This window comes from Paraburkholderia terricola, assembly GCF_900142195.1.
Taxonomy (GTDB): Bacteria; Pseudomonadota; Gammaproteobacteria; order Burkholderiales; family Burkholderiaceae; genus Paraburkholderia; species Paraburkholderia terricola.
This window is the reverse complement of the sequence record NZ_FRAB01000023.1, coordinates 56,276-99,611: the sequence shown is the minus strand read 5'-3', so window position 1 is coordinate 99,611 and position 43,336 is coordinate 56,276. Positions and strand designations below refer to the sequence as shown.

General features: G+C 65.4%; 40 protein-coding genes (1 of these 40 only partly in view). 30 read left to right on the top strand and 10 right to left on the bottom strand.

Translation table 11 applies throughout. The annotated features are described in order from the left end of the window. From BUE39_RS20100 to BUE39_RS20055, 9 genes are all read left to right on the top strand, one after another. A partial coding sequence (locus tag BUE39_RS20100; RefSeq protein ID WP_200799511.1) for a transposase occupies positions 1–180 on the top strand: 180 nt, incomplete at its 5' end. 379 nt (positions 181–559) lie between these two features. Further along, positions 560–1,486 carry a polyphosphate kinase 2 gene (ppk2, locus tag BUE39_RS20090; RefSeq protein ID WP_073430479.1) on the top strand — a complete coding sequence of 309 codons (927 nt, stop codon included), beginning with the start codon at positions 560–562 and terminating at the stop codon, positions 1,484–1,486. Between the two features lie 169 nt (positions 1,487–1,655). Next, on the top strand, positions 1,656–2,402 hold the full coding sequence (locus tag BUE39_RS20085; protein WP_073430478.1) for a GntR family transcriptional regulator: 747 nt from the start codon (positions 1,656–1,658) through the stop codon (positions 2,400–2,402). Positions 2,403–2,530: 128 nt separating this feature from the next. Continuing rightward, positions 2,531–4,141, top strand: coding sequence for a gamma-glutamyltransferase family protein (locus tag BUE39_RS20080; protein WP_073430477.1), 1,611 nt, complete (start codon positions 2,531–2,533; stop codon positions 4,139–4,141). A 109-nt stretch (positions 4,142–4,250) separates the two neighbouring features. Beyond that, positions 4,251–5,546 carry an oxalate/formate MFS antiporter gene (gene oxlT / locus BUE39_RS20075; protein WP_073430476.1) on the top strand — a complete coding sequence of 432 codons (1,296 nt, stop codon included), beginning with the start codon at positions 4,251–4,253 and terminating at the stop codon, positions 5,544–5,546. Positions 5,547–5,600: 54 nt separating this feature from the next. Then, a complete protein-coding gene (locus BUE39_RS20070; protein WP_073430475.1) occupies positions 5,601–6,377 on the top strand; it encodes an ABC transporter ATP-binding protein in 777 nt (258 codons plus the stop codon). Next, positions 6,374–7,231: an ABC transporter permease gene (locus BUE39_RS20065; RefSeq protein ID WP_073430474.1), complete on the top strand. Its 858-nt coding sequence runs from the start codon at positions 6,374–6,376 to the stop codon at positions 7,229–7,231. The genes BUE39_RS20070 and BUE39_RS20065 overlap by 4 nt, the downstream gene beginning before the upstream one ends. A 44-nt stretch (positions 7,232–7,275) precedes the next feature. Next, positions 7,276–8,256 carry an ABC transporter substrate-binding protein gene (locus tag BUE39_RS20060; protein WP_073430473.1) on the top strand — a complete coding sequence of 327 codons (981 nt, stop codon included), beginning with the start codon at positions 7,276–7,278 and terminating at the stop codon, positions 8,254–8,256. Between the two features lie 19 nt (positions 8,257–8,275). After that, entirely contained in the window at positions 8,276–9,613 is a 1,338-nt protein-coding gene (locus tag BUE39_RS20055) for an amidase (protein ID WP_073430472.1), read from the top strand. A 78-nt stretch (positions 9,614–9,691) separates the two neighbouring features. On the opposite strand, the gene BUE39_RS20050 is transcribed toward BUE39_RS20055, so the two are convergent. Then, positions 9,692–11,278 carry an inorganic phosphate transporter gene (locus tag BUE39_RS20050; protein ID WP_073430471.1) on the bottom strand — a complete coding sequence of 529 codons (1,587 nt, stop codon included), beginning with the start codon at positions 11,276–11,278 and terminating at the stop codon, positions 9,692–9,694. Between the two features lie 106 nt (positions 11,279–11,384). Then, complete coding sequence (locus BUE39_RS20045; protein WP_073430470.1) at positions 11,385–11,984, bottom strand: short chain dehydrogenase; 600 nt, start codon at positions 11,982–11,984, stop codon at positions 11,385–11,387. A 208-nt stretch (positions 11,985–12,192) separates the two neighbouring features. On the opposite strand from BUE39_RS20045, the gene BUE39_RS20040 reads away from it, so the two are divergent. Next, positions 12,193–13,053 carry a CHAD domain-containing protein gene (locus BUE39_RS20040; protein WP_073430469.1) on the top strand — a complete coding sequence of 287 codons (861 nt, stop codon included), beginning with the start codon at positions 12,193–12,195 and terminating at the stop codon, positions 13,051–13,053. 118 nt (positions 13,054–13,171) lie between these two features. Here the strand turns inward: BUE39_RS20040 and BUE39_RS20035 are convergent, their stop codons facing one another. After that, positions 13,172–14,215 (bottom strand): VTT domain-containing protein, encoded by a 1,044-nt coding sequence (locus BUE39_RS20035; protein WP_073430468.1) that lies wholly within the window; start codon positions 14,213–14,215, stop codon positions 13,172–13,174. Between the two features lie 283 nt (positions 14,216–14,498). Between BUE39_RS20035 and BUE39_RS20030 the strand changes: the two genes are divergently transcribed. Beyond that, positions 14,499–15,404 carry a DMT family transporter gene (locus tag BUE39_RS20030; protein ID WP_073430467.1) on the top strand — a complete coding sequence of 302 codons (906 nt, stop codon included), beginning with the start codon at positions 14,499–14,501 and terminating at the stop codon, positions 15,402–15,404. 13 nt (positions 15,405–15,417) lie between these two features. On the opposite strand, the gene folE is transcribed toward BUE39_RS20030, so the two are convergent. Both folE and BUE39_RS20020 read right to left on the bottom strand, forming a co-directional pair. Then, complete coding sequence (gene folE, locus BUE39_RS20025; protein ID WP_073430486.1) at positions 15,418–16,056, bottom strand: GTP cyclohydrolase I FolE; 639 nt, start codon at positions 16,054–16,056, stop codon at positions 15,418–15,420. Between the two features lie 155 nt (positions 16,057–16,211). Next, positions 16,212–17,141 (bottom strand): LysR family transcriptional regulator, encoded by a 930-nt coding sequence (locus tag BUE39_RS20020; protein ID WP_073430466.1) that lies wholly within the window; start codon positions 17,139–17,141, stop codon positions 16,212–16,214. Positions 17,142–17,522: 381 nt separating this feature from the next. On the opposite strand from BUE39_RS20020, the gene BUE39_RS20015 reads away from it, so the two are divergent. From BUE39_RS20015 to BUE39_RS19990, 6 genes are all read left to right on the top strand, one after another. After that, positions 17,523–18,218 (top strand): 3-oxoacid CoA-transferase subunit A, encoded by a 696-nt coding sequence (locus BUE39_RS20015; protein ID WP_073430465.1) that lies wholly within the window; start codon positions 17,523–17,525, stop codon positions 18,216–18,218. A 13-nt stretch (positions 18,219–18,231) separates the two neighbouring features. Next, on the top strand, positions 18,232–18,891 hold the full coding sequence (locus BUE39_RS20010) for a 3-oxoacid CoA-transferase subunit B (protein ID WP_073430464.1): 660 nt from the start codon (positions 18,232–18,234) through the stop codon (positions 18,889–18,891). Positions 18,892–19,051: 160 nt separating this feature from the next. Further along, positions 19,052–20,431 (top strand): 3-carboxy-cis,cis-muconate cycloisomerase, encoded by a 1,380-nt coding sequence (locus tag BUE39_RS20005; RefSeq protein WP_073430463.1) that lies wholly within the window; start codon positions 19,052–19,054, stop codon positions 20,429–20,431. Between the two features lie 5 nt (positions 20,432–20,436). Next, complete coding sequence (pcaD, locus tag BUE39_RS20000) at positions 20,437–21,228, top strand: 3-oxoadipate enol-lactonase (RefSeq protein WP_073430462.1); 792 nt, start codon at positions 20,437–20,439, stop codon at positions 21,226–21,228. Further along, positions 21,225–21,617 carry a 4-carboxymuconolactone decarboxylase gene (gene pcaC, locus BUE39_RS19995; RefSeq protein ID WP_073430461.1) on the top strand — a complete coding sequence of 131 codons (393 nt, stop codon included), beginning with the start codon at positions 21,225–21,227 and terminating at the stop codon, positions 21,615–21,617. Before pcaD ends, pcaC begins: the two co-directional genes overlap by 4 nt. Before the next feature lie 252 nt (positions 21,618–21,869). Then, complete coding sequence (locus tag BUE39_RS19990) at positions 21,870–22,253, top strand: DUF3658 domain-containing protein (RefSeq protein WP_073430460.1); 384 nt, start codon at positions 21,870–21,872, stop codon at positions 22,251–22,253. Positions 22,254–22,317: 64 nt separating this feature from the next. Here BUE39_RS19990 and BUE39_RS19985 read toward each other — a convergent pair whose 3' ends face one another. Further along, the gene (locus BUE39_RS19985; RefSeq protein ID WP_073430459.1) at positions 22,318–23,025 is read right to left on the bottom strand and encodes a TetR/AcrR family transcriptional regulator; all 708 of its coding nucleotides are present in this window, start codon (positions 23,023–23,025) and stop codon (positions 22,318–22,320) included. A gap of 374 nt (positions 23,026–23,399) precedes the next feature. Here BUE39_RS19985 and BUE39_RS19980 point away from each other — a divergent pair, with 374 nt between their 5' ends. From BUE39_RS19980 to BUE39_RS19930, 11 genes are all read left to right on the top strand, one after another. Beyond that, positions 23,400–25,010: a 6-hydroxynicotinate reductase gene (locus BUE39_RS19980; protein WP_073430458.1), complete on the top strand. Its 1,611-nt coding sequence runs from the start codon at positions 23,400–23,402 to the stop codon at positions 25,008–25,010. A gap of 48 nt (positions 25,011–25,058) precedes the next feature. Next, positions 25,059–25,997, top strand: a complete 939-nt coding sequence (locus BUE39_RS19975) for a UPF0280 family protein (protein ID WP_073430457.1) — start codon at positions 25,059–25,061, stop codon at positions 25,995–25,997. Then, positions 25,973–26,563: an amino acid synthesis family protein gene (locus tag BUE39_RS19970; protein ID WP_073430456.1), complete on the top strand. Its 591-nt coding sequence runs from the start codon at positions 25,973–25,975 to the stop codon at positions 26,561–26,563. The genes BUE39_RS19975 and BUE39_RS19970 overlap by 25 nt, the downstream gene beginning before the upstream one ends. A 92-nt stretch (positions 26,564–26,655) precedes the next feature. Beyond that, on the top strand, positions 26,656–27,240 hold the full coding sequence (locus BUE39_RS19965; RefSeq protein ID WP_073430455.1) for an amino acid synthesis family protein: 585 nt from the start codon (positions 26,656–26,658) through the stop codon (positions 27,238–27,240). 145 nt (positions 27,241–27,385) lie between these two features. Next, positions 27,386–29,326, top strand: coding sequence for an ABC transporter permease (locus tag BUE39_RS19960; protein ID WP_073430454.1), 1,941 nt, complete (start codon positions 27,386–27,388; stop codon positions 29,324–29,326). After that, entirely contained in the window at positions 29,323–30,132 is an 810-nt protein-coding gene (locus tag BUE39_RS19955) for an ABC transporter ATP-binding protein (RefSeq protein ID WP_073430453.1), read from the top strand. The genes BUE39_RS19960 and BUE39_RS19955 overlap by 4 nt, the downstream gene beginning before the upstream one ends. Next, entirely contained in the window at positions 30,129–30,842 is a 714-nt protein-coding gene (locus BUE39_RS19950) for an ABC transporter ATP-binding protein (protein WP_073430452.1), read from the top strand. The genes BUE39_RS19955 and BUE39_RS19950 overlap by 4 nt, the downstream gene beginning before the upstream one ends. A 37-nt stretch (positions 30,843–30,879) precedes the next feature. Beyond that, positions 30,880–32,079, top strand: coding sequence for an amidohydrolase family protein (locus BUE39_RS19945; RefSeq protein ID WP_073430451.1), 1,200 nt, complete (start codon positions 30,880–30,882; stop codon positions 32,077–32,079). Positions 32,080–32,095: 16 nt separating this feature from the next. Beyond that, positions 32,096–32,623 carry a (2Fe-2S)-binding protein gene (locus BUE39_RS19940; RefSeq protein WP_073430450.1) on the top strand — a complete coding sequence of 176 codons (528 nt, stop codon included), beginning with the start codon at positions 32,096–32,098 and terminating at the stop codon, positions 32,621–32,623. Then, the gene (locus BUE39_RS19935) at positions 32,620–36,231 is read left to right on the top strand and encodes a molybdopterin cofactor-binding domain-containing protein (protein ID WP_073430449.1); all 3,612 of its coding nucleotides are present in this window, start codon (positions 32,620–32,622) and stop codon (positions 36,229–36,231) included. Before BUE39_RS19940 ends, BUE39_RS19935 begins: the two co-directional genes overlap by 4 nt. A gap of 81 nt (positions 36,232–36,312) precedes the next feature. Continuing rightward, positions 36,313–37,521, top strand: coding sequence for an ABC transporter substrate-binding protein (locus BUE39_RS19930; protein WP_073430448.1), 1,209 nt, complete (start codon positions 36,313–36,315; stop codon positions 37,519–37,521). Positions 37,522–37,640: 119 nt separating this feature from the next. Here the strand turns inward: BUE39_RS19930 and BUE39_RS19925 are convergent, their stop codons facing one another. After that, positions 37,641–37,892 (bottom strand): hypothetical protein, encoded by a 252-nt coding sequence (locus BUE39_RS19925; protein WP_073430447.1) that lies wholly within the window; start codon positions 37,890–37,892, stop codon positions 37,641–37,643. Positions 37,893–38,072: 180 nt separating this feature from the next. On the opposite strand from BUE39_RS19925, the gene BUE39_RS19920 reads away from it, so the two are divergent. Next, the gene (locus tag BUE39_RS19920) at positions 38,073–38,597 is read left to right on the top strand and encodes a DUF6496 domain-containing protein (protein WP_073430446.1); all 525 of its coding nucleotides are present in this window, start codon (positions 38,073–38,075) and stop codon (positions 38,595–38,597) included. A 92-nt stretch (positions 38,598–38,689) separates the two neighbouring features. On the opposite strand, the gene aptA is transcribed toward BUE39_RS19920, so the two are convergent. Beyond that, the gene (gene aptA, locus BUE39_RS19915; protein WP_073430445.1) at positions 38,690–40,018 is read right to left on the bottom strand and encodes an omega-aminotransferase AptA; all 1,329 of its coding nucleotides are present in this window, start codon (positions 40,016–40,018) and stop codon (positions 38,690–38,692) included. A 206-nt stretch (positions 40,019–40,224) separates the two neighbouring features. Between aptA and BUE39_RS19910 the strand changes: the two genes are divergently transcribed. Continuing rightward, a complete protein-coding gene (locus tag BUE39_RS19910; protein WP_073430444.1) occupies positions 40,225–41,640 on the top strand; it encodes an aminotransferase-like domain-containing protein in 1,416 nt (471 codons plus the stop codon). A 14-nt stretch (positions 41,641–41,654) separates the two neighbouring features. Here the strand turns inward: BUE39_RS19910 and BUE39_RS19905 are convergent, their stop codons facing one another. After that, a complete protein-coding gene (locus tag BUE39_RS19905) occupies positions 41,655–42,278 on the bottom strand; it encodes a LysE family translocator (protein ID WP_073430443.1) in 624 nt (207 codons plus the stop codon). Between the two features lie 113 nt (positions 42,279–42,391). Then, a protein-coding gene (gene fusA, locus BUE39_RS19900; RefSeq protein ID WP_073430442.1) for an elongation factor G crosses the window boundary here: on the bottom strand, positions 42,392–43,336 show its final stretch. It continues 1,107 nt past the right edge of the window; only the last 945 of its 2,052 coding nucleotides appear in the window; its start codon lies beyond the right edge, outside the window; the stop codon is at positions 42,392–42,394.

Sequence of the window (43,336 nt, the reverse complement as noted above, 5' to 3'; positions counted from 1 at the left end):
TACGCCATTTCGCAGCAAAAGCGCAAGTTGATCGAACAAGGCTTCGGGTGGGCCAAGACCGTGGGGCGCATGCGCCAGGTGGTGGTGCGCGGGTTGAAGAAAGTGGACCAGATGTTCGTGTTGAACATGGCTGCCTACAACCTCGTGCGCATGCGCTCACTGACACAAGTCCGTCTGTAGCAGCGAAAAACGCGGCAATGAAGCCAGAAATTGGCCTCAAACTGCCGAACAAGCGTGGAATTCACGTTGAAATTGCACAATGCGATAAACCTTGTGGCGAGAGCCGCGTAAGTGCAGAAAGGCTGCTTCTGTCGGACTGTATTTCAGCAGCCTGCTAGCGCAAAAAGGCCGAGCGGCCGATTCAACGCACCACCAACGCCACCACCAACGCCATCACCAACGCCATCACCAACGCCACCACCAACGCCACCACCAACGCCACCACCAACACGCCGCCGCGGCGGTAACATGGATGACACTTGGCGCTTCGATAATCGAGCGCGTCCGCGTCGCGCTTGCCGACGCGCGCTTAACCGTTTCCGTTGCCAGGAGAGCCGCAATGAAAGAGCAGGATCCGAGACCTGAAGCCGAGATGCTGGCCGAGCGGCAACGCCGTTTCGAGGAGGACCTCATCGATGCGTACGACGAGGAACTCGAAATGGAGGTCGACGACCGCATCATCGACGGCGCCGAAGGCTTCACGCTGGAGCATCGCGAGGCGCGCAAGATGTATTTCCGCGAACTGTTCCGGCTGCAAGGCGAACTCGTCAAGCTGCAGGACTGGATCGTGCAGACCGGCCATCGCCTCGTAGTGATTTTCGAGGGACGCGACGCGGCCGGCAAGGGCGGCGCGATCAAGCGCATCACGCAACGGCTCAATCCGCGGGTCTGCCGCGTGGCGGCGCTGCCCGCGCCGAACAACCGTGAACGCACGCAATGGTATTTCCAGCGCTATGTTTCGCATCTGCCGGCGGGCGGCGAAATGGTGCTGTTCGATCGTAGCTGGTACAACCGCGCGGGCGTCGAACGCGTGATGAATTTTTGCAGCGAGGAAGAGTACGAAGAGTTCTTCCGCTCGGTGCCCGAATTCGAAAAGATGCTGGCGCGGAGCGGCGTGCAGATTCTCAAATACTGGTTTTCGATCACCGACGAAGAACAGGAACTGCGTTTCCAGAACCGCATTCGCGATCCGCTGAAGCAGTGGAAGCTGAGTCCGATGGATCTGGAAAGCCGGCGCCGCTGGGAAGCGTACACGCTCGCCAAGGAAGTCATGCTGCAGCGCTCGCACATTCCCGAGGCGCCGTGGTGGGTCGTGCAGGCGGTCGACAAGAAGCGCGCGCGCCTGAACTGCATTCATCATCTGCTGAGCCAGGTGCCGTATCACGAGATCGAGCATCCGCGCGTCGAATTGCCCGACCGGGTCTATCACGACGAATACAGCCGTCAGCCGGTGCCGGAGTCGATGATCGTGCCCGAGGTGTATTGAGCGTTGAGCGCGCACGGCTCGCTTGCCGGCGAAAAGGCGCGCGAACCGGGCGGGGTTGGCCGACAATGCGATGTCGGCCCGCGGCGGCGGATTTAATTTCCGTTGACGGATGTTTTGGGGCTGACCGATAGTCTTGGCCCGAAAGGTCCGTTAATTCCAGGCTCCGTGCGTGAACAACACAACCCGCTCTTCCTCATCGCGCGCTGACCATGTCTATTTCAGCGTGCGCGACGATATCTTCGACATGCGCCTCTTGCCCGGCGACCGGCTGACGGAAGGCAGCATCGCCGAGCGTTTCGGCGTGTCGCGCACACCCGCGCGCGAGGCGCTGCAGCGCCTGCAAAGCGACGGCCTGATGCGCGGCTACGTGCGCGGCGGCTGGGAAGTCGTGCCGATCGATTTCAAGCGTTTCGAAGACCTGTACGAGATGCGCAAGCTGATCGAAACCTTCGCGGTGGGCCGACTGGTTGCCGCCGACACGTCGTTATCCGGCAGCGTGCAGCAGATGCTCGACCGGCTCGACGCCGTCTGGAACGTGCCCCGCGCCGAGCGTATCCGTGAGGGCTGCGAGATGGTGGCGCTCGACGAAGCCTTCCACCAGGCGCTCGTCATCGCCGCCGACAACTCGGAACTGAGCGCCGCGATGCAGCGCGTGACCGACCGCATCCGCGTGGTGCGGCGGCTCGATCTCGTCTACGGCGACTGCATCGACGACACCTACGACGAACACATCGCGATTCTCGACGCGATCCGCCATCGCGAGACGGCGCGCAGCGTCGCCTTGATCGGGCGTCATATAGAAGGCAGCCGCGCCGAAGTGCGCAGCCTGACCGCCGAACGCCTGCAACGCGCCCGCACTGCAATGGAGCCGCACGGCGCTCCGTATGCACCACCCAGGTTGCGGCGCACCACCTAGGGTCATCCCTTAGCCATCCCCGATTTGCCCCAAAGCCCTATGTAGCGGACGTTTCAGTCCGTCATGCGGATTGGCATGGTTTTCGCATAACTGCACGCCATGTATACAAGCAAACTTCTGCCGGAAATATGTCAGCCGACTATCTGAATTCGACCCGCGGAACCCGCGGCATGGCGGTCGCGCCGCATGCGCTCGCCGCGCAGAGCGCCCTCGCGATCCTGCGCGACGGCGGCAACGCCGTCGAAGCGATGATCGGCGCCGCCGCGACGATCGCGGTTGTCTATCCGCACATGAACAGCATCGGCGGCGACGGTTTCTGGCTGATCGCGCGCCCCGGCGCCGCGCCCGTGGGCATCGAGGCATGCGGCGCGGCGGCGCTCGCCGCCACGATCGATGAATACCGTTCGCGCGGCCTTGCCGCGATTCCGACGCGCGGTCCGCTCGCGGCGAACACCGTGGCCGGCACCGTGTCGGGCTGGCAACTCGCGCATCGCTGGTCGACGGACATGCTCGGCGGCAAAGTGCCGGTCAAGCGTTTGCTGGAAGACGCGATCCATTACGCGAGGCACGGCGTGCCGGTCACGCGCAGCCAGTCGCAGTGCGTGGCGAGCCGGCTCGATGAATTGCGTCCGGTTGCCGGCTTCGCCGAAACCTTTCTGCACGACGATCGCGCGCCCGCTACCGGCGAGCGTTTCGTTGCGCCGCGCCTCGCCGCCACCCTGGAGCGTCTCGCCGACGCCGGTCTCGACGACTTTTATCGCGGCGACCTCGCCCGCGGCATCGCGGTCGATCTGCAATCGGCCGGCTCACTGCTGACGCTCGCGGATCTCGAACGACACGAGGCGCGGCTGCGCACCCCGCTTGCGCTCAAGCACTCGCTCGGCACGATCTACAACATGCCGCCGCCCACGCAAGGACTCGTCTCGCTGCTGATTCTCGGCATGCTCGACCGGGTGCTGACCAAGGACATGGACCCGCTCGGTCCCGAGTTCGTGCATGCCTGCGTGGAGGCGACCAAGCTGGCCTTCGCCGTGCGCGATACCGGGATCACCGATCCCGACCACATGCGCGCGGATCCGCGCGCGCTGCTCGAACCGGCGGCGCTCGACGCAATGGCCGCGCGCATCTCGCCGACGCAGGCCGCGCCTTGGGGCGCGGGGCGTGGGCCGGGCGACACGGTGTGGCTCGGCGTCACCGATAGCGACGGCGTGTCGGTGAGCTTCATCCAGAGCATTTATCACGAGTTCGGCAGCGGCATCGTGCTGCCGGGGTCGGGCATCAACTGGCAGAACCGCGGCTGCAGTTTCTCGCTCGACGAGCGCGCGCTGAATCCGCTGATGCCGTTGCGCCGACCCTTCCATACGCTGAACCCGGCGCTCGCGCGTTTCGACGACGGCCGCACGATGGTGTACGGAAACATGGGCGGCGACGGTCAGCCGCAATCGCAAAGCGCGGTGTTCTCGCGCATCGCCAACTTCGGCTGGAATCCGCAAGCCGCGATCGACGCGCCGCGCTGGCTGCTCGGCCGCACGTGGGGCCAGTCGACCGACACGCTCAAGCTGGAGGCGCGCTTTGCGCCCGGCACCGTGGCGCGGCTCGAAGCGCTCGGTCACGAGGTCGAGACGATGCAGGCTTACGACGAAGCAATGGGCCATGCCGGCGCAATCGTCCGGTATCCCGATGGACTTATCGAAGCGGGCCACGATCCGCGCAGTGACGGGGTTGCCGCGGGCTGGTAAAAGCACGCGCGCTTTTTTTCAATCGAACCGCAGGTCCGGCCTATCGGCACGGAGGACGCCGCACGTTTGCCGTTTTCCGGCAGGCATGCGCTCGGTAACTGGAGTCATCATGACCACACGCTCTCAACCCATGACATCCGCGGACATCGGGAACGTCTCGACCTCCGCCGCGCACAACCGCTGGCTTCAGCTCGGACTCGGTCTCGTCTGCATGATGGCGATTTCGAGCCCGCAATACGTCTGGACGCTGATGACCAAACCGCTCGCCGCGAAACTGGGCGTCGCGCTGCCGGAACTGCAAGTGACGTTCTCGCTGCTGATCATTCTGCAAACTTTCTTCTCGCCGTTCCAGGGCAAGCTGATCGACCGCTTCGGTCCGCGCATGCTGATCTCGATCGGCACCGTGATGTCGGGCCTGAGCTGGGTGCTGGCCGCGCAGGTGCAAAGCGCGCCGATGCTCTATCTGACTTATGGCGTGGTCGGCGGCTTGGGCACCGGCATCGTCTATGTCGGCGTGGTGGGTTTGATGGTGCGCTGGTTCCCGAAGCAGCGCGGCTTCGCGGCGGGCGCGGTGGCGGCCGGCTACGGCATGGGCGCGATCGTCACGACCTTTCCGATCGCCACGTCGCTGCAGGCGCGCGGCATCGACGCCACGTTGTGGATGTTCGGCATTGCGTTCGCGCTGGTCGGCTTGCTGGCCTCGCAAGGATTGCGCGTGCCGCCTTCGCACGAAAGCGTCGCCGCGAGCGCGGCCGGTTCCGGCGCATCGGCCGTGGCGAATCTGCGTCCTTCGCAAACGCTCAAGACGCCCGTGTTCTGGCTGATGTTCGCGATGATGACCATGATGTCCACCTCGGGCCTGATGGTCACCTCGCAAATGGCCACCTTCGCCGCCGACTTCGGCGTGACCAAGGTGCTCGTGTTCGGCATGGCGGCGCTGCCGCTCGCGCTGACCATCGACCGCTTCACCAACGGCCTCACGCGGCCGCTGTTCGGCTGGGTGTCCGACAAGGTCGGCCGTGAAAACACGATGTTCTTCGCGTTCGCGCTCGAAGGCGTGGCGATGGCGCTGTGGCTCCTCACCCGCGAAAACGCGGTGCTGTTCGTGCTGCTGTCGGGCGTGGTGTTCTTCGGCTGGGGCGAGATTTTTTCGCTGTTCCCCTCGACGCTGACCGACACCTTCGGCACCCGTCACGCCACCGAGAACTACGGCTGGCTGTACATCTCGCAAGGCATCGGTTCGATCTTCGGCGGCCCGCTGGCGGCGCTGATGCACCAGCACGCCGGAAGCTGGGTGCCGGTGTTCGCCACCGCGATCACGCTCGATATCGTGACCGCGCTGCTCGCGATTGCCGTGCTCAAGCCGATGCGCCGCCGCTTTCTCGCCACGCCGCGCGGTCTTTGACGGAACGGCGGCGGCTTGTGCCGGCGCACCATGAATCGTGATCGAGGAGCAGGCATGTCAGTTCAGCTCGCATTGCGCAACATCCGCAAATCGTTTTCGAACAAACTGGGTTCGGTCGACGTGCTCGGCGGTCTCACGTTCGACATTCACGAGCGTGATTTCGTCAGCATCATCGGGCCGTCGGGCTGCGGCAAGACGACGGTGTTCAATGTGATCGCGGGGCTGCTCGAAGCCGATAGCGGCGACATCGTCTATCGCGGGCAGGCCGTGAATGGATTGCGCGGCAAGGTCGGCTACATGATGCAGCGCGACCTGTTGCTGCCGTGGCGCACGGTGCTGCAAAACGTGCTGATCGGCCCCGAACTGTCGAACATGCCGGCGGCGCAGGCGCATGAAATGGCGATGGAGTATCTCAACACCTATGGCCTCGCCGGCTTCGAGAACGCTTATCCGCGCATGCTGTCGGGCGGCATGCGCCAGCGTGTGGCGCTGATCCGCACGCTGATCAACGATCCCGACATCATCCTGCTCGACGAGCCGTTCTCGGCGCTCGACTATCAAACGCGCCTCTATCTGGAGGGCGTGCTGATGGAAGCGGTCGAGACGTTCCACAAGACCGTGGTGCTGGTCACGCACGATATCGACGAAGCCGTCGCGTTGTCCAAACGCGTCGTGGTGCTCGGCGGACGTCCCTCGCAGGTGAAGAAGATCTACGACATCGACATTGCCGCGCGTTCGCCGATCGGCGCGCGCAGCGATCCGAACTTCGCGGGCTATTTCCATGCGTTGTGCGGCGAGCTGGATATCCAGACCGAGGTGAGGGCAGCATGACGCAATCCGTTTCCATCGATAAAAGCGCAGCGGCGCGGCGCGCGCCGCACACACGCTCGCGGCGGCTCGTGCTCGACAGCGGCTGGGGCCGCTCGTTGCTGCAACTCGCGGCGGTGCTCGCGTTCTTCGCGCTCTGGGAAGGCGCGGCGCGTCTCGGCTGGGTGTCGAACTTCCTGGTCGGCTCGCCGGCGAAAATTCTCGACGCGCTGATACGCGACATCCGCTCTCATCAGTTATTCGTCGATACCGGCTACACGCTCTTCGAAGCCATTCTCGGCTTCGTGTTCGGCACGGCGGTCGGCTCGGTGTGCGGGCTCGCGCTCTGGTATTCGCCGTTCGTCGCGCGGCTGATCGAGCCGTTCATCGTCGCGATCAATAGCGTGCCGAAGATCGCGTTCGCGCCCATCGTGATCTTATGGTTCGGCACCGGTTTGATATCGAAGGTCGCGCTGGCGATTTCGCTCACCGCCATCGTCGCGCTGATCGCGGCCTACGAGGCGGCGAAAGACGCCGATCCCGATCTGCAGGCGCTGCTCGTCACGCTCGGCGCCGACAAGAACGACGTGTTCATGAAGGTGGTGGTGCCGTTCACGCTGCCCTACGTGATCTCCACGTTCCGCATCAACGTCGGCTTCGGCCTGGTCGGCGCGGTGGTGGGCGAATTCATTTCATCGGAGAAAGGGCTCGGGCACATGATCTTCACCGCATCGAGCCTGTACGACCTCAACACGGTATGGGCGGGACTCTTCGTGCTGATGGCGATCGGCTTCGTGCTGTACTTCCTGATCGATCTCGTCGAGCGCAAATTGCTGCCGTGGCGGCAGGCCTCGAATACGAGCACGCTGAAGGTTTAAACGCATTCCCGGCAGTCCAATCACTTCTCTCCCAGGACAGGACGATGGCATTCACCGCAAAAAAAGCGCTCGCCGCGCTGACCACGGCTTTGGCGCTGACCGTTGCATCCGTTTCATTGCCGGCGTTGGCCGCCGACAAGAAAGTCACCATTTCGCAGGCGTTCCAGTCGATGCTCTATCTGCCGCTCTATGTGGCGATCGACGGCGGCTTCTTCACGAAGGAAGGGCTCGACGTCACGAGGCAGACGGCGGGCAGCCCGAGCGCGGCGCTCTCGGCGGTGTTGTCGGGTAGCGCCGATTTCTCGCTGCACGGACCCGAGTGGACGGCGGTCGCCGCGGAGAAGGGCGCCGATGTCGATATCATCGCCAACGTCGTGAACGGCGCGGCGGTATGGATCGCCGCCGCGCCCGACGTCAAATTCGACAGCATCAAGGACGTGAAGGATCAGGTCGTGGTGTCCGGGCAGATGCCGACCACCAGCACGTCGCTGTTCCTGAAGCTGCTGAAGGAAAACGGCATGTCGCAGAGCGACGTCAAGCTGATTCAGGTGCCGCTCGGCTCGGAGATCGGGCCGCTCGTGGCCGGGCAGTCGAAGATCGCGGTGATGTACGAGCCGGGCCTCGACCAGGCGGTCGCGAAGGGCATGAAAGTCGTGCTCGGTTTTCCGAAGCTCTATGGCGAGTACGCGTTCTCGTCGATTTCGGCGAAGCGCGGCGTCGATCCCGATGCGGCCGCACGCTTCGTGAAGGGTCTGCAAAACGCGCTGCGCTACATGCAGAGCAATCCGGCCGAAACCCAGGCGATCGCGCGCAAGGAATTCCCGACGCTCGACCCGGCGGTGGTGGACGCGGCCGTCAAGCGCATGCTGACCGAAGGCGTGTATCCGAAGAGCGTCGACATCACGCCCAAAGCGCTGGCCGTTGCGATGGATACGCAAATCGCGCTCGGCAATCTGAAGCAGCAGCCGAAGTACGATACGTTCATCGTCCACAGTTATATCCAGCCCGCGCTTGCCGCGAAATGAACGGCTTTCCGACGCTCTCATGACGACCTTCAATCAAGCACCGACCATCGGCGAGATCCGCGCGGCGCTCGCCGCGGGTGACGCCACCGTGGCGCAGTACGTTTCGAGCGCTTACGATGCCGCGCAACATTCGCAGGCGGCGTTGCACGCATTCTGTTATCTGCCCGATACGCCGCCGGCCACCCTCGCCGATGCCGCCGCGCCGCTCGCCGGCGTGCCGGTCGCGGTGAAGGATGTCATCGACACCGCCGACATGCCCACCGAATTCAACTCGGCGGCCTACAAGGGGCGGCGCCCCGAGCGGGATGCGTGGATCGTGGCCCGCTTGCGGGCCGCGGGCGCGGCGATTCTCGGCAAGACGGTGACCACCGAGTTCGCGTGGCGTCATCCGGGGCCGACGGTCAATCCGTGGAACGGCGCGTTCACGCCGGGTGGATCGTCGAGCGGTTCGGCGGCGGCGGTCGCGGCCGGGATCGTGCCGCTCGCGCTCGGCACCCAGACGCAGGGCTCGGTGATCCGCCCCGCGGCTTATTGCGGCATCGTCGGTTTCAAGCCCACCTACGGCACGATCGCGCGAACCGGTGTGTTGCCGCTCGCGTGGTCGCTGGATCACGTCGGGCTGTTCGCGCGGCGCGTCGCGGACGTGGCGTATGTGTTGAAACTCGTCGCGGGCGCCGATGCCGCCGATCCGCACGTTTCGCACGTTTCGCATGTTGACGCGGCGGCGCGCGGCGCGGGCACGCGGCGCATCGGCGTGTTGTCGAAGCAGGCCGGCGGCGCGATCGAGCCGGCCCAGCAAGCCGCGCTCGACCGGCTCGCGGCGCAGCTTGCGCGCGACGGCGCGGAGATCGTCACGGTGGAGTTGCCGCAGGAAATCTTCGCGACGCCGGCGCACGCGCTGCAATTGATGGCGGTGGAAGCGGCGATCACGCACGGCGATCTGGTCGATCGCACGCCCGAACTCGTGAGCCCCGCGATGCGCGGTCTGGTCGACGATGGGCGCAAGCTGCCGGCCACCGCCTACGCGACGATCAAGGCGCTGCAGGTGCCGATGGCGCAGCGCTTTCAGGCGTGGCTCACGCAAGCCTGGGCGCTGGACGCGCTGCTGGTTGCGCCCGCCACGGGTGAGCCGCCGCGCGGCCTCGACTATACGGGCGACGCCGCGTTCTGCGCGCCGTGGACGTTTCTGGGCGTGCCGGCCGTGACGGTGCCGGTCGGCTTCGGGCCGGCGGGTCTGCCGCTCGGCGCGCAACTGGTGGGCGCCGCGCACGGCGACGCCGGGTTGCTGGCGTTGGCGGAGTGGGTCGAGGCGCGCACGGGTTGGGAAGCGGCGGTGGTGCAGCGGCGCGGCGCGTGAGCACGCGGACAGCCTGAGCGGATCACGCCGAAGGGCCGTCGATGCGCCGTCGACCTTTCCTGGCACCTTCGTCGAATCTTAGAACACCGCGCGGAACACCCAGTACAAGCCCGCCGCCAGCGCGATCGAAGCCGGCAGCGTGAGCACCCACGCGAGGACCAGGCTGCGCACGGTGGCCCATTGCAAGCCCGAGCCGTTGGCCGCCATCGTGCCGGCCACGCCCGACGAAAGCACGTGCGTGGTCGACACCGGCAAGCCGTACACGTCGGCCGCGCCGATCGTCAGCATCGCCACCAGTTCCGCCGAGGCCCCCTGACCATAGGTGAGATGCTGCTTGCCGATCTTCTCGCCGACCGTCACGACAATGCGTTTCCAGCCCACCATCGTGCCCAGCCCCAGGGCAATCGCCACCGCCACCTTGACCCATGTCGGAATGAACTTGGTGGCGTGATCGGTTTGCGCCTTGAAGTTGTCGATCACCTGGGCGTCCTCCGGCGCGAAGGGCGGTTGCTTCGCCTTCTCCATCAGACGGATCGCCTCGGAGGCGACATACATGTTGTTGCGCACGTTATCGACGGCGTTTTGCGGCACGGCGGCCATCGATCCCGATGCGCCCACCTGACGGCCGATCACATCGGTCAATTGCTGGAGGGCCGGCAAGGTGGCGGGCGTCAACTGGCGGGTGCGCACATACGTCTCGACATCGGCGCGCGGATCGGCCGACGGCGCGGCGCCCCGCGTGTATTTCGCGAGCGTCGCCGACGTCTGCTGCGCGACCGCGACGAAGGTCTGCGTCTGTGCCGGCGTGACCGCCTTGTTCAGCGCATACGCCGTCGGCACGGTGCCGATGAGGATCAGCATGATGAGGCCCATGCCTTTCTGTCCGTCGTTCGAACCATGCGCGAACGACACGCCCGTGCAGGTCAGAATCAGCAGGCTGCGGATCCAGAACGGCGGCGGCTCCTTGCCCTTCGGCTCGGCGTACAACGCGGGAATGCGCACCGCGGCCTTCAGGATCAGCAGCAGCAAACTGGCCGCGAGAAAGCCGACCAGCGGCGAGAACAGCAGCGACCTGCCGACGCCGAGCGCCTGATTCCAGTCCACGCCGCTCGTGCCGTTGGTGCCGTGCATCAACTGATTCATCAGGCCGACGCCGATGATCGAGCCGATCAGCGTGTGCGAGCTCGACGAGGGCAAGCCGAGGTACCAGGTGCCGAGGTTCCAGATGATGGCGGCGATCAGCAACGCGAACACCATCGAAAAACCGGCGCTGCTGCCCACTTGCAGGATCAGTTCCACGGGCAGCAATTGCAGAATGCCGAACGCGACCGCGCCGCTCGACGTCAGCACGCCGAGGAAATTCCATGCGCCCGACCACACCACCGCGAGGTTCGGCGCGAGCGAGTGCGTGTAGATCACCGTGGCGACCGCGTTGGCGGTGTCATGGAAACCGTTGACGAATTCGAAGCCGAGCGCGATCAGCAGCGCGGTCCCGAGCAGCAGATAAGGTAGAACCGAGCTTTCGCGGACCGGTTGCAAATCGGCCAATAAATGCGTGGCGCAATAGACGGCGCCGACAACAATCACGGCGACGAAAACGGCAAGGCCGAGATGACGGCCCTTGCCGCTTGCAGCGCCCGATTGTGGGTACGAAAGTTCCGGCATGACGTGTGCCCCAGGAGTTGGTCGCGGAACTTCCGATGCTGCGGGGCTTGCGTGTCGAAATGATGACGAGGGCGTGACGCCGGCGACGCCGCCGTTGCATCCGCGCTTACGGCGACGTAGCGGAAATGACCTCGCCCGTCGCGCTGCCGCCCAGGCTGCGTTTGTACGCCTGCGCGACGGTGGCGGCGGGCACGCCCTGCGACGGATCGCGGCCCATCGACTTCAGCGTTTCGGCGACCCACCCCGGACTCACCACGTTCACACGGGCCTTGCCGCGCAATTCCAGCGCCGCCGAACGCGCGAACGCCTCCACGCCGGCATTCACGATGCTGACCGCCGCGCTGCCTTCCATCGGTTGTTGCGCGAGCACGCCGCTCGTCAGCGCGAAGCAGCCGCCTTGCGACACGTGCGCGGCGCCACAACGCACCAGGTTGACCTGGCCCATCAACTTGTTGGCGAGACTGAACGAGAAATCGTCGTCGGCGAGGCTCGCGAGCGGCGCGAACTTCGCCGTGCCCGCCACGCAGATCACCGCGTCGAGCGTACCGGCCCGCCGGTACATCGACTCGATGCTGGCCTTGTCGGACAGATCCACGTGCAGATCGGAGCCCTTGCGGCTCGCGGTGACGATTTCATGTTCCGCCGCGAGGAGCTTCACCAGTTCTCCACCGAGCAGGCCCGTTGCACCGACAATGAGTATGCGCATACATCCTCCTGATGCATCGACGAAGCGCGCCGACGCGTGTGTTCAAGATAGTCTCTCCATGACGTCGCGCCATCGACGTAAAGAACCTGCCGCGTTCGCGCGTTATGACTATTCAATCGCAGCGCCTTTGCGCGGTGGGAACTAATTTTGCTACGCTTTCTAAAAGGCGTATTCGAAGGACCACCGATCGAGCGGGAGAGCCCCAACGATGAATCGGAAAAACGATAAAGAGCCGGCCGACAGCACGCCGGCCGACGAAGAGCCTTCGGCGCAGACCGCGTTCGCGTCGTATGCGGCGCCGCTCGTCGATCATGCGATCGAATACGCCAATGCGGTGCGTGAGGATCCATCACCGGAAGATTTCCACCAGTTGCGGGTTTCGCTGCGGCGTTTGCGCTCGCTATGGTGGGCCTTTCAACCCTTGCTCGAGGAGGGCGAGAACACGCGCCAACGGGCGCTGTACAAGTATCTCGCCACGGCGGCCGGCAAGACCCGCGACTGGGACATCCTGATCGCGCTGCTGGCACAGGAGAGCGGCATCGCGCGCGGCCTGACGCCGACCCTGGAGAACGCGCGTGGCGACGCGCTGGCGACGAGCCGGGAAACGCTCTCGAACGCCGACGTCAAACATCTGCTGCGCGAGGCCCTGAGCAGCGCCACCCGCGAACTGAACACCGCGCACGAGCGCGTGCCGCTCGGCAAATTCGCCAATCAACGCGTGGCCGCCTCCGAGCGGACGCTAAAGAAGCGCATGAAACGCGCGCGGCATGCAAAGCGCTCGAACTACACCGCCTTTCACGATGTCAGGAAGGCGGGCAAGAAACTGCGCTATCTGCTGGAGTTTTTCGGGCCGGTGCTCAAGGGCGGCCGCAAACGCACGGTCAAGCGCCTGAAGCAGATCCAGAAGCGATTCGGGACGCTGAACGATATCGTCGCCAGCGAAATGCTGTTGCGTGACAACGCCGCCTTGCTGGCCAGTTCCGGCGATACCGACGCGGTGCTGCAATGGCTGAAGAAGGAGCGCAAACGCCGCATGCGCTCGGCGGCCGGATTGCTGCGCACACTGTAATGCGTGCGGAGCCGAAGCCGGCACAGATTGATCGAAGCCGCGCCCTCGAGCTATGTGCTATGCGCGCGCCTCGCGAGCGTTCGCATGCTCGCGGGCGCTTGCGACGCGCATCCGCGCATCAGGCGCTCCGGCTGCGCCGTGGTGCGAAGCCGCGCAGCGTGACCGCCTCGCTGGCGTCGCCGCGCGCTCGCCGTGTGCGCTTGCCGGTGCCGGGCTGGCCTTGGGCTTCCAGCGGCTCGATCGGAAAACCGCGCCTTTGCCACGCATCCAGATCGCCCTTCAACGCACGAATCCGCGTATAGCCGTGGCGGCGCATCCGTTGCTTGATCTCGGCGGCGGTCGCGCTGTCCGGGCAAATGCAGTAAATCACCAGGTCATGAGCGAGCAGTGCGCCGTCGAGCTGTTCCGGCGAGCGCGGATCGAGCGCGAGCGCGCCGGGAATGCGGCGCTGTGTATCGAGCGCCAGCGCCTCGGGGCGAGCGTCGAGCACCTTGGGCGGCACGATCCGGCGCGCTCCACCAGACTCCATGCGCGACGCCGCGGCAGACGCGGCGCGCGCGAGGCGATGTTCACGGTATCGCTGAATCAAGCGGTAGACCAGATAGATCAGCGCCGCGCCCAGCAGCACGTCGATCACGGTGCCGCCGCGCGCTCTGACGAATGCCAGCAGCATATGCAACTGCTGTTCCGCCGCCGCTCCGCCGAGCAGCCAGAAAGTGGCCCATGCCGCGGCGCCCGCAAGATCCCACAGCGCGTAGATGCGGGCATCGACGACAGTCGTGCCCATCAGCGGCGGCGTGATGAACGCGAGCCCCGGCACGAACTTCGAGATCGAGACGAGCGGCACGCCGAAGCGCTCGAATAGCGAGCGCGCCTTGGCGACCTTCACATCGACGGCCGGGGCGAACCGGACGAGGGCGGCGATCAGCCCGCGCCCGTAGATGCGGCCGGCGCTGAACCAGACGCCGTCGCCGATGAGCGCGCCGAGCACGGCGGCGCACAGAATCGGCCAGAACGACAGATGGCCGGCGGCGATCGCCGTGCCCGCGAACAGCAGCATCGGCACCGCGGGGATCGGCACGCCGAGGCGCGTCAACAGCACGTTGAGAAACACAGCCGCGCCGCCCCAGGTGGAAACCGCCGTGGACGGAATCTCTATCAATTGAGGCGCTCCCGTTCCGGCGAATGAGCGCACGCGCGGCGGGGGCTTGGGCGGTCGCTGGACGACAGGTGTTTCGGAGCGGCCGGCTTGCAGACCTTTGAGTTCGCCCGTTCTTCCATTCGTTCGCGTGTCCGCTGAAGTCGTATGCCGCTCAGGATACTCGATGGATCTCGCGCCCGGCCAGCGCGGGGCGTCACCTGCCGATGCGCTGCAATTTCGTTCAAGACCCGGCGTCCGCGCGTGCTTAATCTGCGTGCTCGTTCCATCGAATAAGGACAGCACCATGAATGCGCGTTACGCCGGATACCTGTTTTGCGCGCTGGCCATGCTCGGCGTCGGCAGCACCGTCGTGGTCAGCAAGTCGATCGCGGCCGGACTGCCGCCCTTCAGCGCGACAGCGTTGCGCTTCGCGATCGCGTTCCCGTTGTTCGTGCTGGCGATGCGCTGGCGCGGCGTGCGCTGGCCGCGTCTCGATCGACGCGACACCTTGCTGGTGATCGCCCAGGCCGGTGCGGGCAGCGTCGGCTATACGGTGTTGCTCATCAGCGGGATGAAGCTCGCCTCGGCCGCCGATGCCGGCGTGATTGCCGGCACCTTGCCCGCCGTGTCCGCGCTGGTGGCGATGCTCGCGCTCGGCGAGCGTCCCGCGCCCGCGTTGATCGGCGCGATCATTCTCGCCACGGCCGGCGTGCTGGTGTGCACCGTGCGGCCCGACGATTTCACCGCGCCGCATGCGGCGCGATCGCTCGCCGGCAACGCGCTCGTGTTCGCGGCGATCGTCTGCGAGGCGCTGTTCATTCTGCTCAATCGCAAACTGCGCACGCCTGTCGCGCCGCTGCCGCTGTCGGCGTTGATGTGCGGCATCGGCTTCGCGGTGTCGATCGTGCCGGCCTGCTTCGAGCAGCCGTGGAACGTGCCCGTCGACGTGAGCGCGCTGGTCGGCGTGCTGTATTACGCGCTGGTGCCGACGGTGGCGGGCTTCGTGCTCTGGTATGCGGGCGCGGCGCGTATCAGCGGCGCGGAAGCCGGACTGATGACCGCGCTGGTGCCGGTGAGCGCCGTGGCGCTGGCCGCGCTCGTGCTGGGCGAGGCGGTCAGCGCGGCGCAGCTGACGGGCGTGGCTTGCGTGCTCGGGGCGGTGTTGCTCGCGACGTTCGGGCAGATGCGTACCGTGCGCGGCGCGGCGTAACGCTTCAGCTTGCTTACGTATTGGCGACCGCCACCACGCCCGGGTTGCCGACGATCGCCAGAAACTCGCGACGCGTCGACGGATCGGTGCGGAACGTGCCGATCATGCGCGAGGTGACCATCGTGACGCCGGCCTTGTGCACGCCGCGCGTGGACATGCATTGATGCGCGGCTTCGAGAATCACGCCGACGCCTGCCGGTTGCAGCACGTCGTTCAGCGTATCGGCGATCTGCACCGTCATCTTTTCCTGGATCTGCAGACGCTTGGCGAACGCATCGACGAGACGCGCCAGCTTCGAGATGCCGACCACCCGATGCACGGGCAGATACGCGACGTGCGCGCGCCCGATGATCGGCACCATGTGATGTTCGCAATAGCTTTCGAAGCGGATGTCTTTCAGCACGATCATTTCGTCGTAGCCGTCCACCTCGGAGAAGGTGCGCGCGAGGATCTCGCGCGGGTCGACCTGGTAGCCCGCGAAGAACTCCTCGTAAGCGCGCACCACGCGCCCCGGCGTGTCGGCCAGGCCCTCGCGCTCGGGATCGTCGCCGGCCCAACGCAGCAGCACACGAACCGCTGCTTCGGCTTCCTCGCGGCTTGGGCGGCCCGTGGCGGCCGCGGGTTTGATTTTCTTTGTCTTGCTGCTGGTCATGCGGCGCTCCTCTGGATCGCGCGTCGACGTCATGCGTAGCGCGCGGGTTCGTTGTGTGCGGTCATTGTTCCATGTTTTGCGACGAATCGTGACGATCTCCCCTGTCGCTGTCGGGGCGCTCGGTTTGGCGCTCAGTTCGGCCCGTGTTTGGCCCCTTACTTCGGCCACTCGTCCAGAGCGTCGTTGAAGAGTTCCGCGACCACGCCGCGCAGCCAGGTCCCGCGCGGATCGTTATGAAACTTGCGATGCCAGTGCTGGCGCAGATCGAAGCGCGGCAACGGCAGCGGCGGCTCGACCAGCGTGATCGACGCATGCTCGGAGACATACGCGAAGCCGATCGCGTGCGGCACCGTCGCGAGCAGATCGGTGCGCGCGAGGATGAACGGCAAGCTCATGAAATGCGGTGTTTCGAGCACCGCGCGGCGCTTGATGCGTTTCTTCGCCAGGAATTGTTCGAGCACTTCCTGGCTGCGTCCTTCGGCGCGCACGACCGCGTGACCCGAGGCCACGTATTGAGGCAGCGTGAGCGGCGCGCCGGAAAGCGGATGGCCGGTGCGCATCAGGCAGATGAAGCGGTGCGTGAAGAGCCGTTGCTGGAAGAAGTTATTGCCCGACAGGTCGGGGAAATAACCGACCGCGAGATCGACGTCGCCCGATTCGAGCCCGCGTTCCACTTGCGACGGCGACAGCGAGACCGAGCGCAGATTCGCGTGAGGCGCGCGTGCGGCGAAGAGTTGCAGCAGGCGCGGCAGAAAGACGATTTCGCCGACATCGGAGAGCGCGATCGAAAAGGTGTGCGTGCTGGTGGCGGGGTGGAACTCCTGCACATCGAGCATGCCTTTCTCGATGCGCAGCAGCGCGTCGCGGGCGGCCGGGAGAATGGCGAGCGCGCGCGGCGTGGGCTCCATGCCTTTCGAGGTGCGCACGAACAGCGGGTCGTCGAAGTATTCGCGCAGGCGTCCCAAGGCGGTGCTCACGCGCGGCTGGCTCACGCCGAGTTGCTCGGCGGCGCGGCTGACGTTGCGCGTGTCTTCCATGGCGACCAGGTAGGGGATCAGGTTCAGATCCAGGGCGGTGTCTGACATGCTGGGTTTGTCCGCGAGGCGCGGGACGCATCGGCTATTGAATCGGGGTTATTGAATAGGCGAATAGAGGGTAGCCCAACCATGCGCACTTGCGATAGTGGGAACAACACCACCGCAACGCCGAATACGAGAACCTATGATTAAGGGAAAGCCCCCGCCTTGACAACGCGCCCACGGCGCAACCATAATCGCCAGAGCGTTCGCTAAACGAATCGACGTTCATATAACGAACAAATCGGCAGCGAATAAACCGAAGGCGCGCGCCGTATCTTCAACCGGCGATGCCGCCGCGAGCCCCAGGCCGGAGACCGTTGCCGCGAGAAGCGCTGTCCGCGAGGACAGCAAGCCCGACGGCACGCAGCGCCCCAACAGGAATTCGACATGATCAACAAGATTTTCGAGTCACTTCAAGCGGCGGTCGCCGATGTCCACGACGGCGCCACCGTCATGATCGGCGGCTTCGGCACGGCCGGCATGCCGTCGGAACTGATCGACGCGCTCATCGAGCAAGGCGCGCGCGAACTCACCATCGTCAACAACAACGCGGGCAACGGCGACATCGGCCTCGCGGCGCTGCTCAAGGCGAAGCGCGTGCGCAAGATCATCTGCTCGTTTCCGCGCCAAACCGATTCGTATGTTTTCGACGCGCTCTACCGCGCCGGCGAAATCGAACTCGAACTGGTGCCACAAGGCAATCTCGCGGAGCGCATCCGCGCGGCGGGCGCGGGCATCGGCGGGTTCTTCACGCCCACCGGTTACGGCACGAAGCTCGCCGAAGGCAAGGAAACCCGCTTGATCGACGGCAAGCACTACGTGCTGGAAGCGCCGCTCCATGCGGACTTCGCGTTGATCAAGGCGTATAAGGGCGATCGCTGGGGCAACCTCGTCTATCGCAAGACGGCGCGCAATTTCGGGCCGATCATGGCGAGCGCGGCTAAAACCGCGATCGCGCAGGTGACGGAAGTGGTGCCGCTCGGCGCGCTCGATCCCGAAGCGATCGTCACGCCCGGCATTTTCGTGCAGCGCGTGATCGAAGTGCCGCAAGCGGCGCATCAATCCGCAGCCACCGCCGCCTGACCCGGAGACCGACATGAAAAAACTGACCCGCGATGAAATGGCCAGGCGCGTTGCGCTGGATATCCCCGAAGGCGCCTACGTGAACCTCGGCATCGGCGTGCCGACGCTGGTGGCGAACCACCTCGCCGCCGACAAGGAAATCTTCCTGCACAGCGAAAACGGCTTGCTCGGCATGGGCCCCGCGCCCGCGAAAGGCGAGGAAGACGACGAACTGATCAACGCCGGCAAGCAGCACGTCACGCTGCTCACGGGCGGCGCTTACTTCCACCACGCGGATTCGTTCGCGATGATGCGCGGCGGCCATCTGGACTTCTGCGTGCTCGGTGCGTTCCAGGTCTCCGCGAAGGGCGATCTGGCGAACTGGCATACCGGCGCGCCCGATGCGATTCCGGCTGTCGGCGGCGCGATGGATCTGGCGATCGGCGCGAAGCAGGTCTACGTGATGATGGAACACCTGACCAAGCAGGGCGAAAGCAAGATCGCCGCCGAATGCACGTACCCGGTGACGGGCGTGGGCTGCGTCAACCGCATTTATACCGACCTCACGATGATCGACGTCACCGCGCAAGGCCTCGTGGTGCGCGAGATTTTCTCTGATATCGACTTCGATGCGCTGCACAAGCTCACCGGCGTGCCGCTGATCGACGGCACGCAGACGGCTCGCGTGGCTTAACCCGCCGCGAGGCGCACAATACGCCGCAACGCAGCGTGCGTTACGCTGTCCGCTGTCTGTACGATAGGAAGCGGCGGGCAGCGTCAGGCGCTTATCGTCAGAAGCGCCGCGCACGCCGCGGCGCAACCTTCACTTTCGATCCTCGATCATCGACGCCATCATGCTCGACTCCAGCGCCCGTCTGACCGGCCTTCTTTGCGGCACCCAGCCGATGAACGATGTCTGGTCGCCGCGCGCCACGCTGCAACGGATGCTCGACGTGGAAGCGGCGCTCGCGCGCGCTTCGGCGGCGCATCAGGTGATTCCTCATCGCGCGGTCGCGGCGATCGAAGCCGCCTGCCACGCCGACCAGCTCGACGCCGAAACCCTTGCGCGCGACGCCGCGCTCGGCGGCAACCTCGCGATTCCGCTCGTCAAGCAACTCACCGCGCGCGTGAAGGCGGCCGACGCCGAAGCGTCGAAGTACGTCCATTGGGGCGCGACGAGCCAGGACATCATCGACACGGCAACGGTGCTGCAACTGCGCGACACCTTCGATCTGCTCGACGCCGGCCTGCAAGCCACCTGCGACGCCGTGGCGAAACTCGCGGCCACGCATCGCGCGACGCCGATGATCGGCCGCACCTGGTTACAGCAAGCGCTGCCGATCACGCTCGGCCTGAAATTCGCGCAATGGCTCGACGCGCTGTTGCGTCACCGCGAACGGCTCGATGCGTTGCGCGAGCGCGTGCTGGTGCTGCAATTCGGCGGCGCCGCGGGCACGCTCGCGAGTCTGCGCGATGCCGCGCCGCAGGTCACGCAGTCGCTGGCGCGAGAACTCGACCTCGCGGTGCCGGCCTTGCCGTGGCATACGCAACGCGATCGCATGGCGGACACGGCGTCGCTATTCGGCATGCTGATCGGCACGCTCGGCAAGATCGCGCGCGATATTTCCTTGCAGATGCAAACCGAAGTCGACGAATTGGCCGAGCCCGCCGCGGCCGGCAAGGGCGGTTCGTCGACCATGCCGCACAAGCGCAATCCGGTCGGCTGCGCCGCCGTGCTGACCGCCGCCACGCGCGCGCCGGGGCTGGTCGCCACGGTGTTCGCCGGCATGGTGCAGGAGCACGAGCGCGCGCTCGGCGGCTGGCAAGCCGAATGGGACGCGCTGCCCGACCTCGCGCGGCTGGCTGGCGGCGCGCTCGCCAACATCGAACAGATCGCCGCGGGCCTGAACGTGAACGTGCCGCGCCTTGCCGCGAATCTCGACGTCACGCACGGCCTGATTCTCGGCGAGGCGGTGATGCTCGCGCTCGGCGACAGCATCGGCCGGCTCGATGCGCATCGTCTGGTCGAGCGCGCGTCGAAGACGGCCATCGCCGAAGGCAAGACGCTCTTCGACGTGCTTTCGTCCGAGACCGCCGTCACCGAACATCTTTCAATCGAGCGCTTGCGGCAACTGCTCGACCCCGCTCAATACGTCGGCCAGGCCCACGCTTACGTGGATGCCGCGCTGGCGCTTCATACCGCGCGCGCGACACGCGCCACTTCCAGGGAGTAACCGGCATGCCTTACGCCGCAGTCAACGGAACCGAGCTTCATTATCGAATCGACGGCGACCGTCACGGCAACGCGCCGTGGATCATCTTGTCGAATTCGCTCGGCAGCGATCTGTCGATGTGGACGCCGCAAGTCGAGCCGCTGTCGAGACACTTTCGCGTGCTGCGCTACGACACGCGCGGCCACGGTCATTCGGAAGTGCCGAAAGGCCCGTACACGATCGACCAGTTGGCCGGCGACGTGCTCGGCCTGATGGATACGCTGAAGATCGCCCGCGCGAATTTCTGCGGCATATCGATGGGCGGCCTGACCGGCGTCGCGTTGGCCGCGCGTCACGCGGACCGGCTCGAGCGCGTGGTGCTGTCCAACACGGCCGCGCGCATCGGCTCGCCGGAAGTGTGGGCGCCGCGCGTCGCGAGGGCTCGCGGCGAAGGCATGGTCGCGCTGGCCGAGGCGGTCTTGCCGCGCTGGTTCACCGCCGAGTTCATCGAACGGGAACCGGTGGTGTTCGCGATGATCCGCGACGTGTTCGTGCATATCGACAAGGAAGGCTATGCATTGAATTGCGAGGCCATCGACGCCACCGATCTACGCCCTGAAGTGCCCGGCATCAAGGTGCCGGCGCTGGTGATCAGCGGCACGCACGACGTGGCCACGTTGCCGGAGCAAGGGCGCGAACTGGCGCAGGCGTTGCCCGGCGCGCGCTACGTTGAACTGGACGCCGCGCATATTTCCAACATCGAAAAATCCGAGTCTTTCACGAAGACCGTGCTCGACTTCCTGACGGAGCCGAAATGAACGATGAAGATCGTTACGAAGCGGGCATGGGGGTGCGCCGCGCGGTGCTCGGCAACGCGCACGTCGATCGATCGCTCGCGAACCGCACTGAATTGACGGAAGAATTCCAGAACCTGATTACCCGCTATGCGTGGGGCGAAATCTGGACGCGTGATGGTTTGCCGCGTCATACGCGCAGCCTGTTGACCATCGCAATGATGGTTGCGCTCAATCGCAGCGAGGAGCTTGCGTTGCATTTGCGCGCCGCGAAAAACAACGGCGTGACGCGCGAGCAGATCAAGGAAGTACTGCTGCAAACGGCGATTTATTGCGGCGTGCCGGCGGCCAATTCGGCGTTTCATCTTGCGGACAAGCTGTTTCGGGAAGAGGATGCGGCGGCGAATCCTTGACGCTTTGACGGTTTTTCGATGAGCGCGATAAGTACGCGCGCGCCGGCAACCCGGCGCGTTTAATGATGGTCACCCCACCCTACACGCGGTTAGCGCGGTAGGGTGTTTTCTTTTGGAAGTCCATCATCCAAGCCAAACATATGGTATCGAAGGTTTATAGGTGTTTCGCTGGCTGTTACCCCGCCCAATGTGGCGGTAATCCGTATCGGGGTTTCACCGGCTCATGAAAACAAATTTGCAAAAGGTAACTAAGTGAACGAGCAAACCGACGAATACGAAGACGATTTCGATGACGAGGCGGACGACCCACCACTGACAGCCACACAGCAAGCGGCGGCAGATCGTCTGACCGCAGCCGATCTGCGTACGATCGATGGCGCGCTTTTCCGAAATTTGACTGGCAATTACCGCAAAGTCGCCATGATTGTTTCTCTTGCCATGGGTTCAGATAAGAGTTTTTATCCCGATGTCATTGACGTGTTCTATGCACAGCGTCTTAAGCTGATGGTCGAGAGAGGCTTGGTCGAGTCGGTCGGAGACCTGAACCGGATGCGTTATAGCGAAGTCCGTTTGCCCCAAACGGCCGGCGACGAGCTCCTTCCCGGGTTGCAACGGAGTCCAGTAAAGGATGAATGAAATATCGGGACCGTCTCGCATGGTCCCGATCATGTCCACGCCATTCCGCCCCGCGCGAGCGTTTTTACGCGGCGCGGGGCCCGTTTTCCCTGTTATCCGCCACCTCCCTCGGCAACTGCAAACGCACCGCGCGCAACACCGTATCCTTCATCACCTCGCGCCAATGCGCGAGCGCCGCTTTATCCATTAGCGGCTCACCGAGAAACGCGCCCAGCGTGTACTGATTGGCGTTATAGAAATAGCCGAGCGATGCAATCGTCAGATAAACATCGCGTGCCTTCACGTCGGCGCGAAACACGTTTTGCGCCTTGCCCGCATCCAATACCTTTTGCACCACCGAAATCGCATAGCCGGAAATCTCCTTGAGCTTCGACGATTTCCTCGCATGCTTGCCTTGATGCAGATTTTCGCTGGAAAGCAGCGTGACGAACTCGGGATGATCGAGGTAGTACTGCCAGACGAATTCGACCATCTGCTCAAGACCATGCACGGGGTCGTCAAGATCGAGATCGAGCTTGCTCTCGGCCTCGTTGAACTGGGTGTAGATCGTTTCCAGTACTTCGACGAACAACTGTTCCTTGCTGCCGAAGTAGTAGTAGATCATCCGGTCGTGCGAACGCGCAGCCTTCGAGATACTTTCCACGCGGCCGCTTGCATACCCCTGTTTCGCGAAGACCTTGATCGCCGCTTTCAGAATCTTGGCGCGGGTGTCCTGCGCCTGTTTCGCGCGGATGCCGGTAGCGCCCGGCTTGCGGACGGCAATGGGACTCATGGCGGTCTTGAATCTCTTTGTTAGCGTCGGTTGAACGACCTGCGCCGCAACGGCTGACGCCTGGGCGCGCCTTCATCATACAGCCCGCATCACGCGTTGCGGAATGCACTGCGCGATCGTGTGCTTCGGCGCGGATTGAATCGTGCCGCAGCCCAGGATGCCGCGTCGCACCATTGCCGCGACCGCCGGGAAACTCATTGCGCAGTCTATTTTGATCGAGTAGATTTCAAGCAAGTTTGGTGTAGCGGATACTACACGAACGGTGAGTGACCGCAACACGGAAATAGGCGGATCACGCGAAAGTGCCTTGAAACAAGGGCTATTCGTCAGCCGGAGCGGGACCGATTGTAATGTCGTCGTATGGGAACCCCACCATGACAGAACATACGAAGGTCGATTTCGGTGCGGAACGCGTCGACGGCGAAACCGCTTCGACGCCGGGTCCGACCGTGCTCGAGAAGGCGGCGCCGCGCAGCGAGCGAATGGCGTCGAACAAGATCGAATGCAATGCCTGCCCGGTGCTGTGTCAGATATCGGAGGGCCGCACCGGTGCATGCGACCGCTATGCGAATGCGCAGGGGCGGCTGATTCGCGTCGACCCGGTGGTGTTTCTGTCGCGTGCCGCCGCTTCGTCCGACACGGGCGAAAGTAGTACGAATGCCACCGTCGCGTTCGGCGCATCGTCCGAAGCCCACGATTCCGCCCAGGCGGAAGAGGCGCTGTTCGTGACAGGCGTCGGCGCATCCTCGACCTATCCCGACTACAAGCCCGCGCCGTTCATCGTGGCCTCGAAGCTCGGCGACGTCGACATGATCACCGTCGTCACCGAAGGCATTTTCAGCTATTGCAGCTTCAAGGTGAAAATCGACACCGACCGCTTTCTCGGGCCGGAGCAATCGAACGTGCGCTGCCAGGGCGAAATCGTCGGCCATGTCACGACCGCCGAATACGGCTCGCAAATGCTGAGCCTGGGCGGCGTCCATCATCTGACCGGCGGCAGCAAGAAGGAAGGCCGCGTGACTTGCGACATGATGCTCGCGCTCGGCAACAAGCAAGCCGTGGAGTTGAGCATCGACGGCGGCGCGAATCTCGTGATTCGCGCGGGCGCCGCGCCGATCGTCGACGGCGTCGAAGAGCAGCGCATGCGCGTGGGTTGCGGTTCGGCCACGATTGGCATCTTCGCGAAGCAATGGTTCGGCCATGCGGACGAAGTCGTCGTGGTCGACGATCACATCACGGGCGTGCTGACCGAACACCAGGCGGGACGCTGCCTCGGCATGACGCGCTCAGGTGTGAAGATTCGCGGACGCAAATCCACGCCGGGCCGCTATTTCCAGGTCGCGAATCCCGGCACCGGTTGGGGCGGCACCGACATCCAGGACCCGCTGGCGATTGTCGAAGGCTTCGATCCCGCCGTCGCGAAACCGGGCATGCGTCTGCTGATGGTGTCCACCACCGGCGAGCACGCTCAATGGTATGAACTCGATCAGCACCTCGTGCCGCGTATCGCGGCGATGCCCGACGCGGTGCGCCGCACGGTCGAACGGATCGGCGAGAACTGCGAGCCGTCGCTCGCCACCGTGCTGTTTCTCGGCGGCGCGGGCGGCAGTCTGCGGGCGGGCGCCACCGAGAATCCGGTGCTGCTTACGCGCGCCATCAAGCAGAAGCTGGTGAACGTCACGTGCGGCGGCGCGCCGGCCTATGTGTGGCCGGGCGGCGGCATCACCGTGATGGTCGACGTCTCGCGCATGCCCGACCGCTCGTTCGGCACGGTGCCGACGCCCGCGATCGTCGCGCCGATCGAATTCACCATGACGTACGGCGCGTATCGCGATCTCGGCGGTCATCTCGACGCCGTGCGTTCGCTCGAAAGCGTGCTGGCGAACGGGCCGGAACACACGGAGGGCGCGCCGCTCGCACGGCGAACCTTGGCGCGCCATGCCGACAACCCGTGGCCGCCGGCGATGCCGCCGATGCTCGGCTAAGGCCATCAAGACAACCTCGGCAACCACGGCAACCATCATGGCGACACAATGAACGCAACCCGCACCCGACTCGACGCGACCCGCTGGCATTGGCAGCACGGCCCGATCGATCTGATCCTCAGCGCGGACGGCGAGCCCGCCGCGGTGCGCGCCGCGTATGAAGCGTGCTGGACACGCTTTGTCGAAGTGTTGCCGGAGTTGGTCGGAGAATTGAAGCTGCTTCGGCAACCGGTGCCCGCCGACGCCGCGTTCGACGAATGCCCGCTCAACGGCACGGTCGCGCGCCGCATGTGGTCGGCGTGCCATCGTCACCGCGCGCGCTTCATCACCCCCATGGCGGCCGTGGCAGGCAGCGTCGCAGACGAACTGATCGCGGCGTTCGCGCGCGCGGGCATCGCGCGCGCGTTCATCAACAACGGCGGCGACATCGCACTATATTTAACCGAGGGGCAGCAGTACCGCATCGGCGTATTCGCGGACCTCGCGCAATATTCGGGCGCGCGGTTGCCGGATGAACCGCCGCTCGACGCCAACCTCACGCTCGACGCCGCCATGCCGGTTCGCGGCATCGCGACGAGCGGCTGGCGTGGCCGCAGCTTCAGCCTCGGTATCGCCGACAGCGTGACCGTGCTTGCCCGCGACGCCGCGAGCGCCGATGCCGCCGCGACGATGATCGCCAACGCCGTGAACGTGGACCACGCAGGCATCGTGCGCCGTCCGGCTTCGTCGTTGAAAGACGAGAGCGATCTCGGCGACAGGCTGGTCACCGTCGACGTCCCGCCTTTACCGCAGCCGCTGATCGATTTCGCGCTGGCGCGTGGCGTCGAAGCCGCGCGGCGTTTGCAGGCGGACGATTCGATCGAAGGCGCCGCACTGTTCCTGCAAGGGCGCGTGCGTGTGGCCGGCATTCAGCAAAGCGGCGCGCGGATCACGCAGCGCGCGTCGATAACAAAGGAGGCGCCGTGTTCGAAATACGCCGCGTGCTGACGCACGTCGAAGACATCTTTCACGAGTTCGGTCCCGCGCCCGCGCAGCCGCTCAGGCGCGCCGCGATTGCCGTGGTGCTGACGAATCCGTTCGCCGGCCGCTATGAAGCGAACATCGAACACGCGATGGAAGCGCTCAAGCCGATCGGCCTCGACATGGCGCAGCGGCTCCTTGCGGCGATGAAGGTGCCGCATGCGTCGATAGAGGGTTACGGCAAGGGCGCGATTGTCGGCTCGCGCGGAGAACTGGAGCACGGTGCGTTGTGGCACGTCCCCGGCGGCTATGCGATGCGCGAATTGCTGGAGAAGAACGGCGTGCCGACCAACGCGATCGTGCCGTCGACCAAGAAGGTCGGCGCGCCTTCCACGGCGCTCGACGTGCCGCTCACGCACGTCAACGCGAGCTATGTGCGCAGCCACTTCGATGCGATCGAGGTGCGCGTGCCCGGCGCGCCCGCGGCGGATGAACTGGTCTATATCCTCGTGATGAGCACCGGGCAGCGCGTGCATGCACGCGTGGGCGGTCTCGCGAAAGAGGCGGTCGTCGGCAAGGACGGCTTGCGCTGAGCGGCGCTTGATTCGAACCGAACCTTCGAACCGAACCGCCGCACCGCGCTGAAACATACCCGCGGAACAACGCATCGAAACCGGAGAGCGACATGGCAATCAAGCTTCGCAAGCTGATCGTGCAGGTGGACGAAACGCGCATTGAAATGGGGCAGGCCATCGAGCCGCCGACGCGCCGCGCGGTCGCCATCGCGGTGATCGATAATCCCTATGCGGGCCGCTACGAGCCGACGCTCGACGCGCTGATCGAAGCCGGCGAGGAACTGGGCGGGCTGCTCGGCAACAAGTGCGTCGAGGCGCTGGGCATCGAGCCGGGTGACGCGCAAAGCTACGGCAAGGCGGCGATCGTCGGCGAGGCGGGCGAACTGGAACATGCGGCGGCGATCTTGCATCCCAAGCTCGGCGCGCCGCTGCGGGTGGCGGTCGAAAAGGGCGCGGCGCTGGTGCCGTCCGCGAAAAAGATGGGCACGCTCGGCACCGCGATCGACGTGCCGCTCGGCCACAAGGACGCGGCCTACGTGCGCAGTCATTTCGATGCGATCGAAGCGCGTGTTGCGGATGCGCCGCGCGCCAACGAAATCGTCGTCGCGGTCGCGGTGACGGCTTCCGGCCGGCCGCTGCCGCGCATCGGCGGCCTGCAGGTGAGCGAGATCAAGGGCGAAGACGGTTTGCGCTGAGTCGTTGCGCTGGCCCCCAAGGGGACTTCCGGCGTATTGTCCTGCCGTCGACGCGTGCGCGCATGGTGCCGCACGCTATAACGTCTGCTGTTCGTGCGTGGCGGGCCAATCGCGACGCTCGAACCGCAAGCTGCCGAGGGGCACGATGCTTTCGAATTTGCTGGTACAACTGGTCAACGGACTCGCCGATGCGTCGACGCTGTTTCTCGTCGCCGCCGGTTTGTCGCTGATCTTCGGCGTGACGCGCATCGTCAACTTTGCGCACGGCTCGTTCTATATGTTCGGCATCTACGTCGCGTATAGCATCGCGAGCCGCTTCGGGCAGACGGCCGGCGGCTTCTGGCTGTCGGTGCTGGCAGCCGCGCTGGTGGTCGCGGTGCTCGGCGCGCTGGTCGAGATGATCGTGTTGCGGCGCATCTATCAGGCGCCCGAGTTGTTTCATCTGCTCGCCACGTTCGCGCTGGTGCTGATCTTCCGCGACGCCGCGTTGTGGCTGTGGGGTCCGCAAGACCTGTTCGGACCGCGTGCGCCGCATCTTGCCGGCGCGGTCGATTTCCTCGGCCATCCGCTGCCCACCTACGATATCGCGTTGATCGTGATCGGGCCGGTGGTGTTGCTGCTGCTCTGGTATGCATTGACGCGCACGCGCTGGGGCACGCTGGTGCGCGCCGCGACCCAGGATCGCGAGATGCTCGGCGCGCTCGGCATCAATCAGGCGTGGCTGTTTACCGGCGTGTTTTTCGTCGGCGCGTTTCTCGCGGGTTTGGGCGGCGCGCTGCAAGGGCCGCGCATGTCGGCGAATCTGTCGCTCGATCTGGAGACCATCGGCAACGCGTTCGTGGTGGTGGTGGTCGGCGGCATGGGTTCGATTCCGGGCGCGTTCGTCGCCGCGCTGATCATCGCGGAGATCAAGGCGCTGTGCATCGGCATCGGACACGTGACGATCTTCGGCGTCGGCCTTTCGTTGAGCCGCTTTACGCTGGTCGCCGAGTTCGTCGTGATGGCTGTCGTGCTGGTGGTGCGGCCTTGGGGTTTGCTAGGCAAGGCGAGCGCCGCGGTGCGCGGCATGGCCGCGCCGGAAACGCCTTTGCGCCCCGCGGGCAAGCGCCTGAAATGGCTCGCCGCGGTCGCGCTGCTGGTACTCGTGCTCACGCCGCTCGCGGCCAACGCATTCCCCTATATGCCCGTGCTGCTGGTGGAAATCCTGATCGCCGTGCTGTTCGCGACGAGTCTGCACTTCATCATGGGACCGGGCGGCATGCATTCGTTCGGCCACGCCGCTTACTTCGGACTGGGCGCCTACGGCGCGGCGCTATTCATCAAGGTTCTGAATCTGCCGATGGAAGCCGCGTTGCTGCTCGGGCCGCTGCTGGCGGTAGCCGGCGCGCTGGTGTTCGGCTGGTTCTGCGTGCGCCTCTCGGGCGTCTATCTCGCCATGCTGACGCTCGCGTTCGCACAGATCGTGTGGTCGGTGGTGTTCCAGTGGGACGACGTGACGGGCGGCAGCAACGGCATTCTCGGTTTGTGGCCGTCGAACTGGTTGTCCTCGCCGGTGGCTTATTACTATCTGACGCTCGCGTGCGCGGTGCTCGGCGTGTGGCTACTGCGCAAGATGCTGTTCTCGCCGCTGGGTTACGCGATGCGGGCGTCGCGCGATTCGGTGTTGCGCGCGGAGGCGATCGGCATCGACGTGAAGCGCGTGCAGTGGGCGGCCTTCGTGATCGCGTCGCTGTTCTGCGGGCTGGCCGGGTCGCTCTATGCGTTCTCCAAGGGAACGATTTCACCGGAGGTAATCAGCGTGGGCCGTTCCGTGGACGGCCTCGTGATGGTGCTGCTCGGCGGCTTGCAGACGCTGACCGGGCCGATCGTCGGCGCGGCGGTGTTCACGTGGCTGCAAGACACGGTCGCGCGGCAAACCGACTATTGGCAGGCGCTGCTGGGCTTGACGATCCTGCTGCTGGTGATCGCGTTTCCGCAAGGCATCGTCGGTTTCATTCGCGAGCGTTTCGGCGACGACAACCTCGACCAGGCCGAAGCGAATGCCGCGCCGCCTTCACGGCGCGCGGCGATCAAGGAGGGGCTATGAGCTTGCTGCGTGTCTCCGGCCTCTCCAGGTCGTTCGGCGGCCTGAAAGCGGTCGACGACGTGTCCTTCGATCTCGAAGCCGGTCAACTGCTGGCGCTGCTCGGCCCGAACGGCGCGGGCAAGTCGACCTGCTTCAACATGGTCAACGGCCAGTTGCAGCCGTCGTCCGGCTCGATTCGCCTGAACGATCATGAACTGGTCGGCATGCGGCCGCGCGATATCTGGCGGCTGGGCGTCGGCCGCACGTTCCAGATCGCCGCGACGTTCAATTCGATGACCGTGCTTGAAAACGTGCAGATGGCGCTGGTGTCGCGCGAACGCAAGACGTTCGGCTTGTGGAAACCCGCGGGCTCGCGCTACGCCGATGAAGCGCTCGCGCTGCTCGAACAGGTCGGCATGGCCGCCGACGCGAACCGCGCCTGCGGCGTGCTCGCGTACGGCGACGTGAAACGCGTCGAACTCGCCATTGCGCTCGCCAACCGTCCCAAGCTGTTGCTGATGGACGAACCCACCGCCGGCATGGCGCCGAAGGAACGCAACGAGTTGATGGCGCTCACCAAGCGTCTCGTCACCGAGCACAAGATCGGCGTGCTCTTCACCGAGCACAGCATGGACGTGGTGTTCGCCTACGCCGATCGCATGATCGTGCTCGCGCGCGGCAAGCTGATCGCCGAGGGCGACGCCGAGACGATCCGCAACGATGCACGCGTGCAGGAAGTGTATTTCGGCACGGGCAAGACCTTCCAGCCGCATGCGCCGCTGCACGAAGCGGCGGCGGGCGAGCAAGGACGAGGAGCGCTGCAATGAGCGAGCCGATGCTGAAAGTCGCCGGCCTCAACGCGTTCTATGGCCGCGCGCACATTCTGTTCGACGTCGGGCTCGAAGTCGGGCGCGGCGAAGTGGTGGCGCTGATGGGCCGCAACGGCGCGGGCAAATCCACGACGATGAAAGCCGTGATGGGTTTGCTGCCGCGCCGTCAGGGCGAGGTGCATTTTCGCGGACAGGACATCGCGGCGCTGCCGTCGTACAAGATCGCCCGCATGGGCATGGGCTTCGTTCCCGAAGACCGCCGCGTGTTCGCGGACCTGACGGTGATGGAGAACCTCGACACCGGCCGTCAGCCGCCGCGCGAAGGCGCGCCGCAATGGACGCCGGAAAAACTCTTCCGCCTCTTTCCGAATCTGGGCGAAATGCCGAAACGCCCCGGCGGCCAGATGAGCGGCGGCGAGCAGCAGATGCTCACCGTGTCGCGCACGCTGATGGGCAATCCGTATCTGGTGTTGCTCGACGAACCGTCGGAGGGCGTCGCGCCCGTGATCGTCGAACAGATGGCGAACATGATTCTCGAACTCAAGCGCGAAGGACTGTCGATTCTGTTGTCGGAACAGAACCTGCATTTCGCGGAACTGGTGAGCGACCGCGCGTATGTGCTCGAAAAAGGGCAGATCCGTTTCAGCGGCACGATCGCCGAACTCACGAAGAACGAAACCGTCAGGCGCGCTTATCTGAGCGTGTGATTGCGTCGGCACGCGGAAATTGCGAAAGGAGAAGCAGATGGCAGCAGAGACGTTGACAGGCTTGTCGGGCAAGGTCGCGATAACGAACATCGGGCTGCTGTTATCCGGCGACATCGATCAGCCGATTCTCGACGCGAATACGCTCGTGATCGACGACGGCGTGATCGTCGCGATCGGCATGGAGAAAGACTGCAATCTGGAAGGCGCGCGCACCACGGTCGATTGCAAGGGCACGACTGTCGCCCCCGGTCTGATCGACTCGCACGTGCATCCGGTATTCGGCGACTGGACGCCGCGCCAGAATCAGATGGGCTGGATCGAATCGAATCTGAACGGCGGCGTCACCACGATGATCTCCGCCGGCGAGGTTCATCTGCCCGGGCGTCCCAAGGACGTGCTCGGCGTGAAGGCGCTGGCGATCACCGCGCAACGCTCGTTCGAGGGAATGCGCGGCGCGGGCGTCGGCGGCGGCGTGAAGGTGATGGCCGGCGCGCCGGTGATCGAGAAAGGCATGGTCGAGGAGGACTTCAAGGAACTCTCGGAAGCGGGCGTGAAGCTGCTCGGCGAAGTCGGCCTCGGCAGCGTAAAGGGCGGCGAGGAAGCCGCGCAAATGGTGGCGTGGGCGCGCAAATACGGCATTCAAAGCACGATTCACACGGGCGGTCCGTCGATTCCCGGCTCCGGGCTGATCGACCGCGACGTGGTGCTTGCCGCCGACGCCGACGTGATCGGCCATATCAACGGCGGCCACACGTCGCTTTCCTATCGGCACGTGTGCGACTTGTGCGAGCAATCGAGCCGCGCGCTGGAGATCGTCCACAACGGCAACGAGCGGATCGCGTTGCTCACCGCGCGTCACGCGATCGAACTGAAATGCCCGCACCGGATCATTCTCGGCACCGACAGCCCCGCGGGTTCCGGCGTGCAACCGCTCGGCATTCTGCGGATGATCGCGTTGATTTCGAGCCTCGCCGATATTCCCGCTGAAATCGCCTTCTGCTTCGCCACCGGCAACACCGCGCGGCAACGCAATCTGCGCCAGGGTTTGATTGAAGTGGGCCGGCCCGCCGACCTCGTGTTCATGGATCGCGCGCAGCACACCGCGGCGGATACGCTGCTCGAAAGCGTGCGACTCGGCGATATTCCAGGCGTGGGCATGGTGATGATCGACGGTCTGATCCGTTGCCGGCGCAGCCGCAATACGCCGCCGGCGACCGAAGTGCCGGTCGTGCTTTGAACGCGCGCCGCGCTTCATGAACCGCCCGGCACCGCTTACGCTGAAGGTGAACGGCGCGACGCATCTCGTCAGCGCCGCCGCCGACACGCCGTTGCTTTATCTACTGCGTAACGATCTCGCGCTCAATGGTCCGAAATTCGGTTGCGGTCTCGGCGAATGCGGCGCATGCACAGTCTTGCTCGACGGCGTGCCGACGCGTTCATGCGTGACGACCGCGAAGGTCGCGCTAGGCCGCGAAATCACCACGCTCGAAGGGCTCGGCACGCGCACCGCGCCGCATCCGGTACAGCAGGCGTTCATCGAGGAACAGGCCGCGCAGTGCGGCTATTGCCTGAACGGCATGATCATGACGGCCAAGGCGCTGCTCGATCGCGATCCGCATCCGGGTGTCGAGACGATTCGGCGCGAGTTGTCGCGCAATCTGTGCCGTTGCGGCACGCATGTCGAGATCGTGCGCGCGGTGCAGCGCGCCGCCGAACTGCTCGCCGCGCAAGCGGCGGCGACGGCCGCGCAGCAGGGAACGCATGAGGGAGCGCGCGCATGACGGGGCCGGACTTCAGCGTCGATCGACGCGCCGCGCCGCCGTCGCGCCGGCAGCTCTACGACGCGCGGAACGTGCTGATCGTCACGCGGCCCGCGCAAGCGCCGGTAAAGCCCGCGATCGGTCAGCCGGGCTCGCGCTCGTCGTTCGTGCCGACCGAGGCGGACATGTTTCTCGTGGTGCGCGACGACGGCAGCGTGGTCGCGTTCAACGGTCACGTGGATCTCGGCACCGGCATCGGCACGGCGCTCGTGCAGGTCGTCGCGGAAGAACTGGATGTGCCCTTGACGCGCGTTTCGATCGTGCTCGGCCATACCGGCGAAGCGCCGAATCAGGGGCCGACGATTGCCAGCGCGACGATTCAGATTTCAGCGGTGCCGTTGCGGCACGCGGCGGCGCAGGCGCGGCAGTATCTCCTCGCGGAAGCGGCGGCGCGTCTGCATGTCACGGCGGAGCAACTCGACGTGCGCGACGGCGTGGTCTTTCCGCGCGGCGGCGATGCGGCCACAGGCATCGGCTACGGCGAACTGATCGCCGGGCGGCGCGTGGAACTGAAGCTCGCCACCGATGCGCCGTTGAAATCGCCGGATGCGTACAAGATCGTCGGCAAGAGCGCGCCGCGTGTCGATATTCCCGCCAAGGCAACCGGAGAATTGAGCTTCGTGCATGACGTGCGCGTGCCCGGCATGCTGCACGGCCGTGTGGTGAGGCCGCCCTATGCGGGCATCGCGCAGGGCGAGTTGATCGGCAATAGCCTGCTGCATGTCGATGAAAACTCGGTCAGCGATTTGCCGGGCATCGTCAAGGTGGTGGTGATTCGCGATTTCGTCGGCGTCGTGGCGGAGCGCGAGGAAGTCGCCCAGCAGGCAGCGAAGCGGCTCGACGTGCGGTGGAAAACGGTGCAGGCTTTGCCGCCGCTCGAAACCAGCGCGGAAGTGGAAGCCGCGTTGCGCGCCAATCCGGCGAAACGCCGCGATCTGGTGATCGAGGGCGAGGTGGACGCGGCGCTGGCGCGAGACCCCGCGCGCACGCTCGAAAGCACGTACGTATGGCCGTTTCAGATGCATGCGTCGATTGGACCGTCGTGCGCGGTCGCCGATTACCGCGAGGGCAAGCTGAAGGTCTGGTCGGGCACGCAGAATCCGCATTCGCTGCGCGCCGATCTCGCGTTGCTGATGTCGATGGACGAAGCACGGATCGACATCGTGCGCATGGACGCGGCGGGCTGCTACGGCCGCAATTGCGCGGACGATGTCGCCGCCGACGCCGCGCTGCTTTCACGCGCGACCGGTAGCCCGGTGCGCGTGCAACTGTCGCGCGAGGACGAGCATGCGTGGGAACCGAAGGGCGCCGCGCAACTCATGGACGTGCGCGGCGCTTTAGGCGCGGAAGGCGAATTGGCGGCTTACGACTTCGCGACGCGTTATCCGTCGAACGATGCGCCCACGTTGGCGCTGCTGCTCACCGGCGCGATCTCGGCGGAACCGCAAGTATTCGAAATGGGCGACCGCACGGCGGTGCCGCCGTATGACTATCGCGCGATGCGCATCGTTTGCGACGACACCCCGCCGATCGTGCGGGCGTCGTGGCTAAGAGGCGTGTCGGCGGTGCCGAACACTTTCGCGCATGAATCGTTCATCGACGAACTCGCGGCGCAGGCGGGCGTCGATCCGATCGAGTTTCGTCTGAGGCATCTGAGCGATCCGCGCGCGATCGATCTGGTCAAGGCGGTGGCCGAAAAAGCCGGCTGGGAACCGCGCAACGTCGCGTTGAAAGAGGCGCGGGAACAAGGCGACATCGCGCGCGGCCGGGGCTTCGCTTACGCCCGTTATATACACAGCAAGTTTCCGGGCTTCGGCGCGGCGTGGTCCGCGTGGGTCGCGGACGTCGAAGTGAATCGCAAGAGCGGCGAACTCGCCGTGACGCGCGTGGTGGTCGGCCAGGACACCGGCACGATGATCAATCCGGACGGCGTGCGCCATCAGATACACGGCAACGTGATTCAGGCGACCAGCCGCGCGTTGAAGGAGCGCGTGACCTTCGGCGAAAACGCGGTGACGAGCCAGGAGTGGGGCGCGTATCCGATTCTGACGTTCCGTGAAGTGCCGGTCATCGACGTGGTGATGATGCCGCGCCACGGCGAGCCGCCGATGGGCACCGGCGAATCGGCGTCGCTGCCCGGCGCGGCGGCGATCGCCAATGCGCTCTACGACGCGACAGGTGTGCGCTTTCGCCGGCCGCCGTTCACGCCGGAAACGATCCGTGCCGCGCTCGCCGATGCGCAAGCCGAGGAAGCGGCGGCGCGCAAGAAAAAGCGCTGGCGTCTGGGGTTTCTCGGCGCGTTCGCGGCGGGCGCGGCCGGTTGGCTCGGCGCATTGACGCTCGCGCCGCAAGCCATTGCGCCGATCACGCCGCCGCTCGCGAGCGCCTTTTCGCCGGAACGGGTGGCGCGCGGCAAACTGCTCGCGTCGCTCGGCAATTGCGCCGTTTGCCACACCGCGCGCAACGGCGTGCCGAACGCGGGCGGCAAGCCGCTCGATACGCCGTTCGGCATCGTCTACAGCACCAACATCACGCCCGATGCACAAACCGGCATCGGCACATGGTCGCTCGACGCATTCATGCGGGCGATGCGGCAAGGCATCAGCCGCGACGGGCATCACCTGTATCCCGCGTTCCCGTACACGTCGTTCAGGAACACCTCCGACGACGATCTCAAAGCGCTCTACGCGTACCTGATGGCGCAAACGCCGGTGCGTTCGCGTCCGCCGGAAAGCAGGCTCGCGTTTCCGTTCAGCGTGCGTCCGCTGATGGCCGCATGGAACGGGCTCTTTCTCGAGCGCACGGCGTTCACCGCCGACGCGACGCAAAGCGCGCAATGGAATCGCGGCGCGTATCTGGTGAACGGGCTCGGCCATTGCGGCGCGTGCCACACGCCGCGCAACGCATTCGGCGCCGAGAAGACCGGCGCGGCTTTCATGGGCGGCGGCCTGGCGGAAGGGTGGGAAGCGCCTGCCTTGTCGACGCTTTCCAACGCGCCCGTGCCCTGGAGCGAGGACGAATTGTTCAGCTATTTGCGGCAGGGTCACGCGCCGCTGCACGGCGTCGCGGCCGGGCCGATGGCGCCGGTCGTCAGCGAACTCGCGGCGTTGCCGGATAGCGATATTCGCGCGATGGCCGCGTATCTCGCGTCGCTCAATCCATTGCAAGCGAATGCCGATCCGGCGGCGCTCGCGCGTCAGTACGAACAGGCGAGCGCGATCACGGGCACACCGTCGGGCTTCGGCGCGCGGCTTTTCGACGGCGCGTGCGCGGCCTGTCATCACACCGGCAGCGGGCCGCAATTGTTCGGCGCGCATCCCTCGCTCGCGCTCAACACGAACCTGCACAGCGCGACGCCCGACAACCTGATTCGCGTGATTCTCGACGGCATCGGCTCGCCTGCGCGTCCCGAACTCGGTACGATGCCGGCTTACCGCGACAGTTTCAACGACGCCCAGATCGCCGAACTCGTCACGTATCTGCGTCAGCAGTTCGCCGGCGGCAAGCCCGCCTGGCAGAACGTGACGGCGAGCGTCGCCCGGATTCGCGCGACGCCGCCGGCAGAGTGAACCGAGTGAAGCATTGGCCGCATCGAGCGCCTGATAACAACGACCCGCATTCCCGCAATCCCTTTGATCACGGAGAAACGCATGACCACGCGCGCAGGATGGATGTCCCGCCTCACGATATCGACGGTGTTGTCGCTCGCCGCGTTGGGCGCGAGCGCCCAGCAGACTATCAAGATCGGCGAGATCAACAGCTACAAGGCGCAGCCCGCCTTTCTCGGGCCTTACAGGAACGGCTGGAATCTCGCGCTCGAACAGGTGAATGCGGCGGGCGGCGTGCTCGGCAAGCAGCTCGAAGTGGTTTCGCGCGACGACAACGGCAACCCCGGCGACACGATCCGCGTCGCGCAGGAGTTGATTGCACGCGAGCAGGTGCAATTGCTGTTCGGCGGTTTCCTGTCGAACACCGGCCTCGCGCTTACCGACTTCGCGAAGCAGAAGAAGATTTTCTTCCTCGCCGCCGAGCCGCTGACCGACAAGATCGTGTGGGCCGATGGCAATAAATACACGTACCGTTTGCGTCCTTCCACGTATATGCAGGTGGCGATGCTGGTGCCGGAGGCGGTCAAGCTGAAGAAGAAGCGCTGGGCGCTGGTGTATCCGAACTACGAGTACGGGCAATCGGCGGTGGCGACGTTCAAGAAGCTGCTGACGGCCGCGCAGCCGGACGTGCAGTTCGTCGCGGAACAGGCCACGCCGCTCGGCAGCGTCGACGCGGGCGCGGTGAGCCAGGCGATCGCCGATGCGAAGCCCGATGCGATCTTCAACGTGCTGTTCGGCGCCGATCTCGGCAAGTTCGTGCGCGAAGGCAATACGCGCGGTTTGTTCAAGGATCGCAGCGTGGTTTCGCTGCTGACCGGCGAACCCGATTACCTCGACCCGTTGGGTGCGGAAGCGCCGAGCGGCTGGATCGTGACCGGCTACCCGTGGTATTCGATCGATACGCCGGCCAACAAGAAGTTCGTCGATGCGTATCAGGCCAGGTATCACGATTATCCGCGGCTCGGCTCGGTCGTCGGTTATTCGGCGCTGATGTCGCTCGCGGCCGGCATCAGGAAGGCGGGTTCGGTCGATTCGGACAAGCTCGCGGCCGCATTCAAGGGACTCGGCGTGGAGACGCCGTTCGGGCCGGTCACGTTTCGCGCGCAGGACAATCAGTCGACGATGGGCGCTTATGTCGGCGTGACGGGTTTGAAGGACGGCAAGGGGGTGATGACTTCGTATCGTTATATCGACGGCGCGAGCGTTCAGCCGTCGGATGCCGAGGTGAAGAAGCTGCGGGCCGCGGAGTAGGGTGGGTTGTGCGTAGGCCCGCCGCGGCGGCCAGCGAGCGCCGCGGGCCTACGGAAAAATGCGGCGCGGACCAAAAGGCCAAAAGGCCAAAAGACCAAAAGGCAAACAGGCCAGCAAGCCTACTCCTCCGCGTCGTGCTCGATCACGAACCGCCTCAGATAAGCCAGCACCGCGGCCTCGACGGCGCGATGATCCGCGGTGCTCTTCGAGCCCGCGTTCTCCTCGTCGCCGAACAGCGAGGAGGGCGCGTCATGCACGTCCACTTCCTGGCCTTCGCGAAACACGCGAATCTCGTGAACGTCTTCGGCGTATTCGGCGATCCAGTGCACGCCTTCGATATGCACGCCTGCGCGAACGGTGGGTATCTTCATGGGCGTCTCCAGGCGGGTCGGACCACGGCGCCAACCCTCGCCATTACCATACGCCGTCCACGTGAGCGGCGCGAGTCCCGCAGCCGATTTCGCGACGTGGTTCGGCTGTCGGCTCGGTTGTCGACCCCCGGCACGGGTGTTGCTGCATGACAGAGGCCCACAGCCAACTGGAGGACTGTCATGCCCGAAAAGAAAACCATCAAGCGTGCCGAAGCCGATAAACGCGCCGGCAAGGCACCCAGCACTCAGGCCGGCGAGTTCGTCAAGGAACAGGTCGACAAGGTGCGCGCCGGCAAGCACGGCGTCAAATCGGCCAAGCAGGCCATTGCGATTGGTTTGTCGGAAGCGCGCCGCGCGGGTGTCGCGCTGAAGCCGCCGAAGAAGGGCACCACGAGCGAGGCCACCCGCAAGAAAGCGGAGAAGGACAGCGCCGCCGGCCAGCACAAGAGCACGGCGAAAAAGAGCGCCAGCACCGAAACGAGGGCCAAGCGCTCACGCGTCTCGGAGAGTGTGCTCAAGCGTGAGAGCGGCGCGGGTGCGTCGCACACGGCGATGTCGAAACAGGCCAAATCGGCTGCGGCCAAACGCCCGGCGGCCAGCCGTTCGGCCGCGGCAAAAAAGGCCGCTGCCACGAAGGGTGCCGCGGGACGTTCCGCAGCCGCCAAAAAAGCCGCGCGGACAAGGGCTGCACGCGCGCATCACTAACTCACGGCGTAGCGCCCGGCGAGCGTGTGCTTCACAAGCGGCGCGGCGGCGCGCAGCGCATGGAGCCGCGCCGCCGCGGCCGTTCAAGCGATTTACTGCACCGTCGCCAGCACGTCGCCCACGGTCTTGAAGAGGTGGGCGATCTGCTCTTCATCGATGATGAGCGGCGGCGAGAACGCGAGAATGTCGCCGGTAAAGCGCACCAGCACGCCCGCCTCGAAGCACTTGACGAACGCCTCGTAAGCGCGCGCGCCCGGCGCGCCGTCGCGCGGTTCGAGTTCGACGCCCGCGATCATGCCGAGGTTGCGAATGTCCTTCACGTGCTTCGCGTCGCGCAGCGAGTGCGCGGCGGCTTCGAACGTCGGCGCGAGCGATGCGGCGCGCTCGAACAGACCTTCACGGCGATACAGGTCGAGCGTCGCGACCGCGGCGGCAGCCGCTGCCGGATGCGCCGAATACGTGTAGCCGTGGAACAACTCGATTGCGCCTTGCGCGCCGCTGTTGACGATCGTGTCGTGGATCGTGCGGCTTGCCGCCACCGCGCCCATCGGAATCGCGGCGTTGTTGATGGCCTTCGCCATCGTGATCAGGTCGGGCGTCACGCCGAAATATTCGCTCGCCGTCGCTTTGCCGACGCGGCCGAAACCGGTGATCACTTCGTCGAAAATCAGCAGGATGCCGTGCTTCGTGCAGATCTCGCGCAGCTTCTGCAGATAGCCTTGCGGCGGAATCAGCACGCCCGTGGAGCCGGCCACCGGTTCCACGATCACGGCCGCGATCGTCGACGCATCGTGCAGCGTGACGATGCGCTCCAGGTCCTCGGCCAGATGCGCGCCCCAGGCGGGCTGGCCCTTCGAGAACGCGTTGTGTTCGAGGTTGTGCGTGTGCGGCAGATGATCGACCGCCGGCAGCAGCGCGCCGGAAAAGGTCTTGCGGTTCGGCGCGATGCCGCCGACCGAAATGCCGCCGAAGCCCACGCCGTGATAGCCGCGCTCGCGGCCGATCAGACGCGTGCGCTGGCCTTCGCCGCGCGAACGGTGGTATGCGAGCGCGATTTTCAGCGCCGTGTCGACCGATTCGGAACCCGAGTTCGTGAAGAAGATGCGGTCGAGGCCTTGCGGCATCAGTTCGGCGACTTTCGTGGCGGCTTCGAACGCGAGCGGGTGGCCCATCTGGAATGTCGGCGCGAAGTCCATGGTGGACAGTTGCTGCGTGATCGCGGCGACGATCTCGTCGCGGCCGTGGCCGGCGTTCACGCACCATAGACCCGCGCAGCCGTCGAGCACCTCGCGCCCGTCGGTGCTGCGGTAGTACATGCCCTTGGCCGATTCCAGCAGGCGCGGCGCGGCCTTGAACTGGCGGTTCGCCGTGAAGGGCATCCAGAAAGACGACAGGTCGTCGATGACGGGGCGCGAAGTCATGGGTTTCTCCTCGAAGTGGTCCCCCAAGGCGACTTCCTTTGGGGCGTTGCGAAACTGTAGCGTCCGCGGTTTAATGGCGGCATAAACAGTTGACGCAGTGTGACGCTAACTGTGTTGGTGGATCTGTGCGAACTGTGTCGATGAATCGCCTTCGTCTCGCGCCCTGTCACGCTGAATCGGCCGCCGCCAGGCTCCTGATCCCGACCATGATCGAACTACAACTTGAACGCGACCGGCGCGCCGCTCCCACGCTCGTCGAGCAGGTCGTGCAGGGTTTCGCGAGCGCAATCGAGGCGCAATCGCTGCGCGCGGGCGCGTTGCTGCCGTCGGTGCGTCAGTTGGCGCACAGCCACGAACTGAGTACCTTCACCGTCACCGAGGCTTACAACCGTCTCGTTTCGATGGGTTTGGTGGTCGCGCGGCGCGGCTCCGGCTATCGCGTGGCGGCGCGCTCGCAATCCACGCGGGTGGCGGCCACCGACTGGCAGCCGCCGAGCCTCACCGCGACCTGGCTGCTCTCGGACGTATTCGCCGACCATTCGGTGCCGATCAAGGCGGGCGGCGGCTGGCTGCCGAACGAATGGATCAACGAGACCGGTTTGCAGCACGCGCTGCGCGCCATGAGCCGGGTGCCGGCGGCGCGTCTGGGCGATTACGGGCATCCCTACGGCTTCGCGCCGTTGCGCGAGCGGATCGCCGAACAACTCGACCGCCGCGGCCTGCCCGTCGATGTTTCCAACGTGCTGCTCACGCAAGGCGCGACACAAGGGCTCGACCTGATCGTCCGCACGTTGCTGCGCGCGGGCGACGCCGTGATCGTCGAAGATCCCGGCTATTGCAATCTGCTGCAGATTCTCAAGCTGGCGGGACTGGTCGTGCATGGCGTGCCGCGCACGCCGGCCGGCGTCGATACGGATGTGCTCGAAGCGCTGGTCGCGCAGCACAAGCCGAAGGCGATCTTCGTCAACACCACCTTGCAGAATCCGACGGGCGCGACGTTCGGCATGTCGGCGGCGTTCCGCCTGCTGCAAATCGCCGAGCGTCAGCGCATGTGGGTGATCGAGGACGACGTGAGCCGCGAGCTTGCGCCCTCCGGCGCGCCCTTGTTCGCCGCGATGGAAGGCTTGCAGCGCGTGCTGTACGTGGGCGGCTTTTCGAAGACGGTGACGCCGGGGCTGCGCTGCGGCTACGTGGTCGCCGAGCGCGCGGTGCTGCGCGAACTGGCGCGCACGAAGATGGCGGTGGGCTTGACGTCGTCGGAGGCGATCGAGCGGATCGTCGACAAGGTGCTGCTGGAAGGGCGCTACGCGCGTCACGTGGAAGCGGTGAACGAGCGGCTCAAGCTGGCGCACGCGACGGTGGAGGAGCGGCTCGATTCGCTCGGGCTCGACGTGTTTCACCGGCCGCGCGCCGGCCTGTTCCTGTGGGCGCGCCTGCCGATCGACGCCGGGCGCGCCGGCGAAGTGGCGACCGCCGCGCTCGCGCATGGCATCTGGCTCGCGCCCGGTTCCTATTTCCGTCCCGACGACGCCCCGAGCGCCTGGTTCCGCTTCAACGCGCCGTACTCGACCGACGACGCGCTATGGCGTTTCATCGAACGAGTCGGGCAGGGCACGCTCTAGCCGCGCTCAGGCGCTCACGCGTCCAGCCCGACGAGCTTCAGCGCGATCGGATACAGCGAGAACACCAGCAGCAGCGCCATCGCCACATTGAAGACGCGCAGGCGCTTCGGGTCCGACAGCACGCGCCGCATCGCGGTGCCGAAGCCCGCCCACAGGCAGATGCACGGAAAGCCGATCACATAGAAGACCGCCGCCATGGCGACGGCGTTCATGCTGGTGCTCGCGCTGAGGTGGATCGTCGTGGCGGCGGTCAGCACCATCATCCATGCCTTCGGGTTGACCCACTGGAAGGCGATGGCTTCATGGAATTTCATCGGCCGGCGTTCGCCGTTCTTCACCTTCAATTCGCCCGACGTGCCGATTTTCCACGCCAGGTACAGCAGATAGACGACGCTCGCGACCTCCAGCACCGTGTACAGCACCGGGAAATGAACGAAGGCTTCGCCGAGGCCGATTCCGACCGACAGCATCAACAGCACGACGCCCACGCTAATGCCGGATACATGCGGCAGCGTGCGGCGAAAACCGAAGTTGACGCCCGAGGCCAGCAACATGGTGTTGTTCGGGCCGGGCGTGATGCTGGTGACGAGCGCGAACAGAATGCCGGCGGGCAGCGCGCTGAAGCTAAGGTACGACATGGACGTCTCCGAATCGGTCGATGAGGCTTTCGAGCATTCTAGCGAGACAGCCCGGTACAGTACCTATACGGTTTGTGAGATGGTGTCCGGTACGATGAAGCCGGGCAGGCGGCTCATGGCGCCGTGCCGTCGCCCTGTTTTTTATGCTGCGACGCCATCCGCTCCTGCTGCGCGGGCGGCACCGGGTCATAGTGGCTGAACTGGATGCTATAGCTGCCGTGCCCGCCGGCGATGGCGTTCAGGCGCGACTGATAGTCGTTGAGTTCGGACAAGGGCACCTGCCCCGATACCACCACCGCGTTGCCGGCGGCCGCGCGCGTGCCATGCACCTGACCGCGCTTGGCGGACAGGTCGCCGATGATGTCGCCCATCGCGGCTTCCGGCGTCGTCACCTCGATGCCCACGATCGGCTCCAGCAGAATGGGCTGGGCCTTCAGCACCGCATCGACGAAGGCCTTGCGCCCGGCGGCGACGAAGGCCACTTCCTTGGAGTCGACGGAATGGCTCTTGCCGTCGAACACGGTGACGCGCACGTCCTGCATCGGAAAGCCGGCGAGCGGTCCGCTCTCGATAACCTGCTGGATGCCTTTTTCCACGGCGGGCATGAATTGCCCGGGAATGGCGCCGCCCTTGACGGCGTCGACGAACTCGAACCCCGCGCCGCGCGGCAACGGCTCCACGCGCAGCATCACTTCGCCGAATTGCCCGGCGCCGCCGGTTTGCTTCTTGTGGCGATGATGCCCCTCGGCCCCGCCGCCGATGGTTTCCCGATAGGCGATCTTCGGCGGCCGCGTGACGACGTCAAGCTTGTATTGGTCGGATAGCCGCTCCAGCATGAGGCGCAGGTGCAGTTCGCCCAGACCTCGCACCACCGTTTCGTTGGTGCCGACCGGGTGCTCGATGCGCAGGCATGGGTCTTCCGCGCTGAGCTTTTGCAGAACCTCCCAGAGGCGCTGCTCGTTGCCGCGCCGCGCGGGCTCGATCGCCAAACCGTAGATGGACGTGGGGAAGTCGAGCGGGGTCAGGTGGATGTCGCCGTCCTCGGGGGCGTCGTGCAG

Bases quoted from the DNA above. Each gene is read 5' to 3' on its own strand.
- folE (WP_073430486.1), bottom strand. From the start codon at position 16,056: ATGACCAGCAGCAAGACAAAGAAAATCAAACCCGCGGCCGCCACGGGC.
- BUE39_RS19965 (WP_073430455.1), top strand. From the start codon at position 26,656: ATGGCAATCAAGCTTCGCAAGCTGATCGTGCAGGTGGACGAAACGCGC.
- BUE39_RS19945 (WP_073430451.1), top strand. From the start codon at position 30,880: ATGGCAGCAGAGACGTTGACAGGCTTGTCGGGCAAGGTCGCGATAACG.
- BUE39_RS20005 (WP_073430463.1), top strand. From the start codon at position 19,052: ATGCTCGACTCCAGCGCCCGTCTGACCGGCCTTCTTTGCGGCACCCAG.
- BUE39_RS20020 (WP_073430466.1), bottom strand. From the start codon at position 17,141: ATGTCAGACACCGCCCTGGATCTGAACCTGATCCCCTACCTGGTCGCC.
- BUE39_RS19920 (WP_073430446.1), top strand. From the start codon at position 38,073: ATGCCCGAAAAGAAAACCATCAAGCGTGCCGAAGCCGATAAACGCGCC.
- BUE39_RS19905 (WP_073430443.1), bottom strand. From the start codon at position 42,278: ATGTCGTACCTTAGCTTCAGCGCGCTGCCCGCCGGCATTCTGTTCGCG.
- BUE39_RS19985 (WP_073430459.1), bottom strand. From the start codon at position 23,025: ATGAGTCCCATTGCCGTCCGCAAGCCGGGCGCTACCGGCATCCGCGCG.
- BUE39_RS19910 (WP_073430444.1), top strand. From the start codon at position 40,225: ATGATCGAACTACAACTTGAACGCGACCGGCGCGCCGCTCCCACGCTC.
- BUE39_RS20065 (WP_073430474.1), top strand. From the start codon at position 6,374: ATGACGCAATCCGTTTCCATCGATAAAAGCGCAGCGGCGCGGCGCGCG.
- BUE39_RS20045 (WP_073430470.1), bottom strand. From the start codon at position 11,984: ATGCGCATACTCATTGTCGGTGCAACGGGCCTGCTCGGTGGAGAACTG.
- BUE39_RS19960 (WP_073430454.1), top strand. From the start codon at position 27,386: ATGCTTTCGAATTTGCTGGTACAACTGGTCAACGGACTCGCCGATGCG.
- BUE39_RS19930 (WP_073430448.1), top strand. From the start codon at position 36,313: ATGACCACGCGCGCAGGATGGATGTCCCGCCTCACGATATCGACGGTG.
- BUE39_RS20055 (WP_073430472.1), top strand. From the start codon at position 8,276: ATGACGACCTTCAATCAAGCACCGACCATCGGCGAGATCCGCGCGGCG.
- BUE39_RS19975 (WP_073430457.1), top strand. From the start codon at position 25,059: ATGAACGCAACCCGCACCCGACTCGACGCGACCCGCTGGCATTGGCAG.
- BUE39_RS19940 (WP_073430450.1), top strand. From the start codon at position 32,096: ATGAACCGCCCGGCACCGCTTACGCTGAAGGTGAACGGCGCGACGCAT.
- BUE39_RS19950 (WP_073430452.1), top strand. From the start codon at position 30,129: ATGAGCGAGCCGATGCTGAAAGTCGCCGGCCTCAACGCGTTCTATGGC.
- oxlT (WP_073430476.1), top strand. From the start codon at position 4,251: ATGACCACACGCTCTCAACCCATGACATCCGCGGACATCGGGAACGTC.
- pcaC (WP_073430461.1), top strand. From the start codon at position 21,225: ATGAACGATGAAGATCGTTACGAAGCGGGCATGGGGGTGCGCCGCGCG.
- BUE39_RS20015 (WP_073430465.1), top strand. From the start codon at position 17,523: ATGATCAACAAGATTTTCGAGTCACTTCAAGCGGCGGTCGCCGATGTC.
- BUE39_RS20030 (WP_073430467.1), top strand. From the start codon at position 14,499: ATGAATGCGCGTTACGCCGGATACCTGTTTTGCGCGCTGGCCATGCTC.
- BUE39_RS19980 (WP_073430458.1), top strand. From the start codon at position 23,400: ATGACAGAACATACGAAGGTCGATTTCGGTGCGGAACGCGTCGACGGC.
- BUE39_RS20070 (WP_073430475.1), top strand. From the start codon at position 5,601: ATGTCAGTTCAGCTCGCATTGCGCAACATCCGCAAATCGTTTTCGAAC.
- BUE39_RS19935 (WP_073430449.1), top strand. From the start codon at position 32,620: ATGACGGGGCCGGACTTCAGCGTCGATCGACGCGCCGCGCCGCCGTCG.
- BUE39_RS20010 (WP_073430464.1), top strand. From the start codon at position 18,232: ATGAAAAAACTGACCCGCGATGAAATGGCCAGGCGCGTTGCGCTGGAT.
- BUE39_RS19955 (WP_073430453.1), top strand. From the start codon at position 29,323: ATGAGCTTGCTGCGTGTCTCCGGCCTCTCCAGGTCGTTCGGCGGCCTG.
- BUE39_RS20040 (WP_073430469.1), top strand. From the start codon at position 12,193: ATGAATCGGAAAAACGATAAAGAGCCGGCCGACAGCACGCCGGCCGAC.
- ppk2 (WP_073430479.1), top strand. From the start codon at position 560: ATGAAAGAGCAGGATCCGAGACCTGAAGCCGAGATGCTGGCCGAGCGG.
- aptA (WP_073430445.1), bottom strand. From the start codon at position 40,018: ATGACTTCGCGCCCCGTCATCGACGACCTGTCGTCTTTCTGGATGCCC.
- BUE39_RS20050 (WP_073430471.1), bottom strand. From the start codon at position 11,278: ATGCCGGAACTTTCGTACCCACAATCGGGCGCTGCAAGCGGCAAGGGC.
- BUE39_RS19925 (WP_073430447.1), bottom strand. From the start codon at position 37,892: ATGAAGATACCCACCGTTCGCGCAGGCGTGCATATCGAAGGCGTGCAC.
- BUE39_RS20080 (WP_073430477.1), top strand. From the start codon at position 2,531: ATGTCAGCCGACTATCTGAATTCGACCCGCGGAACCCGCGGCATGGCG.
- pcaD (WP_073430462.1), top strand. From the start codon at position 20,437: ATGCCTTACGCCGCAGTCAACGGAACCGAGCTTCATTATCGAATCGAC.
- BUE39_RS20060 (WP_073430473.1), top strand. From the start codon at position 7,276: ATGGCATTCACCGCAAAAAAAGCGCTCGCCGCGCTGACCACGGCTTTG.